The sequence below is a fragment of the Halobellus sp. LT62 genome (assembly GCF_037031285.1).
In the GTDB taxonomy this organism is placed as follows: domain Archaea; phylum Halobacteriota; class Halobacteria; order Halobacteriales; family Haloferacaceae; genus Haloquadratum; species Haloquadratum salinisoli.
The window spans coordinates 57672-113373 of sequence record NZ_JAYEZO010000001.1; the positions used below are offsets into that span (position 1 = coordinate 57672).

The 55702-nt window shown below is 66.4% G+C and carries 55 protein-coding genes, 1 tRNA gene, 1 other RNA gene and 2 pseudogenes (2 of these 59 only partly in view); 31 read left to right on the forward strand and 28 right to left on the reverse strand.

Annotated elements, in window-relative coordinates:
- The 5 genes and pseudogenes from U5919_RS00210 to U5919_RS00230 all read right to left on the reverse strand — a co-directional run.
- A protein-coding gene (locus U5919_RS00210; protein WP_336021525.1) for an Eco57I restriction-modification methylase domain-containing protein crosses the window boundary here: on the reverse strand, positions 1–1058 show its beginning. 2257 nt of this gene lie to the left of the window's left edge; 1058 of the gene's 3315 nt are visible here — the first part of the coding sequence; its start codon is at positions 1056–1058; its stop codon lies off the left edge, out of view.
- A gap of 282 nt (positions 1059–1340) precedes the next feature.
- Positions 1341–1413: transfer RNA gene (locus U5919_RS00215), tRNA-Arg, on the reverse strand.
- Positions 1414–1483: 70 nt separating this feature from the next.
- A complete protein-coding gene (locus tag U5919_RS00220) occupies positions 1484–2071 on the reverse strand; it encodes a 2Fe-2S iron-sulfur cluster-binding protein (RefSeq protein WP_336021526.1) in 588 nt (195 codons plus the stop codon).
- A gap of 208 nt (positions 2072–2279) precedes the next feature.
- A pseudogene (gnd, locus tag U5919_RS00225) lies at positions 2280–3200 on the reverse strand (phosphogluconate dehydrogenase (NAD(+)-dependent, decarboxylating)); the annotation flags it as partial.
- A 38-nt stretch (positions 3201–3238) separates the two neighbouring features.
- Positions 3239–4153, reverse strand: a complete 915-nt coding sequence (locus U5919_RS00230; protein WP_336021527.1) for an ATP-grasp domain-containing protein — start codon at positions 4151–4153, stop codon at positions 3239–3241.
- A 61-nt stretch (positions 4154–4214) separates the two neighbouring features.
- On the opposite strand from U5919_RS00230, the gene U5919_RS00235 reads away from it, so the two are divergent.
- The 6 genes and pseudogenes from U5919_RS00235 to U5919_RS00260 all read left to right on the forward strand — a co-directional run bounded on the left by U5919_RS00235 (position 4215) and on the right by U5919_RS00260 (position 10056).
- Positions 4215–5309 carry an aminopeptidase gene (locus U5919_RS00235; RefSeq protein ID WP_336021528.1) on the forward strand — a complete coding sequence of 365 codons (1095 nt, stop codon included), beginning with the start codon at positions 4215–4217 and terminating at the stop codon, positions 5307–5309.
- Positions 5310–5435: 126 nt separating this feature from the next.
- Positions 5436–5849: pseudogene (locus U5919_RS00240) on the forward strand (30S ribosomal protein S6e); the annotation flags it as partial.
- A 189-nt stretch (positions 5850–6038) separates the two neighbouring features.
- The gene (locus U5919_RS00245; protein WP_336021529.1) at positions 6039–6467 is read left to right on the forward strand and encodes a DUF7112 family protein; all 429 of its coding nucleotides are present in this window, start codon (positions 6039–6041) and stop codon (positions 6465–6467) included.
- A gap of 90 nt (positions 6468–6557) precedes the next feature.
- A complete protein-coding gene (pepF, locus tag U5919_RS00250; protein WP_336021530.1) occupies positions 6558–8354 on the forward strand; it encodes an oligoendopeptidase F in 1797 nt (598 codons plus the stop codon).
- A gap of 432 nt (positions 8355–8786) precedes the next feature.
- Positions 8787–9869, forward strand: a complete 1083-nt coding sequence (locus U5919_RS00255) for an aldo/keto reductase (RefSeq protein WP_336021531.1) — start codon at positions 8787–8789, stop codon at positions 9867–9869.
- A gap of 1 nt (position 9870) precedes the next feature.
- Entirely contained in the window at positions 9871–10056 is a 186-nt protein-coding gene (locus U5919_RS00260) for a hypothetical protein (RefSeq protein WP_336021532.1), read from the forward strand.
- A 138-nt stretch (positions 10057–10194) separates the two neighbouring features.
- Here the strand turns inward: U5919_RS00260 and U5919_RS00265 are convergent, their stop codons facing one another.
- Positions 10195–11775, reverse strand: a complete 1581-nt coding sequence (locus U5919_RS00265) for a heme-binding protein (RefSeq protein WP_336021533.1) — start codon at positions 11773–11775, stop codon at positions 10195–10197.
- 114 nt (positions 11776–11889) lie between these two features.
- Between U5919_RS00265 and U5919_RS00270 the strand changes: the two genes are divergently transcribed.
- Positions 11890–12153: a HalOD1 output domain-containing protein gene (locus tag U5919_RS00270; protein WP_336021534.1), complete on the forward strand. Its 264-nt coding sequence runs from the start codon at positions 11890–11892 to the stop codon at positions 12151–12153.
- An 80-nt stretch (positions 12154–12233) separates the two neighbouring features.
- On the opposite strand, the gene U5919_RS00275 is transcribed toward U5919_RS00270, so the two are convergent.
- From U5919_RS00275 to pyrH, 3 genes are all read right to left on the reverse strand, one after another.
- Positions 12234–14051, reverse strand: coding sequence for a site-2 protease family protein (locus tag U5919_RS00275; protein WP_336021535.1), 1818 nt, complete (start codon positions 14049–14051; stop codon positions 12234–12236).
- A gap of 204 nt (positions 14052–14255) precedes the next feature.
- On the reverse strand, positions 14256–15932 hold the full coding sequence (gene lysS, locus U5919_RS00280) for a lysine--tRNA ligase (RefSeq protein WP_336021536.1): 1677 nt from the start codon (positions 15930–15932) through the stop codon (positions 14256–14258).
- 3 nt (positions 15933–15935) lie between these two features.
- Positions 15936–16655 (reverse strand): UMP kinase, encoded by a 720-nt coding sequence (gene pyrH / locus U5919_RS00285; protein ID WP_336021537.1) that lies wholly within the window; start codon positions 16653–16655, stop codon positions 15936–15938.
- A gap of 157 nt (positions 16656–16812) precedes the next feature.
- Here pyrH and U5919_RS00290 point away from each other — a divergent pair, with 157 nt between their 5' ends.
- The 3 genes from U5919_RS00290 (at position 16813) to U5919_RS00300 (ending at position 19476) form a co-directional block, all read left to right on the forward strand.
- Positions 16813–17598: a molybdopterin synthase gene (locus U5919_RS00290; RefSeq protein WP_336021538.1), complete on the forward strand. Its 786-nt coding sequence runs from the start codon at positions 16813–16815 to the stop codon at positions 17596–17598.
- 306 nt (positions 17599–17904) lie between these two features.
- Positions 17905–18174 (forward strand): DUF7123 family protein, encoded by a 270-nt coding sequence (locus U5919_RS00295; RefSeq protein ID WP_336021539.1) that lies wholly within the window; start codon positions 17905–17907, stop codon positions 18172–18174.
- Between the two features lie 162 nt (positions 18175–18336).
- Complete coding sequence (locus U5919_RS00300; protein ID WP_336021540.1) at positions 18337–19476, forward strand: site-2 protease family protein; 1140 nt, start codon at positions 18337–18339, stop codon at positions 19474–19476.
- On the opposite strand, the gene U5919_RS00305 is transcribed toward U5919_RS00300, so the two are convergent.
- Positions 19378–19776, reverse strand: coding sequence for a hypothetical protein (locus U5919_RS00305; RefSeq protein WP_336021541.1), 399 nt, complete (start codon positions 19774–19776; stop codon positions 19378–19380). The genes U5919_RS00300 and U5919_RS00305 overlap by 99 nt on opposite strands.
- A gap of 40 nt (positions 19777–19816) precedes the next feature.
- Positions 19817–20689 carry a thiamine-phosphate kinase gene (gene thiL, locus U5919_RS00310; protein ID WP_336021542.1) on the reverse strand — a complete coding sequence of 291 codons (873 nt, stop codon included), beginning with the start codon at positions 20687–20689 and terminating at the stop codon, positions 19817–19819.
- 120 nt (positions 20690–20809) lie between these two features.
- On the opposite strand from thiL, the gene U5919_RS00315 reads away from it, so the two are divergent.
- The 5 genes from U5919_RS00315 to U5919_RS00335 all read left to right on the forward strand — a co-directional run bounded on the left by U5919_RS00315 (position 20810) and on the right by U5919_RS00335 (position 24483).
- Positions 20810–21859 carry a lysylphosphatidylglycerol synthase transmembrane domain-containing protein gene (locus U5919_RS00315; RefSeq protein WP_336021543.1) on the forward strand — a complete coding sequence of 350 codons (1050 nt, stop codon included), beginning with the start codon at positions 20810–20812 and terminating at the stop codon, positions 21857–21859.
- A gap of 139 nt (positions 21860–21998) precedes the next feature.
- Positions 21999–22454 carry a 30S ribosomal protein S19e gene (locus U5919_RS00320; RefSeq protein ID WP_336021544.1) on the forward strand — a complete coding sequence of 152 codons (456 nt, stop codon included), beginning with the start codon at positions 21999–22001 and terminating at the stop codon, positions 22452–22454.
- A gap of 66 nt (positions 22455–22520) precedes the next feature.
- Positions 22521–22883, forward strand: a complete 363-nt coding sequence (locus U5919_RS00325) for a DNA-binding protein (RefSeq protein ID WP_336021545.1) — start codon at positions 22521–22523, stop codon at positions 22881–22883.
- A gap of 7 nt (positions 22884–22890) precedes the next feature.
- A complete protein-coding gene (locus tag U5919_RS00330; RefSeq protein ID WP_336021546.1) occupies positions 22891–23490 on the forward strand; it encodes a DUF7411 family protein in 600 nt (199 codons plus the stop codon).
- 111 nt (positions 23491–23601) lie between these two features.
- Positions 23602–24483, forward strand: coding sequence for an EamA family transporter (locus tag U5919_RS00335; RefSeq protein WP_336021547.1), 882 nt, complete (start codon positions 23602–23604; stop codon positions 24481–24483).
- A gap of 54 nt (positions 24484–24537) precedes the next feature.
- Here the strand turns inward: U5919_RS00335 and U5919_RS00340 are convergent, their stop codons facing one another.
- Positions 24538–25650 (reverse strand): NAD(P)-dependent alcohol dehydrogenase, encoded by a 1113-nt coding sequence (locus U5919_RS00340; protein ID WP_336021548.1) that lies wholly within the window; start codon positions 25648–25650, stop codon positions 24538–24540.
- Positions 25651–25777: 127 nt separating this feature from the next.
- Between U5919_RS00340 and hisS the strand changes: the two genes are divergently transcribed.
- From hisS to U5919_RS00370, 6 genes are all read left to right on the forward strand, one after another.
- Positions 25778–27073 carry a histidine--tRNA ligase gene (hisS, locus tag U5919_RS00345; RefSeq protein ID WP_336021549.1) on the forward strand — a complete coding sequence of 432 codons (1296 nt, stop codon included), beginning with the start codon at positions 25778–25780 and terminating at the stop codon, positions 27071–27073.
- 104 nt (positions 27074–27177) lie between these two features.
- Complete coding sequence (locus tag U5919_RS00350) at positions 27178–27663, forward strand: universal stress protein (protein WP_336021550.1); 486 nt, start codon at positions 27178–27180, stop codon at positions 27661–27663.
- Positions 27656–28573: a tRNA pseudouridine(38-40) synthase TruA gene (truA, locus tag U5919_RS00355; RefSeq protein WP_336021551.1), complete on the forward strand. Its 918-nt coding sequence runs from the start codon at positions 27656–27658 to the stop codon at positions 28571–28573. The genes U5919_RS00350 and truA overlap by 8 nt, the downstream gene beginning before the upstream one ends.
- Before the next feature lie 33 nt (positions 28574–28606).
- Positions 28607–28972 (forward strand): hypothetical protein, encoded by a 366-nt coding sequence (locus tag U5919_RS00360; RefSeq protein ID WP_336021552.1) that lies wholly within the window; start codon positions 28607–28609, stop codon positions 28970–28972.
- Positions 28973–29077: 105 nt separating this feature from the next.
- Entirely contained in the window at positions 29078–29233 is a 156-nt protein-coding gene (locus U5919_RS00365; protein ID WP_203229194.1) for a DUF7563 family protein, read from the forward strand.
- A 45-nt stretch (positions 29234–29278) separates the two neighbouring features.
- Positions 29279–29830 (forward strand): DUF5807 family protein, encoded by a 552-nt coding sequence (locus U5919_RS00370; RefSeq protein WP_336021553.1) that lies wholly within the window; start codon positions 29279–29281, stop codon positions 29828–29830.
- 218 nt (positions 29831–30048) lie between these two features.
- On the opposite strand, the gene U5919_RS00375 is transcribed toward U5919_RS00370, so the two are convergent.
- From U5919_RS00375 to U5919_RS00390, 4 genes are all read right to left on the reverse strand, one after another.
- Entirely contained in the window at positions 30049–31365 is a 1317-nt protein-coding gene (locus U5919_RS00375) for a DHH family phosphoesterase (RefSeq protein ID WP_336021554.1), read from the reverse strand.
- Positions 31366–31501: 136 nt separating this feature from the next.
- Positions 31502–31969, reverse strand: a complete 468-nt coding sequence (locus tag U5919_RS00380; protein WP_336021555.1) for a universal stress protein — start codon at positions 31967–31969, stop codon at positions 31502–31504.
- 82 nt (positions 31970–32051) lie between these two features.
- Entirely contained in the window at positions 32052–32909 is an 858-nt protein-coding gene (locus U5919_RS00385) for a phosphatase PAP2 family protein (protein ID WP_336021556.1), read from the reverse strand.
- Positions 32909–34750, reverse strand: coding sequence for an ABC transporter substrate-binding protein (locus tag U5919_RS00390; protein ID WP_336021557.1), 1842 nt, complete (start codon positions 34748–34750; stop codon positions 32909–32911). The genes U5919_RS00385 and U5919_RS00390 overlap by 1 nt, the downstream gene beginning before the upstream one ends.
- 185 nt (positions 34751–34935) lie before the next feature.
- Here U5919_RS00390 and U5919_RS00395 point away from each other — a divergent pair, with 185 nt between their 5' ends.
- Positions 34936–36327 (forward strand): aryl-sulfate sulfotransferase, encoded by a 1392-nt coding sequence (locus U5919_RS00395; RefSeq protein ID WP_336021558.1) that lies wholly within the window; start codon positions 34936–34938, stop codon positions 36325–36327.
- Positions 36324–38012: a hypothetical protein gene (locus tag U5919_RS00400; protein ID WP_336021559.1), complete on the forward strand. Its 1689-nt coding sequence runs from the start codon at positions 36324–36326 to the stop codon at positions 38010–38012. Before U5919_RS00395 ends, U5919_RS00400 begins: the two co-directional genes overlap by 4 nt.
- Before the next feature lie 4 nt (positions 38013–38016).
- Here the strand turns inward: U5919_RS00400 and U5919_RS00405 are convergent, their stop codons facing one another.
- Positions 38017–39444, reverse strand: coding sequence for a hypothetical protein (locus U5919_RS00405; protein WP_336021560.1), 1428 nt, complete (start codon positions 39442–39444; stop codon positions 38017–38019).
- A gap of 129 nt (positions 39445–39573) precedes the next feature.
- Between U5919_RS00405 and U5919_RS00410 the strand changes: the two genes are divergently transcribed.
- On the forward strand, positions 39574–40032 hold the full coding sequence (locus tag U5919_RS00410; protein WP_336021561.1) for a universal stress protein: 459 nt from the start codon (positions 39574–39576) through the stop codon (positions 40030–40032).
- A gap of 33 nt (positions 40033–40065) precedes the next feature.
- On the opposite strand, the gene U5919_RS00415 is transcribed toward U5919_RS00410, so the two are convergent.
- Positions 40066–40614 (reverse strand): GNAT family N-acetyltransferase, encoded by a 549-nt coding sequence (locus U5919_RS00415; RefSeq protein WP_336021562.1) that lies wholly within the window; start codon positions 40612–40614, stop codon positions 40066–40068.
- Positions 40611–40979: a universal stress protein gene (locus U5919_RS00420; protein ID WP_336021563.1), complete on the reverse strand. Its 369-nt coding sequence runs from the start codon at positions 40977–40979 to the stop codon at positions 40611–40613. Before U5919_RS00420 ends, U5919_RS00415 begins: the two co-directional genes overlap by 4 nt.
- Positions 40980–41310: 331 nt before the next feature.
- On the opposite strand from U5919_RS00420, the gene U5919_RS00425 reads away from it, so the two are divergent.
- The 3 genes from U5919_RS00425 to U5919_RS00435 all read left to right on the forward strand — a co-directional run bounded on the left by U5919_RS00425 (position 41311) and on the right by U5919_RS00435 (position 43911).
- Positions 41311–42135, forward strand: a complete 825-nt coding sequence (locus tag U5919_RS00425) for a DUF5806 family protein (RefSeq protein WP_336021564.1) — start codon at positions 41311–41313, stop codon at positions 42133–42135.
- Between the two features lie 127 nt (positions 42136–42262).
- Positions 42263–42568 (forward strand): DUF5789 family protein, encoded by a 306-nt coding sequence (locus U5919_RS00430; RefSeq protein WP_336021565.1) that lies wholly within the window; start codon positions 42263–42265, stop codon positions 42566–42568.
- A gap of 65 nt (positions 42569–42633) precedes the next feature.
- Positions 42634–43911, forward strand: a complete 1278-nt coding sequence (locus U5919_RS00435; protein ID WP_336021566.1) for an MBL fold metallo-hydrolase — start codon at positions 42634–42636, stop codon at positions 43909–43911.
- Positions 43912–43941: 30 nt separating this feature from the next.
- On the opposite strand, the gene U5919_RS00440 is transcribed toward U5919_RS00435, so the two are convergent.
- The 3 genes from U5919_RS00440 to rnpB all read right to left on the reverse strand — a co-directional run bounded on the left by U5919_RS00440 (position 43942) and on the right by rnpB (position 46093).
- On the reverse strand, positions 43942–44274 hold the full coding sequence (locus tag U5919_RS00440) for a WNWW family protein (protein ID WP_336021567.1): 333 nt from the start codon (positions 44272–44274) through the stop codon (positions 43942–43944).
- A 142-nt stretch (positions 44275–44416) separates the two neighbouring features.
- Positions 44417–45541 carry a zinc metalloprotease gene (locus U5919_RS00445; protein ID WP_336021568.1) on the reverse strand — a complete coding sequence of 375 codons (1125 nt, stop codon included), beginning with the start codon at positions 45539–45541 and terminating at the stop codon, positions 44417–44419.
- Positions 45542–45649: 108 nt separating this feature from the next.
- An RNA gene (rnpB, locus tag U5919_RS00450) (RNase P RNA component) lies at positions 45650–46093 on the reverse strand.
- A 229-nt stretch (positions 46094–46322) separates the two neighbouring features.
- On the opposite strand from rnpB, the gene U5919_RS00455 reads away from it, so the two are divergent.
- Positions 46323–46928 (forward strand): TIGR00296 family protein, encoded by a 606-nt coding sequence (locus U5919_RS00455; protein WP_336021569.1) that lies wholly within the window; start codon positions 46323–46325, stop codon positions 46926–46928.
- A gap of 25 nt (positions 46929–46953) precedes the next feature.
- Here the strand turns inward: U5919_RS00455 and U5919_RS00460 are convergent, their stop codons facing one another.
- Together U5919_RS00460 and U5919_RS00465 are read right to left on the reverse strand one after the other, a co-directional pair.
- A complete protein-coding gene (locus U5919_RS00460; RefSeq protein ID WP_336021570.1) occupies positions 46954–48123 on the reverse strand; it encodes a nicotinate phosphoribosyltransferase in 1170 nt (389 codons plus the stop codon).
- Positions 48124–48241: 118 nt separating this feature from the next.
- A complete protein-coding gene (locus U5919_RS00465; RefSeq protein ID WP_336021571.1) occupies positions 48242–49690 on the reverse strand; it encodes an Hvo_1808 family surface protein in 1449 nt (482 codons plus the stop codon).
- Positions 49691–49878: 188 nt separating this feature from the next.
- On the opposite strand from U5919_RS00465, the gene U5919_RS00470 reads away from it, so the two are divergent.
- Entirely contained in the window at positions 49879–50460 is a 582-nt protein-coding gene (locus U5919_RS00470; RefSeq protein WP_336021572.1) for a cysteine hydrolase family protein, read from the forward strand.
- A 33-nt stretch (positions 50461–50493) separates the two neighbouring features.
- Here the strand turns inward: U5919_RS00470 and U5919_RS00475 are convergent, their stop codons facing one another.
- Positions 50494–50994 (reverse strand): PaaI family thioesterase, encoded by a 501-nt coding sequence (locus tag U5919_RS00475; protein WP_336021573.1) that lies wholly within the window; start codon positions 50992–50994, stop codon positions 50494–50496.
- Between the two features lie 74 nt (positions 50995–51068).
- Positions 51069–52151, reverse strand: coding sequence for a DUF8155 domain-containing protein (locus U5919_RS00480; RefSeq protein WP_336021574.1), 1083 nt, complete (start codon positions 52149–52151; stop codon positions 51069–51071).
- A 12-nt stretch (positions 52152–52163) separates the two neighbouring features.
- Between U5919_RS00480 and U5919_RS00485 the strand changes: the two genes are divergently transcribed.
- Entirely contained in the window at positions 52164–52907 is a 744-nt protein-coding gene (locus U5919_RS00485; protein WP_336021575.1) for a lipoate--protein ligase family protein, read from the forward strand.
- Between the two features lie 62 nt (positions 52908–52969).
- Positions 52970–54265 (forward strand): dihydroorotase, encoded by a 1296-nt coding sequence (locus U5919_RS00490; RefSeq protein WP_336023832.1) that lies wholly within the window; start codon positions 52970–52972, stop codon positions 54263–54265.
- A 215-nt stretch (positions 54266–54480) separates the two neighbouring features.
- On the opposite strand, the gene U5919_RS00495 is transcribed toward U5919_RS00490, so the two are convergent.
- Entirely contained in the window at positions 54481–55278 is a 798-nt protein-coding gene (locus U5919_RS00495; RefSeq protein WP_336021576.1) for a carbon-nitrogen family hydrolase, read from the reverse strand.
- 2 nt (positions 55279–55280) lie between these two features.
- Positions 55281–55702, reverse strand: the 3' end of a protein-coding gene (glpK, locus tag U5919_RS00500) for a glycerol kinase GlpK (RefSeq protein ID WP_336021577.1). 1114 nt of this gene lie beyond the right edge of the window; only the last 422 of its 1536 coding nucleotides appear in the window; the start codon falls outside the window, past its right edge; the stop codon is at positions 55281–55283.

A 55702-nucleotide genomic window follows, 5' to 3' on the forward strand; every position in this document is an offset into this window, starting at 1 on the left:
TCGCCATTGATTGTGATATTGAATTTTGTAAGGAGATTCTTTTCAACCGATTCTTGCACTACAAACTGAGCAAGACGCTCTGGTGTGTGGTATGTGCCACTTCCTTGCTTATTGATATACCGCTCCAAAGCATAGCCAATGACCCGGGGCGTTATCCACGTAGTGCGTCTGAGATTATACTCCCTAGCGATGTGCCAGTCCCATTCATCAAGGAACGTAAGAACATTCTCAAATAGCTCGTTTACTTTTTTAGTAGAAGCAGCCGGACGGATTTGTGGATGTTCCTCCTCGATTGGCCCCTTCTCGAAGAGGAAATTATCAAGGAAGGGTTCTACTGACGGAGTCGTATCAGAGGGTAATTCACCACGGAACAACGGCGAATAGAACTCATCAAAGACATTTCGTCCCGAGTACGATATTTGTCCATGTTTGTCCTCAAGATGTTTTTCGTCAAGAACCCCCATTTGCTGGAGGAGATACAAGTATATAACCCGGTTAAGCGAGCGTTGCGCATAATGACGCCGAGAGTCTAGATCAAGAGTTCCAGGGACAGAGATTTGGCTTGTGAACTCTTCTATAACGGATTGATATTCTTTTGTGAATTCCTCAACCACGTCCAAATCAGAATAGATCCGATTGAGAGACTCGCCATCGTATCCTTCAATTCGATTAAGCCGCTCGATCAACGTTCGTGAGCCAGTTCCTTCCTCAGCAACTTCCTGCATATCGAAGCCGAAATGATCAAAATTCAACTGTCCATATGTGGGGGCAGCATCGCTTCTTGAGAAAATATCAAACCTTCTATACCCAGCGTTTGCTACCAGTATATTCGGATACTTTCCGGAACTCTCTTCCAATATTTCTGCGATTTCAGCCTTCCCTTCATCTTTCTCTATCGATACTAACAAGAATTCAGTTTCATCATTAAAACGGAGTGAGATGCTGTTCTGGGGAGAATCCTCTTCGATCTCAAGTCCCCTCTTAACGAACGACTGCGAGATTGCCTCTAGAGAGTTCCACTCCAAGATATCCGAGCGAGTGATTTGAGTTGGGGCCATTGTTACCATTTCGATGGTCTACTCTCTTGAACTTTCGGCGGTTCCGTGACGTGACTATCAAGGACAGTTCCAAACAATACCTTAGCCGGGATAATAGCCAAGTGAAAACTGCGATATCTTGAGCCGAAAATTTATGTATATCTACTGCAACTTAGATCTTGGTGAATCACACGACAGCACTGACCCGCGTTCGTTCGTCGAACGGACTCACATCCGCGATGAGTACGTCGCTTATAAATGGGTCTACGCAGTCTGTTGACTCTACTCCGTTCAGAAATCGAACGGACCCGACGGGATTTGAACCCGCGACATCCTGGTCCGGAACCAGGGACTCTGTCCACTGAGCTACGGGCCCTCGAACACGCGTAGACCGGCCGATCGTATAACGATTGTGAACCGGCCGAAAAAGCCAAATACCGCTCGTCTCAGGGCGCTTCGCCGGTTTCGATTGTGAAGTCCGCGCGGGGGTAGGCGACGCAGGTCAGCGTGTAGCCCTCGTCGAGTTCGGTGTCGTCGAGCATCTGCTGGTTGTCGTGGACGACGTAGTCCTCGGCGTTGCCGCCGGAGGTGATCTGCCCCGCACAGGAGACGCACTGGCCCTCACGGCAGGCGTACGGGAGGTCCCACCCGTGCTCTTCGCCCTGTTCGAGGACGGTCTCGTTGTTCGCGAGTTCGATCGTCTCGCCCTGCTTGACGAACTCGACGTCGAAGTACTCGATTTCGTCCTCGGGGATGTCGGCGGGACTCGAATCGTCGGCGTCGCCGCCCTCTTCGAGTTCGGCACCTTCCTCGCCGCCGGTGACCGCGCCCGCTGCGACGCCACCGCCACCGATGGAGCGGTTCATCGGTTCGGGGAAGTCCGTTTCCGGGACGGTGCGTGCTCGGCGTTCGAGCACCTCTTGGGAGATATCACCGGTGGGTGCCCACCCGGTGCCGCGCGCGTAGTGCAGCGACACCGCGAGGAGCGTGAGGGCTACCCCGAGACCCAGCCCCACGAAGTTGATTTCGACCATTATCGGCGGCTACGGAGTCGGGGGTTAAGGAAATTGTGATTGCCGCGGCCGTACTGCGTTACTCGTAGCGGTACGGTTACGGCCTGAAACGGGACGACTTCGGAAGCCCCCTTCCATTCCCACCCGTGTCCTCGGTCGGCCGTCGTCGGGGAGAGAGCCTCGTCGCACGTGGTCCGTCGCCGGTCGCCACGAGGCCGACAACGGCCGCCTACTCGTCGCGGCGTTCGACCTCGTGGCGACCGAAGCCATAGCGCAGGCGATTCGCGAGTCGGCGGCCGAAGCGCCCCCCCTCGGCGCGGCTGCCGAACCGCTCGGCGAGCGCCTGATAGATCAGCGGCACCGGGACCTCCTGTTCGAGCGCCTCTTGGACGGTCCACGTCCCCGTCGAGCCGCCGGCGACGTGATCGGCGACGTCGCCGAGTTCGTTGCCCTCCTCGGCGAAGGCCTCCTCGCAGAGTTCGAGCAGCCACGAGCGGATGACCGCGCCGTTGTTCCAGGTCCGCGCGACGGATTCGAGGTCGAGGTCGTAGCGGCCGTTCGCGAGCAACTCGAAGCCCTCGCCGTAGGCCTGCATCAGCGCGTACTCGACGCCGTTGTGGATCATCTTCACGTAGTGGCCCGAGCCGCTCGCTCCCATCCGGTCGTGACCCGCAGAGCCGGTCGCGACGGCGTCGAAGACGGGCGTCATCGCCTCGTAGGCCCACTTGGGGCCGCCGATCATCAACGAGAAGCCGAGTTCCGCGCCCGCGGGGCCGCCGGAGGTGCCGCAGTCGAGATAGGCGGCGTCGGTCGCGTTCGCGCGCCGCACGGAGGCCTCGAAGTGGGAGTTGCCGCCGTCGACGACGACGTCGTCGGGGCCGAGGTGCGGTTCGAGTTCGTCCATCGTCGCGTCGACCGCGTCGCCCGCGGGCACCATCAGCCAGATCCGTTTGTCGGCACCGAGTCGGTCTGTGAGGTCATCGAGGTCCTCTGCGGGTGTCGCGCCCGCGTCGGCGGCGGTCGCGACGGCTTCCGCGTCGAGGTCGAACGCTACCACGTCGTGGCCCGCGTCCACCACGCGGTCGACGACGATCTGTCCCATCCGGCCGAGGCCGATGACGCCCAGTTGCATACCTCGAACTCCGCGGGCGAGGTGGTAGTGGTTGTGGTTTGTGGCAGCGAGAGGAACTACAGCCGGTCGAGAAGCGCGTCCGCGAGCCGATCTCCGGAGCCGTCGTCGACGCGAAAGAACAGCTCCGGCTCGATGAGCTCGACTTCCAGCAGTCGGAAGTCGGCGGGATTTGCCACTTCACCCGCTGCCTGCCTGTTTTGTCCATCAGAAGCTGTGATCCCATCGACGCGGGCGTACAGCGGCACTGTCCCGCCGAGTTCTTTCGTCACCGCGTCGACGACCTCGTTCGCTTGGACCCGCAGCGACTTGCTCGGCGTCCCGGCGTCGACGCTCCCGCCGTGATCCTCCTGTACGCGGAAGTCACCGGGCTTGGGGCGTTTGAGAACGGAGTGACTGTACTCGCCGTCGAAGAAGACCAGCGACCACTCGCCCTCGCCGATCCCGTCGGCGAACGCTTGGACGAGCACGTCGCGGTCGGCGAGCAGCCCCTCGAACCACGCCTGCTCGTCGGCAGCGTCGTCGCGTGCGATCCGCTTCGTCCGGAACGCGCCCGCGCTCACCGCGGGTTTGACGACGGCTTCGCCCCACCCTCGGCTCTCGAAGATCGCTGCGAGTGAGATCTCTTCGCCGCGTTCGAGGTACGCTGTCGGCAGCGTGTCGACGCCGCGAGCTTCGAGATCTCGGAGGTAGAACTTGTGGCGATTCCACCGCAGCGTCTCGGGGGTGTTCAACACTGTCGTCTCGATCGTTTCGAGCCGGTCGATCCACGCGGCGAACGCCTCGGGATGACGGTAGTAGTCCCAGATCGATCTGACGAGGACCGCGTCGAAGTCGCCCCACGCGACCGACTCGTCGGACCAGATCTCGACCGATGCGTTCACGCTCTGCTCGCGCAACGCGGCCAGAAACGAGGTGTCGTCGTCGACGAGGTCGGGCAGATCGGGGGCTGTCGCCAGGGCGATGGATGTCACGCTCGGGGCTCGGCCGCGTCGGGCGATAAGCGTTTTTGACCGCGGTCGACGAGGGAGGCGTATGGACAACCGCATCCGCGAGCACGCCGAGACGCTCGTCGACTGGAGCGCGCGCATCGAATCGGGCGACGACGTCGTCCTCAGCGTCGCCGAGGGCGCGCACGACCTTGCTGTCGCCGTGGCGGAGGCGCTCGGAGCGCGCGGCGCGAACGTCGTGACGACGTACGCCTCCGAGGAAGTTTCCCGCGCGTACCTCCGCGCACACGCGGGAGACTTCGAGACCTCTGAACACGAACTCGCGCTCTACGAGCGCGCCGATTCGGTGCTCATCCTCGGCGGCGGCCGCAACACGTTCGCGACCGCGGACGTCGACGGCGAGACCCGCCAAGCGGCCGCCCGCGCGAAGCAGCCGATCAGGGAGGCGCGGATGGCGACCGACTGGATGTCGACGGTCCATCCGACGCGTGCGCTCGCTCAACAGGCCGGGATGTCCTACGAGGCGTACCGGGACTTCGTCTACGAGGCGATTCTCCGCGACTGGGAGGCGCTCGCCGAGGAGATGGCGCAGCTGAAGCAGCTCCTCGACGACGGCAATGAGGTCCATCTCGTGAGCGAGCGCACCGACCTCCGGATGTCGATCGAGGGGCGGAACGCGATCAACTCCGCGGCGTCGGTCGCCTACGACTCGCACAACCTCCCGTCCGGAGAGGTGTTCACCGCGCCGTACGACACCGAGGGCGAGGTCGTCTTCGACGTCCCGATGACCATCTCCGGCGCACGCGTCCGTGACGTGTGGCTCCGGTTCGAGGACGGCCGCGTCGTCGACTTCAGCGCCGAGAGCGGCGAGAACACCATCGCCGACCTGCTCGACACCGACGAGGGGGCGCCTCGGCTCGGAGAACTCGGGATCGGGATGAACCGCGGGATAGATCGGATAACCGACAACATCCTCTTCGACGAGAAGATGGGCGATACGGTCCATCTCGCGCTCGGGCGCGCGTACGACGCGTGTCTCCCCGAGGGCGAGTCGGGTAACGACTCGGCGGTCCACGTCGACCTCATCACCGACGTCAGCGAGAACTCGCGGCTCGAAATCGACGGCGAGGTCGTCCAGCGAAACGGCCGGTTTCGTTGGGAAGACGGGTTCGAGCCCTAATCGGAGCGGAGATGGTATGCGGCGTTCCCAATCGGCTTCGATACCCCCCAATCGGCTCCTCTCGGTCGCGTTCGGGCGGGAGTCGCTTTCGACGTACTTTTTATCGACGGCCGTCTCCTCCCGTCTATGGCTGAATTCAAGGTCGTCGTCTCCGACGGGACCGGACACACAGAGCAGTTCGAGGTCGACGGACAGGACGCGAACCGATTCATCGGGCGCGAGCTCGGCGACGAGGTCGACGGCGGTGCCGTCGGCCTCGACGGGCAGGCGCTGGAACTCACCGGCGGCTCCGACGAGGCGGGCCGTCCGATGCGCGCCGACGTCGCCGGCGCGAACCTAAAGGAGCTCCTCCTCGAGGGCGGCGTGGGCTACAAGCCCTCGCGTGACGGCGAGCGCAAGCGGGTGACGGTCCGCGGCCGACAGATAACCGACGCCACCGCGCAGGTCAACGCATCGCTCGTCGACGGCACGATCGCCGGCGACGACGAAGACGATGCGGTCGAAGAGGACGAAGCGGGCGAGGACGAGGCTGAGACGGATGCAGACGAAGCCGGCGAACCTGAAGCCGACGAGGAAGACGCCGAGGCGGACGACGACGAAGAAGCTGCCGACGCGGACGACGATGAAGAAGCTGCCGACGCGGACGACGATGAAGAAGCTGCCGACGCGGACGACGATGAAGAAGCTGCCGACGCGGACGGCGACGAGGACGACGAAGAGTAACCCTCCGTGTCCGAACGCATTCCGAGCGATCACGACTCCGTGCGGAGCCTCCGCGCGTCGCTCGCTCGGAGCGGCGGCACCAGACGACCCTGTCTTCGACTCCCCGACGATGTCGCCGTCGAGAAAGGCGACACCGTTCGCCTGTTGCTCGATGGCACGACGACGCACGCGCGGGTCTCTTCCGACGCGAACGGGCTGCTTCTCCGCGGGTCGTACGACAACCAGCGACTGGCCCGCGAACCCGGCGAGGGTGAGAACCGGCTCGTCGAGTGGTGTGAGACGCACGACCGCGGCCCGGGTGATGCGGTCGAACTCGACGAACTCGATCAGGGGTTCTGTTACGGGCTCCGCGAACCGGGGGAGCGCGTCGTCTACGACGTTCCCCGCCGTCCGAACCAGTCGCTCTCGGACATCGCCTCGAAGCTCGGCGAGTGAGGCGACGGATAGCTTCGGTGGCCGCTCATCGGCGGTCCCGACAGTCGCCGGGTGAGTAACTCTTACCACGTCGCCACGGCTTTTTCCCCTATGGGTCAGGTTCCCGAGCGAAGCGAGATCGACGTCGAGGACACGTGGGACCTCACGAGCATCTACGCCGACGACGAGGCGTGGGAAGACGCCTACGAGTCCGTCAGAGAGCGCGTTGAGGACCTCCGCGCGTACGAGGGGCGGGCGACCGAGAGTCCCGAGACGCTGTTGGAACTCCTCGAACTGCAGGAGGAGCTCCTCCGCGAGGTCGCACAAGTCAGCAGCTACGCGACCCTTCGGAGCGCCGAAGACACCCGAAATCAGGAGTACCAAGCGATGAACGCGAAATCCGAGTCGCTCGCGTCGGCGACGCAGTCGGCGGTGAGTTTCCTCGAACCGGAACTGCAGCGGCTCGAAGCGTCCGACGTCGAGTCGTTCCTCGAGCGGGAACCCGCGCTCGCGCAGTACGAGCACTACTTCGACGACGTTCTGCGGATGAAACCGCACACCCGGTCGGCAGAGGTCGAGGAACTGCTGGCGGAACTGGGCGAGGTCGCGGGCGCGTCCTCCGACATCTACGGGATGCTCTCGAACGCCGATATGACGTTCCCGACGGTCGAGCGTCCCGACGGCGAGTCGGTGGAGATCTCGCAGGGCAACTTCACGAAGCTGCAGAAACACCCCGACCGGGACTTCCGCCGGGAGGTCTACGAGCAGTTCTACGACGAGTGGGCCGACGTCCGCAACGCGGTCGGGACGTCGCTGAAGAACAGCGTCCGAAAAGACGTCAAGTACGCCCGTGCACGGAACTACGAGACCGCTCGGGCGGCGGCGCTCGACGGACCCAACGTCCCGGTCGAGGTGTACGACACGCTGGTCGACACCGTTCACGATAACCTCGACAGTCTGCACCGACACGCCGAGCTGAAGCGCGAGGCGCTCGACGTCGACGAACTCCGGATGTGGGACCTGTATCTGTCGCTGAGCGGCGACGAGGGGCCGGAGATCACGTACCAGCAGGCGTCAGAGTTCATCGTTGAGGCGGTCGCGCCGCTCGGCGAGGCGTATCAGGAGCGCGTCGCCGAGGGACTGGACTCCCGCTGGGTCGACGTCTACGAGAACCGCGGGAAACGCTCCGGCGCGTTCTCCTCGGGCACCTACGACACCCAGCCGTTCATTCTGATGAACTACCAGGACGACATCGCCTCGATGTTCACGCTGGCGCACGAACTCGGCCACTCGCTGCACTCCGAACTCGCGAAGGACGCCCAGCCGTGGCAGTACGCCGACTACACGATCTTCGTCGCGGAGGTCGCCTCGACGGTCAACGAGACGCTTCTGACGCATCACCTCCTCGAGACGGTCGAGGACGACGAACTGCGGATGCACGTCCTCGACGAGTACCTCGAACGCTTCCGCTCGACGCTCTTCCGGCAGACGATGTTCGCGGACTTCGAGCAGCAGATCCACGAGATCGCCGAGGACGACGGCGCGCTCACGCCCGAGCGGTTCGACGAGACCTACCGCGACCTCAAATCGCGGTTCTACGAACCGGCCGCCGTCGATGACCGGATCGACCGCGAGTGGATGCGCATCCCGCACTTCTACTACAACTACTACGTCTACCAGTACGCGACGGGCATTTCTGCTGCTGTCGCGATCGTCGAACGGATCCTCGAAGACGGTGAGGATGCGGCGTCGGCGTACCGCGAAGCGTTGGCACTCGGTGGTTCGGAGTACCCGATCGACGTCCTCGAAACCGCGGGCGTCGATATGACGTCCTCGGAGCCGATCGAGTCGGCTATCGGCGTCTACGACGGCTATCTTGACCGGATCGCCGATCTGCTGGAGCAGTAGCGCCGCGGCTCCCCGTCCGACTCCTCGCTTGTCGGCTACGCGTGGGCGAACAGTCGGCACCCGCTCGCGACTCGCGACGACGCCCTCGTACGCGCCTCCGCTTCGCCGTCGGAGGCGCGCCGCCGTCGCTGTCGATCCCGCGTCGACGTGCCGAACCTCGCCGCGTTTGCGAGTCTGCGGACGTCGATCGCACGTCCGCGTGCGATCGGACGCAAACCAGTTGCAAACGCGGCGAGACCGCGGCCCGACGCGGGGTCTCTGCTACGTCACGGCGGCGTTGGCCTCGTCATCGCACTTAAATCCGCGTTCGGGGGGTGGCGTGTTCGCGTACGAGCGGGGTGCACGCGTGAGAACCACCACCGTCGTTCGGGGCGCTTCTCGCTCGCCGAGAGCAGGCGACACTCTCAATAAAACGCCGCCCAACGTTCGACTATGAACTTCCAGACGCTGGGCGACTCCGACGTCGAAGTGAGCGAGGTCGGATTCGGCGCGTGGGTCGTCGGAACCGACTGGTGGGGCGACCGCACGCGCGAGGACTCGATCGAACTGATCCACCACGCGATCGACGAGGGGGTCACCTACTTCGACACCGGCGACGTCTACGGTCACGGCGATAGCGAGGAACTCCTCGGCGAGGCGCTCGCCGAGTATCGTGACGACGTGACCGTCGCGACGAAGGTCGGCTACGACTTCTACAACCACCCGCAAGCGGGCCACGGCGAACTGCCGAAAGAGATCACCGGCGAGTGGGTCCGCTCGGCGACCGAGAAGAGCCTCGATCGACTCGGAATGGAGTACGTCGACGTCTTACAACTGCACAACGCGAACGTCGACGAGGTCGACGCCGACGTCCTCGAAGCGCTCGACGAACTCAAAGAGGAAGGCCTCGTGCGCGCGACCGGTTGGGCGCTCGGGCCGTCGATCGGCTGGCTCGCCGAGGGAGATATGGCGATAAAAGAGGAGTTCGACGCCGTCCAACTCGTCTGGAACCTCTTCGAGCAAGACGTTGGAAATCACTTCCTCGACACCATCGAGGAGACGGGCTCGTCGACCAGCCTAATTCCGCGCGTTCCGCACTCCTCGGGCCTCCTGAACGAGCAGGTGACACCCGAGACGGGCCACGACCTCGACGACCACCGCGGCTTCCGCCCCGACGCGTGGTACGAGACGGGCTGGGAGAAGCTCGAGACGCTGCGCTTCCTCGAACGCGAGGGCGAGCGAACGATGGGCCAAGCGGCCATCGCGTACCTCCTCAGCCACGACGAGGTCGCGACCGTGACGCCGACGTTCCACACCAAGGAGGACATCACCGAGTGGGCCGCCGCCAGCGACGTGCCGAAGCTCTCCGAAGCGGAACTGGCCCGCGTCGCCGATCTCTACGAGGCGAACTTCGAGATCGACTGCGAGGACGGGATGGACGAACTGCGCTCCTCCGTGGGCGGCGAGGACATCCGCGCCGCCGGTATCGACAAGCGGGCGACTGCCGGTCCCCGAAACTCCGCGTCGTCGGACTGACGTGGCGCTCGAATCCCCGACCTCGCGAACGGCGGCGTTCGTCGCGATCACCGCGGTCGCTCACGTCGCACTCGCCGCGTGGGTCCGTCGCGACGCCCGAGCGCGCCAGACCGACCCGTCGCCGTGGGATGAGCTGACCCTCCTGACTGGCGTCGCCGGCGCGCTCGCGTACCGCCGTTATCGATGATCCGCCCCGAAAGCACGCCGTTTCTCTGAACTGCCCGTTTCTCAACCCCTTCGTTTCGCTTCGAAACCGACACACTGCGTCGCGTCTGACGCTGCAGTCGCAGACGCGTCAGACGGTTTAAAAAAGAGAACGTCCGGTCTACGCTAGGAAGACGTGTCGCGGTCGGTCGGCGAGCACGTCGCGGCCCCACTGAACCGTCTCGCGGAACTCCTCGGAGCGGAAGAACTCCATCGCGTTCTCGCGGGCGTCCCACTGGCTGGAGATGAACATGTCGTTCTCGTCTTCGACGTTCATCATCAGATCGGTGTCTTGGTGGCCCTCCATCTCGTCGAGGAGCGCGCCGACGGTGCCGAACGTGTCGACGAAGTCCCCGTGGTGCTCGGGTTTGACCGTGTAGAACATCCCCATCGTGCCGAAGCCGGATTCCTCGCCGGCCCGAGAGACGATTTCGGGGAGTTCCGAGAGAAATCCGGCGGCAGTCTCCGCCGCCGACTGGGTCTCCCAGATGCTCACGACGGCGCTTCGGTCCCCGCCGTGGGCCTCGTAGACTGCGGTCTTGACGTGCGTTTCGTAGTGATCGAAATTCGCGCGCAGTCCCGTCACCTCCTCGAACAGTTCGTCGCTGTCGGCCTCCGAGTAGAGGACCGTCGCGTACACGTCCTCGCCGTGCGGTTGCCCGGCGTAGATGTTCAGATCGGCGAGTTCCGCGCGGATGTCGTCTTCGACGCCGTCGCCGGCGTTCGCTCCGGCCCCCTCGCCGTGCGGCGAGTCGCCGTGTGCGCTTCCCCCGCCGTGACCGCCGTGGCCGTTCTCGCTCCCGCCGTGGGCGGCGTCACCGTGAGCGTGCCCGTGCGCCTCGCCGTGGGCGTCTCCATTGCCGTGCGGGTGGTCGCCCCCGTGCGTGCTTTCGGGGTGTGAGTTCCCGCCCTCGCCGTGTTCGCTCGTCGGCACGCCATCGCCCGCGAGGTACGCGCCGAGATCCGTCGGCGGGAAGCGACGGCCGACGTAGAACTGGCCGAACTCGCCGTACTTCGAGGATACCTCGTCGAAGCGCATATCGTAGACGATGTCCTTGATGTGCGTCGGATCGTCCGAGAACAGCGTCACGCCCCACTCGTAGTCGTCGAAGCCGACCGAGGAGGCGATGACCTGTTTGATCTTCCCGGCGTACTCCTTGCCGGTCTCGGCGTGCGTCGCCATCAGGTCCGCGCGCTCCTCGAAGGAGAGGTCGTACCAGTTGTGCTCCTCGCCGCGGCGCTTCGACATCGGGTAGAAGGAGACGTACTCGTCTTCGGGAATCTCCGGCGTCTTTTTGCCCTCCATGTAGCGTCGCAGACCCTCGTCGACCGATTCGGGGTCCTCGAAGTAGTCGGGACTGGTGTAACCCGAAATTTCGGTGACGGAGACGTAGGAGGTCGGCTGCTCGGTGAATCCAGCGAACGCGGTCCGCTCGAACTGTCGCTCGGCGCGCGAGAGGTCGTCGAGCGTCGGTCGAAAGTGGACGACGAGCAGGTCGGCCTTGTGGCCGATCACCGAGAAAACCGCGGAGTCACCCTCGTCGGCGTCTGCAATCTCCTCGTGACGGCTGAGGTATTCGGTCCCTTCCCGAACCGCGCGCTCGCGTTCCCGCTCGGGCGCGTCCCGCCACGCGTCCCAGTCGACGGTCCGGAAGTCGTGCAGCACGAACCAGCCCTCGTCGGTTGGTGGGGCCTCTGGCATACGTCGGCGTTCGCACGCCACCCGTATGGACGTTGCGAGTCGTTCTCGAACCTCGATCCGATTCACTGTGACCGTCTGACACACCTTTAAGTGAATCCCCCACGTTGAGACGTTATGCCGCAGAAGCGAAGTCCTGTCGCTGAACGAGTTATCGAACGCGTCGCAATCGCGACCGAGAGCGACGAAATCGACCTCCCGCCGTTGTTCGATGCGATCGATCCCGACGCATTGGAGACGGTCGTCGAAACGATGTCCAGCGGCGAGATCACGTTCGCCTACGCGGACCGCGACATCACCGTCGGCAGCGATGGATCAGTCAGCGTCGCGGACGAATCGACCGAGGGCCCCGCAGCGCAAGTCGCCGTCAGTAATTCCTGATCGCGCCGCCGACGCCGGTTGATCCCGCTTCGGGCTCGTTTTTTCGTTCAGTTGGCGCTACGTTGGGTCGCTTCGCCGACTCACCCGAGAAGCGTCGGGCCGAAGAGCAGAAGCAGCAACGACAGCAGCATCGTCACGCCCACGCCGGTCGTGATCGTGCTCACCACGCGGTTCCGATCCGTCACGGGAAGCCGAGAGACGACCGCCTCGACGCTCGTCCGGAGGATGCGACCGCCGTCCAGCGGATAGCCCGGAATGCAGTTGAACAGCCCGAGTTGGAGGTTGATCCAGCCCATCCAGAAGGACACGTTGGCGAGGACGAACACGCCGGTCCCGAGGAAGCCCAGCGGGCCGCCGATGCTGTAGAAGTTGAACACGCTGGCGGTGAACCCGGGGAAGTTCGGAATGCCAAGCACGAGCGACGCAAGCGGCAACACCAGCGAGATGTACACCGCCGCGAGCGGTGAGTCGCCGACGGCACCCGACAGCCCGGCCGCGTCGGGACCGCCGTCGCCGCCGAGCAGTTCGAGGTACGTGCCCGCCGGGTAGGACTGAACGCCGAAATCAGTCAGCAGCAACCCGCTCGTCCCCGGGAAGATATTGACGCCGAGGAAGCCGCTGCCGTCTTGGGGGTTCTCGCCGAGCGTCACCTCGTAGGTGTCGAGTTCGCCGTCGTGATACACCTCGACGGCCACCGTCTCTCCCGGCTCGCTCCCGTCGAGCGCGCGCGTGAGTTCGGTCGAGGAGACGACGCGCTCACCGTCGATCGCGGTCACGATCACGCCCGGTTCGGTCGGTGCGCCCGAAGCCGCCAGCGGGCCGTCCTCGGCGACTTGGATGAGATACGCGCCGACCGGGATCGTCACGGTCCCGCGCTCGGTCTCCAGTTCGGCGAATCGGTCCTCGCCGACCGCGTCAGCGAAGCCGACGCGCGTGTACACGGGCGATCCGTTGACGGCGGTGACCGAGATCGGCTCGTCCTCCTCCGCGACGCTGATATTCGCGGGGTTGCCGGCGACGGATCCGGTCACGACGAGGGCGCGTTCGACGTCGACCGTCCGCGCCTCTCTGCCGGCGGCGCTCTCGCCGCCGTCGAGTTCGACCGCCACGGTTCGCTCGTCGATCGACAGCAGCACATCGTCCAGTGAGGTCTCATTGCCGACTGGCGCGCCGCCGACGGCGGTGATCCGGTCGCCCTGTGCGACCCCCGCCTCCGCGGCCGGCGAGCCTCCGTATGCGCCCTGCACGGCCATCCCGGGTGCGACCCCGACGCTCGCGATCACCGGGCCGAAGAGCAGCGCGAACGCGAGGAACGTCACGAAGAAGTTGTTCGTCACGCCCGCGGCGAACATCCGCGTCCGACCGCCGCGGCTCGCCTCCCGCTGGCTCTCCTCGTCCGGCTGGACGAACGCGCCGAGTGGGATGATGGTGAACAGAAATATCCCCATCGAGTCGATGTCGATCCCCTCGACGCGACAGAGGATTCCGTGACCCCCCTCGTGGACGACGAGGCCGACGAGGAGCCCGAACACGATCTCGGGGGCGACAGAAAGCGGCAGGAAGTCGTTGAGGCCGGGGATGACGAGGAAGTTCTGCGGCTGATTTACTGTCGAGGGGGCGGGCGGATCCCTCGCGATCGCGATCCCCTGAACGAGGAGGAAAAAGAACATCCCCGCCATGATTACCAGCGCCGCGCCGACGCCGAGGTTGCTCCACGCGCGCCAGAACCGCTTCGGCGTCGCGACCCAGTCGATGAACTCGCGCCCGCGCTTGGTGTGTACCGTCGTGAACGGCCCCTGCACGCGGACCGAGTCGGGCAACAATCCGCGCTGGGAGAGATACAACGCGGCCGCCGAGTACGCGGTGAGGCCGACGAGCACCCACAGAAGCGTATTCATTGAGAGGAGCAAAGTGATGCGCGCAAAAAGGTGTTCCTCATCCACCTTTTTACTGTGGAGGGGTCCTGCGGACCCCTCCGTGCAAAAACCTGGAGGGAAAAACTTCCCGCGAGGGTCGCCACGGCGACCCTCGCGGTACAATCACTGGTGGTTTCCGTACCGCCCCACTGCCTCCGCTACCGCAACAGCCCCGCACCGCCTCCGCTACGACTCGCGGCGCAATCTGGCGACGACGAACGCCGTGTCGAGTTCGCCGAGGAACTCTCCCAGTCTCGGGCCCTGCGGCTGGTCGAAGAAGAGCAGATAACCGGCGTCGAAGAAGTCGCCGATCTCGACCCCGTGAGCTCTGGCCGTCTCGTACATCTCCCCCTGAATCTCCTCGCCGTCGCGACCCGCTTCGACGTACGCCGCGAGATCGTCGAGCGCGGCGGCGACGTCGGCGTCGAAGTCGACGTCGGGAAGTTCCTCTTGGAGCCGGTAGTTGTAGGCGTTGTCCTCGCGCACGGCCCACGCGCGCGCCCGATCGACCCGTTCGAGCGCCTCCTCGATCGCCCATTCTGGGGTATTGTCGTCGAAGTACCCCTCGTTTCGGGCCATCTCGATCCGCAGGTCGCGGTCGTCTGTCATCCCGAGAACGGCCGCGAAGGTGTACGGTAGGCGGACGCGTTCCTCGCGGACTTCGTCGACGACGAAGGGATACGCCCGCTCTGCGAACGCGGTGAGCGCCTCGTCGTCGACGTCGCCGAAGTACGCCCGCTCGAAACGGTCGAAGTCGTCGACGAGTTGATCCAGCCGGGAGACGTCGAGATCGCGCGCCTTCCGCGGGTTGAGAGCGAAGAAGTACTTCAGGACCTCCGGCTCCAGCAGATCGAGCATCTCCGCGACGGTGACGATGTTCCCGGCCGACGAAGACAGCGCCTCGCCGTTGAGCGTGAACCACTCGTAGACCATCGGGACCGGCGGCTCGATCTCGAGGACGTTGCGCGCGATGTCCTCGCCGGAGGGCCACGACCCCTCGGCGTGGTCCTTTCCGAACGGCTCGAAGTCGACACCGAGGACCTGCCACTGGGCGGGCCACTCGAAGCGCCACGGGAGCTTCCCGTCGCGGAACGACGCCGTCCCCTCGTGGCCGCACCCCTCGATGGTGTTGTCGCCGACGGTCATATCCGTACAGACGTACTCGACGGTCCCGGCGTCGACGTCGACCGATGTGACCGTCTCGGTGATTTTCCCACAGTTCTCACAGACCGGGTTGAACGGCACGTAGTCGGCGTCGACCTTCGATTGGTACTTCGAGAGTACCTCTCGCGCGCTGTCGACATGTTCGAGGACGTGTTTGACGACATCGTCGAATGTCCCCTCCTCGTACATTTCGGTGTTCGAGAGCATTTCTACCTCGATTCCGAGCCGATCCGCGTCGGCCTTCAGCAGCGCGGCGAAGTGCGCCGCGTACGACTCCGACTCGCCGAAGGGGTCGGGGATGTCGGTGTATGGCTTGCCTAAGTTTCGACCGAGCGCGCCCGCGTCGACGTCGCCGAGGCCGACGATGGTGCCGTCGACGTCCGCGAGCTTTCGAGGGAGCTTCCGCAGCGGGTCGCGGTCGTCGCTGGTGAACACCTGCCGGACCTCGTGACCGCGTTCGCGCAGCACCGCGGCGACGAAGTACCCGCGCATAATCTCGTTGAAGTTGCCCAAGTGTGCGACTCCGGAGGGAGAGACGCCGCCTTTGATAACGATCGGATCCTCGGGCTCTCTGGCTTCGATCTCGTCTGCGACCTCGTCGGCCCAGAACGCGTGTCGAGGCCCGTCGCTGCCGTCGCGGTCGTCGCCGTCGCTGCCATCGACGCCGCGGTCGTCACCAGCGGTTGCTTCCCCGGACATCGCTCACCCCTGCGCCCAGTAGGTGGGTTCGCCCTCGACGCCGTTCGGCACGATGTCGGTCCCGTCGTGCTCGCCGCGGAGCACGGCGCTCTCGATCCGCCCGGGATCGGTGCCGTCGAGCACGATCGTCCGCATCTCCGAGCGCTCGATCAACTTCGCGGCCAGCAGGTCGACCGGCGCGGACGCGCCCGCGTCGCGGCTCATCGGCGCGATCACGTCGACGAGTTCGCGCCCGGTAAGCGTCCGGTACTTCTCCGCGTCAGCGTCGGTACTCGGATCGGCGCTGTAGACGCCGTCGACGCTCGTCGCGTAGACGAGGAGGTCCGCGTCGACGTACTCGGCGAGCGCGGCGGCGACCGCGTCGGTGGTCTGACCGGGCATCACGCCGCCCATCACGGAGATGTCGCCGCGGCGGATCGCGTCCCCGGCGTCCTCGTAGTCGCGCGCGACCTTCGGATCGACGTTCGCCCCGAGCGAAGCGATGAGCAGTCGGGCGTTGATGCGGGTCACGTCGATGCCGATCTGGTCCAACTGGACCTCGTTTGCGCCCAACTCGCGGGCCGTCCCGATGTAATCGCGGGCGACGCCGCCGCCGCCGACGACCGCACCGATCTCACAGCCCTCGTCTACGAGCGTCTCGACCACCGCTGCGTGTCCCTCGACCCGTTGGGCGTCGAGGTCGGGGGCGAGAACGCTCCCCCCGATAGAAACGACGACTCTCATTACACCGTCGTTGCTGCGAACCGGGCTTAAGGGTTGTCAACCGAGAATGACGGCGAATCCGTCCGCGGCCGCTGCGGCGCGACTGACGCGCGTTGGGGAGCGGTGGTGGCTGTCACAGCCGACAGTATCAAGCCGGTCGACGCCCCGATTTCGGAGTATGCAACTACTCGGTATCGTCGGGCCGGAGGCGCGATCGCTCTGCGAGCACCTCGCCGCGCACCTCGACGGCCGCGTTGCCATCGTCGAGCACCGGATAGAGGGCTCACCGAGTGCACCCGACGGCGACGTCGACACAGTCTACGAACTCGCTTCCGACGGCACGTGGACGGCCGCGGGCGCGGACCGAACGCTCGACGGCATCCTCGACGACCTCGCGGCGACGTACGACCACGCCCTCCTCGCCGGATTCACCGACGCCGACGTCCCGACGGTCGCGCTCGGCGATGCCGATGTCGAGGATCCGACGATCGAAGCCGACACCGCGGACGCCGTCGACGTCGGCGAGGCGATCGACGCGCTCGCGGTGGCCGAACCGCGCGTCACGCTCGAAACGCTCGTCGAACGGGTGAAGGCGTCGCCCCGAGCCTCGCACGCGGGCGCTATCGCGACTTTCACGGGTCGCGTTCGGACCAAAGACGGCGACGACGACGCCGAGACGCTCAGCCTGACCTTCGAGAAGTACGAGGGCGTCGCCGAGGAGCGGCTTCGCTCGATCGAATCGGAGCTTATGGAGCGCGACGGCGTCGAGGAAGTCGCGATGTTCCACCGGACGGGAACGATCGAATCTGGCGAGGACATCGTTTTCGTCGTCGTGCTCGCGGGCCACCGCGAGGAGGCGTTCGAGACGGTCTCCGACGGCATCAACCGGCTGAAGGACGAGGTCCCGATCTTCAAACACGAGACGACCGTCGAGGAGGACTTCTGGGTCCACGACAAGCAGTGATCGGTGCGTCGCCCTTGTCTTGCCTCTCTCTCTCTCTCAAACCGGAGTCGAAATATATTTTTTCGAAGAATTGAGTCAGAAATAATCTCTCAAACCGCCGATTTCGCCGTGTTCGCTACCGTATATATTCTTCATTCAAGAGTATGAAATAAATTCTTAGAGGAGTGTATAAAATTTTTAACTGAGTTTCGTAGCTGTTGAACTATTGATTTTACCACCACTTATCGCTAAACAGAACCGAATTGCACCTAACGTTCCTCCGTTTATATACTCTCCCGGCGACAAGGCGTGGATGAGGTCACACAGATGAGCGCAACCGCGACACCCTCCACCGAACCAGTCAGCGACGATCCGTCCAAAGAGGAGCGACTGAAGTCGTACCTGCTCGCGAAGGCACAGGACGGCGAGATGTACTTCAAATCGAAGTTCATCGCCGACGAGGTCGGCCTCTCGCCGAAGGAGATCGGCGCGCTGATGGTGAAACTGCGCGATTCCGCCTCGGAGCTGACCGTCGAGAAGTGGTCGTACACGAGCGCGACCACGTGGCGGATCGAACCGACACAGGATTCGGCCTGACGCCCTCCCCGACGGCCCGCGGTGTGTTCCCCACGCCGCCCTGAACCCTATTTTCGGTTTTCCGACCGATTAGTCGCTACACCGGGTTTTCACCGGACGAAAGCGCCGACGACGGGCGTACTGTCGTGGCGTTTATCCGGCCGTACTCCGTATCGTGAGGTAATGGAAACCCCGGAATCGGTGGGCGAACCACCGATCGAGTCCCTGCAAACGGTCTTTCACCTCCACGAGGCCCAACGCGACGGCGACCGCGTGCTGTTCTTCGGCGAGTCGCTGGTACCCGAGCGGATGCTGATCGAGGAGGTGTGGACGCCGTTCCGCGAGGCGGGGTACGAAATTCAGGTCGCCTCGACGCGCGGCGGAGACGAGGACGTCGTCATCGCCCGTCCGATCAGTCACGGCGTCGACGGGATCCCGTGGAAGAACGTCGCGCTCTTCGCGGCGACGGTCCTCTCGACACTGCTCGTCGGCTCGCTGACGTGGTATTACACCCCGTTTTCGGAACTCCTCGCCGACCCGATACTGCTCTTCCAGGCGTGGCCGTTCACGGCGGCCATTCTCGGCGTGCTCGCGACGCACGAACTCGGCCACTACGCGATGGGTCGATACCACGGCGTCGACGTCTCCCTGCCGTACGTGATCCCGTTTATCTTCCCGTTCGGGACGCTCGGCGCTGTCATCCGGATGCGCGGGCAGATGCCCGACCGGAAGGCGCTCTTCGACATCGGCGTCGCGGGGCCGCTCGCCGGACTCGCGGCGACGGTCGCCGTCACCGCGATCGGCCTCTCGCTGCCGCCGATCACGGTCCCCGAATGGGCGATACAGAACTCCGGACAGGTGATCGTGTTCAACAACCCGCCGCTCTTGGACCTCATCGCGGGCGTCCTCGGTCGACCGACCGAGTACGCCGATCCGTCGACGGCGGTCAACCCGGTCGTTATCGGCGGCTGGGTCGGGATGTTCTTCACCGTGCTGAACCTCCTGCCGGTCGGTCAGTTGGACGGCGGCCACGTCCTCCGGGCGATGCTGGGCGAGTCCCAAGAGCGCGTCGCGGCGATCGTTCCGGCGGTGCTGTTCGGCCTCGCGGCGTACCTCTACTACGGCCTCGGCTACTCGCTGAACGAGTCGGTCGGTCTGTGGGGTTTCTGGGGGTTGCTCTCGGCTCTCGTCGCGTTCAAGGGACCGGCGCACCCCGTCGACGACTCACCGATCGGAACCGCGCGACTCGCCGTCGGGATCGCGACGTTCGCGCTCGGCGCGCTCTGTTTCCTGCTCGTCCCCGTCGAAGTGATGTCGGTCTGAGCGGGACGATCCCGGCCGTTCCCGACGGTCCCCACGTTGCGGAACGCTGGCGAGATCGATCCCCCGAACGACGATATACAGCAGGACGATTCCGGTGCCGACCGCGAGGACGAACTGCCCGATAAGGGCGAATACCCGTCCGAAGATCGAGAATCCGAGCAAGAATGCGATCGCGAACGGCACTGCAGCCACGGCAACGACTGACAGGATGAGTTTCGCGAGCGGGACGGCTTCTGCGAGGAGCTGATTCCTGTCGACCGAGCCGGTTTCGGCGTCGATGAACGGGCGGCGGGAGGGCATCGATCACCCATCTCGCGCGACGGCATTAGAACTTGGTGCTCTATTCGTGCGTATACCCCTCGTCGGCGAGCGGCTCACCGTCCATTTTGACGCCCTCGTCGACGACGTCGCCGACGACCGTGAGCGGCACCGACACCTCGCTCCGGACGTCGTCGACGGCGTCGGCCGGAAGCGTGCACACGAGCTCGAAATCCTCGCCGACCGTCGTCGCCATCCGTCGCGTATCGGCGTCGTCCGCGGCGTAATCGATGACGGCGTCGTGGACCGGAACCGCCTCCCACGAGACGTCGAAGCCGACACCGGAGGCCTCCGCGAGCTGGTGGAGCGACCGCGCGAGGCCGTCGGAGGAATCCATCATCGCGGTCGCGTGCGGCGCGAGCGCGACGCCCGCGGCGACGCGCGGCGAAAACCGAAAGAGGTCGTTCCCGCGCTCGGCGTCGCCGGCCTCGAACGCCCGCAGACCCGCGGCAGTCCGGCCGAGCGCGCCGGTCACGCAGATCACGTCACCCGGGTTCGCCCCCGAGCGGCGGACCGGGGCGTCAGTTTCGCCGAGTGCCGTCGTCGAGACCGTGAACTCCGCCGTGGTGTCGAGGTCGCCGCCGACGTACTCGGCGTCGACGGACTCACAGACGTCGACTGCGCCGTCGACGAACGCGTCGAGTTCGGACTCCTCGAGCGTCGGCGCGGCGTACGCGGCGACCGCGGCCGTCGCTGACGCACCCATCGCGGCGACGTCCGACAGCGACGCGCCGACGGCCCGCCAGCCGGCCGTGTAGCGTGTCGTCCCCGGCGGGAAGTCCGCCGACTCGTGGAGCATATCGATCGTCACGACGAGGCCGTCCACGACGGCGGCGTCGTCGCCGGCGGTCGGAAGCGCCGCCGCGAGGCGACGGAGCGCCGATCGTTCGTCCATAGCACTCGTGCGGTCCGGGCGGGCAAAAAGCCGACGTCACGCGCCGTTCGTGGCGGCGACACCTTCCGCTCGCGGGCACTGTTTCGATGGCTTGATGCCGGGACGAACGGACGGTGTACTATGATCCGCGAGAACCTCCCGGCGACGATTCTCGGGTTTCTCGCGGCCGTCGGCGTCTTCGCCCTGTTGTTCTCCTTCGCGGGCGTCGACGAACTCGTCTCGACGCTCGCCCGCGCCGACCCGGTCTACCTCGGCCTTATCGCCGCCGTCACGCTCGCGTGGCTCGCGGCGTGGAGCGTCTCGCTGAACACCGTACTCCACGTGCTCGACGTCGACGTGTCGTATCTGTCGTCGTTTCTGGTGTTCTCCGGGGCGACGTTCTCGAACAACATCACGCCGTTCGGACAGGCGGGCGGCGAGCCGGTGACGGCGTACCTCATCTCCCGCGTCGCCGACGCCGAGTACGAGCGCAGCCTCGCCGCCATCGCGAGCGTCGACACACTGAACTTCGTGCCCTCGATCACGATCGCGCTCGTCGGGGCGGGCTACTTCGCCTCGGAGGTCGCGCTCGGCACGAACGAGAACCTCCTCGGGGCGATCGGTGCCGTCGCCGCGCTCGCGGTGGTCGTTCCGACGCTCATCTATGTCGGCTGGAAGCGCCGATACCGGCTGGAATCACGCGTTATCGCCGCGTTGACGCCGGTCATCCGATCGGTGGCCGACCGGGTTCCGCGGGTCCCGGTGCCGACGCCCGAGGGAATCGAGCACCGGATCAACGGCTTCTTCCGCGCGATCGAACGGATCGCCTCGAACCCCCGGGGACTCGCGGTCGCGCTCGCGGCGTCGACCGCCGGATGGCTGTTTCAGATGGTCGGCCTCTGGCTGGCCTTCGCCGCGATCGGCGTCGACGTGCGACTCTCGATCGCGCTCGTCGTCGTTCCGATCGCGGCGATCGCGGGCGTGACGCCGCTACCCGGCGGTGCGGGCGGCATCGAAACCGTACTCGTGTTGTTGCTTCTGGCCGCGCCGCTCCCGCAGGTGACGGAATCGACCGCCGTCGCCGCCGTCGTTATCTTCCGCGGAGCGGTCTACTGGATCCCGACAGCCATCGGCGGATTCGTCGTCGCGTGGATCGGGAGCGGCGTCGGAATCAGGCGAAGCGGCCCGTGAATCCGAGCGTTGCGCCGGGCGGTCGCGGTCCGTGCCGAATTCACGGTTCGTCGCCGATCCCAGATCGTCTGAGAGTCCGTCTCACGCGCCGTAGGACCGATACGATGGCTTTAAACGACGCGGACAGGAACGAGTACCTATGGTAAGTGTCTACGACGTTCCGGCCGACGCCCTCATCGAGGACGTCGCCGACCGCCTCGCGGATCGAATCGAGGAGCCCGACTGGATCGAGTTCGCCAAGACCGGCGAGACCCGCGAACTCCCGCCCGAGCAGGACGACTTCTGGTACGTCCGCTCGGCGTCGCTCCTCCGCAAGGTCGCGAAGGAAGGCCCGATCGGCGTCGACCGACTCTCGACGGAGTACGGCGGCCGCAAGCGCGGCACCAACCGGTACCGCGTCTCCGGTAACAGCTCCGCGCCGGGCAGCAAGAAGATCATCCGCGAGGCGCTCCAGCAGCTCGAAGAGGAGGGCCTCGTCGAGACGGCGAAGGGTCAGGGCCGCCGCATCACCAGCGAGGGCCAGAGCTTCCTCGACAACGCCGCCGCCGACGTGCTCGAGGAACTCGACCGGCCGGAACTCGAACGCTACGCGTAGGCGCGATCTGCAGTTCGAGGCTGAACGACGTAACCGTTTTTAGCGCTGCGACAGAATCCTACAACGATGAGTGGAAACCCCGACGACGACCGACTGGAGGAACTGCGCGAAAAGAAGATGCAGCAGCTCCGCGACCAAGCCGAGGGGCAGAGCGGAGGCGGTTCCAACGAGGCCGCCCAAGAGGCCGCCCGCGAGCAGGCGGAGGCCCAGCAGGATGCGATGCTGAAACAGTACCTGACCGACGGCGCGCGACAGCGGCTCAACGCCGTCGAGATGTCGAAGCCCGACTTCGCGGAGTCGGTGAAAAAGCAGGTGCTCGCGCTCGCACAGAGCGGCCGCATCCAGGACCGAATCGACGAAGAACAGATGAAGGATCTGCTCCGCGAGCTCCAGCCCGAATCGAAGAGCTTCGACATCCGCCGTCGATAGCGCACTCGTGGATCTCGCACTCCTCTACAGCGGCGGGAAAGACTCGACGCTCGCCGCGCTGTTTCTCGACTCGTTTTACGACGTCCGGCTCGTCACCGGCCACTTCGGGGTTACGGACGACTGGAAACACGCCGAAGCGGCGGCAGATCGCTTGGGCTACCCCTTCGAGGTCGTCGACCTCGACCGCTCGGTCGCCGAGGCGGCCGTCGAGCGGATGCGCGACGACGGCTACCCGCGAAACGGCATCCAGCGCGTCCACGAACACGCGCTCGAACGGGTCGCGGAACTCGACGTCGACGCCGTCGCCGACGGGACTCGCCGCGACGATCGGGTACCGACGATCTCGCGAGCGCAGGCGCAGAGCCTCGAAGACAGACACGGCGTCGACTACCTCTCGCCGCTGGCCGGGCTGGGTCGGAACGCGGTGGATCGGCTGGTCGAGGAGCGGCTGACGGTCGAAACGGGGCCCTCCGCACAGATCCCGAAGGGCGACTACGAGGCGGAGTTGCGGGCCCTCCTCGCGGAGACCGAGGGTCAAGACGCGATCGGATCGGTGTTCCCCGACCACGAGCAATCGTACGTGCGGGGACTGCGTGACAGCGCTTAGCGACGACACCGAGCGACAGCGCGTACACCGACACCTCCGCCGTCGCTGTCGACCGAGGAGATTCGATCTCGAATCCGAACACATTTCTCCCGGTGTGGGTCACGTCAGAACGTGTTCTCCGTCTCTCCCGGTATCGGCTACGCCCTCTTCGCGGCGCTCGTCTGGGGAACGTACATCTTCGTCCTCAAGCAGTACTTCGAGGGGTATCCCAGCACGGTCATCACCGTCGGGATAAACGCGACCGCGGTTCTGTGGTACCTCCCTCTCACGATCTCTCGCACGGCCCCGGCTGACGTCCCCTCGCTCTCCTCATTCGGCGTCGCCGAGGGGGCGCTCGTCGTCGGAACCATCGTCGCAACGGCGGCGGCGTTGCTGGTGTTCCTCTGGGCGCTCGAACGCGGCGAGGTCTCCTACGTCGCACCGATCAGCAAGATCGTCCCCGTGTTCGTCCTCCCGATCGAGGTGGTGTTCCTGCACGAGCACCTCACGCCGCTGCAGGTGACCGGGGTCGTGGTCGCCACGCTCGCGGTCTACGTCGCGAACTACCGCACCGGCTCCCTGCTCGATCCGATTCGGAAGGCGGCGTCGTCGCGAGCGGCCCAACTCGGCCTGTTGAGCGCGGCGATCTTCGCCGTCAGCGACGTCGGCAAGCGGGTCGCGCTACAGGAGCTCGGATTCCCGCTCGAACTGTGGGTTCCGACGGTGCTCGGCGGCGTGCTCGTCGTCGTGCTGCCGCTCGCGGCCCGCGAGTGGGTCCCGATTCGCGACGCGCTCCCGAGGTTCGTGCTCGCGGGCGGGGGCGTCGCTCTCGGCGAACACGCGACGTCGCTGGCGCTGTCGACCGTTCCCGCGTCGATCGCGTCGCCGATCATCAACACGCAGGCGGTGGTCGCGGTGATTCTCGGTGGGATTATCCTCCGCGAGGACTCCTTCGGGATTCGACTCGCCGCGGCCGCGCTCGCCGTCGTCGGCGTCGGCCTGATCGCGACGTGACTGGCTGGTCGGACTGTCGTCGAGCGCCGAGCGGGGGGCGTGGGGGCGTTCCGGTCAGGGCTCGCTGACGCGGAGCACCGGCTTGATACTGCTTCCCTCTTCGGAGTCCTCGACGGCCTGCTCGATCTCCTCGAAGTCGTAGTACGTCACGAGTTCGTCGAAGGGGAACTTCCCCTGTCGGTACAGCTCGATGAGGTCCGGAATGAACTCCTTGGGGTTGCTGTCGCCCTCGACGACGCCCGTGATCGACCGGCCGTTCAGGATGAGGTCGTTGACGTCGTAACCGGCGCGCGTTCCCAGCGCGGGAGCGCCGACGACGGCGAGCGTACCGCGCTGAGTGAGGGTATCCACGGCCTGCTCGGCCACGTCGGCGACGCCCGTCGTCTCGACGGCGTAGTCGGGGCCGCCGCCGGTAACCTCCCGGACGGCCTCGACGACGTCGTCGACGGACTCGGGGTTGACGGTCGCCGTCGCCCCCAGTTCCTCGGCCTTCTCCAAGCGGTTGCCCTTGATGTCGATCGAGACGATGTCGGTGCACCCCGTGAGGTTCGCCGCCATCACCGCGGAGAGGCCGACCGATCCCGCGCCGAAGACGGCAATCGACGAGCCCGCCCGCGGGTCGAGCGTGTTGATCACCGCGCCGGCCCCGGTCTGGACGCCGCATCCGAGCGGTCCGAGGAGTTCGAGCGGAACGTCGTCGTCGACGGCGACGACGTTGCGTTCGGTGGCGATCGCGTGCGTCGCGAACGACGACTGTCCGAAGAAGCGCCCGCTGAGCGCTTCGTCACCGCGCGAGAGCGGCGAGCTCCCGTCCTCCGGCCGCCTCCCGCCGAAGTTGTGCGCGAAGAAGTCCTCGCAGTAGGCCGGGTGACCGGCGTGACAGCTGGAGCACTCGTCGTCGTAGTCGAAGCTCAGCACCACGCGATCGCCCGGTTCGACCTCGGTGACCGCGTCGCCGACCGCCTCGACGACGCCCGATCCCTCGTGGCCGAGCACGGCCGGTAGCGGCGTTGGATACAGCTGGTCCCGGACGATCATATCCGTGTGGCACACGCCGGCACCGACGACGCGAACGAGTACCTCGTTGGCCTGCGGCTCGCTCAGCTCGACGCTCTCGATCGTGAACGGTCCTCCCTCCTCGTTGACCACGGCTGCTTTGATCTCCATCGGTACATATCAGCGAAGGGAAACGGATAAGCGTTCTTTCCAGTTCAATCGCTGTCCATTCGGGTCGTGCGACCGCACGCGCCGAAGCTTCAACAGTTTCAAGCGCGCCACCGCCGAACTCCGGCGTATGTACGACCGACTCAAGGGCTTTCGGGACTTCTACCCCGAAGAGATGGCCCCCCGGCGGCAGGTCATCGACACGCTGGAGGACGCCGCCGCCGGCTACGGGTTCCGCGAGATCTCGACGCCCGCGCTCGAACGGACCGAGATGTACGTCGACAAGAGCGGCGAGGAGATCGTCGAGGAGCTGTACGCCTTCGAGGACAAGGGCGGCCGCGAGGTGTCGCTGACGCCGGAGCTGACGCCGACGGTCGCGCGGATGGTCGTCGCCAAGCAGCAGGCGCTCTCGAAGCCGATCAAGTGGTACTCGACGCGGCCGTTCTGGCGCTTCGAGCAGGTCCAGCAGGGCCGATTCAGGGAGTTCTACCAGACGAACGTCGACATCTTCGGCTCCGCCGAACCCGAAGCCGACGCGGAGATCCTCGCCTTTGCCGCGGACGCACTCACCGATCTCGGACTCTCCGGCGAGGACTTCGAGTTTCGCGTCTCCCACCGCGACATCCTCGGGGGCCTGCTCCGCGCCTTCGACGCCGACGTCGACACCCGCGCGGCGATCCGCGCGGTCGACAAACGCGCGAAAGTCGAGGAGACGGAGTACCTCGGTCTACTCTCGGACGCCGGGCTTTCTTACGGCGAGGCCGAGGACTTCGACGACCTCGTCGCCGCGGGTGACCTCGACGAGATCGCCGAATTCGGCGGCGACGACGTCGAGCGCGCGGTCGAGAATCTCCGGGAGGTGCTCGCGGCCGCCGAGGACTTCGGCGCGCGCGAGTTCTGTGAGGTGTCGCTGACGACCGCTCGCGGGCTGGATTACTACACCGGCGTCGTCTTCGAGTGCTTCGACTCGACGGGCGAAATCTCTCGGTCCGTGTTCGGCGGCGGCCGCTACGACGACCTCATCGAGAGCTTCGGCGGCCAGCCGACGCCCGCGGTCGGCGTCGCGCCCGGTCTCGCGCCCCTCTCGCTGCTCTGTCAGCGCGCCGGCGTCTGGCCGGACGAGGCGCTCGCGACCGACTACTACGTCCTCACCGTCGGTGACACCCGCGACGTCGCCTCGCGGATCGCCCGGGAGCTCCGCGCCGGTGGAAACGTCGTCGAGGTCGACGTCTCCGATCGGAGTTTCGGCGCGCAGATGGGCTATGCCGACGGCATCAACGCCGACACGGTCGTTATCGTCGGCGAGCAGGACCTCGCGAACGGCGAGGTGACCGTGAAGGACATGGGCTCCGGCGACCAAACGACTGTTCCCGTCGACGAGTTCCCCGGCGAGCGCGCGTCGCCGACGCTCGACGACCTGCTCTGAGCCGAATGCGGCCGGTGCTCGACGCCGGCATTGATGCCGGATCCGAACCGGTTCTCGTCACGGCCGCGCGGTGATATTTTACCCTTCCTCGCGAAAGTACAGCTATGTACGAGACGATTCTGGTCCCCGTCGACGGAAGCGCTCCGAGCGACGCGGCGGCCGAGCACGCCATCGCGTTGGCGCGGGACGCCGGGGCCACGCTCTCGGTTCTCTCCGCCGTCGACACCCACGCGCTCGAAGCGGCGAAGTTGGACGCGGCGGAACTCCTCGAGGGCTACGAAGCGGAGGCCGAGAAATACGTCGACGCCGTCGCAGAACGCGCTCGCGACGTCGGCGTCGACGTCGACGTCGAGACGGCGGTGGTCCGCGGTGCGCCATACCGCGTGATTCTCGATCGAATCGACGAAATCGGCGCGGACCTCGTCGTGATGGGCAGTCAGGGTCGCAGGGGACTCGAACGCTACCTCCTCGGGAGCACGACAGAGCGCGTGTTCAGGCTCTCGGCGGTCCCGGTGCTCGTTCTTCGGAGCGACGAGGGCGACTACCGCGACCCCGACGACGCGGACCGTTTCGGCTCGACCGATGCATAGCGGCGGCGAATCGGGCGACGGCGGATCGGTCGACGGAGAATCAGACGACGGCGAATCGAGCGGCTACGATCTGAAACGTGCGTTTCGGATCGCGTACGACGGTCGGCCGTTCCACGGCTTCCAGCGACAGCCGTCGGTGCCGACCGTCGAGGATTCGATCTTCGACGCGCTCGACGCGCTCGGCATCTACCACCGCACGGGGCGGCACCGACCGCGCGGCTACGCGGCCGCTGGACGCACGGATGCCGGCGTCTCCGCGCTCGCACAGACGGTCGCGTTCGAGTGCCCCGAGTGGTGCACCCCGCGGGCGCTCAACGGGGAGCTCCCGCCCTCGGTGCGGGCGTGGGCCGCCGCGGACGTGTCGACGGACTTCCACGCGACACACGACGCCGCCCGTCGCGAGTACGTCTACGACCTCTACGCGCCCGACCTCGACGGCTCTCTCGCTTCCGACGCCGCCGCGACGCTCGGCGGCGAGCACGACTTTCACAACCTCTCGCTCGACGACCGCGGGACCGTTCGCGACGTCGCAATTGGTCTCGAACGCGACGGCGACTTCCTGTCGATCCGCGTCGCTGCCGGCGGGTTCCCGCGGGAACTGGTCCGCCGACTGGCGTCGGTGATCCGGAGTGTGGGAGCCGGTGAGCTGTCGCTGACGGACGTCGAACGACTGCTCGGATCGGAGCCGCTCGACGGCCCGGCGGGCGTCCCGTCGGCCCCGGCTCAACCGCTCCTCTTGGCGGATGTCTTCTATCCCGACCTCGACTTCGAGCGCGATCCCCGCGGCGTCGAGAGCGCTTCGTCGGTGTTCGGGGAACGACGGCGGGACGCGCTCGTTCGCGCCCGCGTCGCGGGTCGGGTCGTCGACGGGGTCGACGACGCCGATGGCGTCGCTAGCGAGGATGGCTGAAGGTTTATCACGCGGCTGACCGACCGCGAACGTATGAGCTCTCGCTCGCTGCTCCCCTCCACGGACCAAGCACACCGCGATGCGGCATATCGATTCGCCGTCGGCGCGTTCTACTTCGCCGTGATCTCCGGCGTCGGTTCGCTCGTTGCACTCCTGTTCGGGCCGTTCGGGATCGTCGTGAGCATCCTCGTCTCGCTCGTCGGCGTCTATTACGGCGGTATCGAAGTCGCTCGCGGCATCGACATCGTGATCCGACACGCGCTCTCGGAGTCTCGAACCGAACCCAACGCAGAGATCCGGCCGGACGGCGACGATCCGATTCGAGACGACGCGGGCGAGTCGGAGGACGAACCGGAGCGAGATGACGGTGACTCGCTCGACGGTGGGGTCGACGGCTGATCTCGACGAACCGGAGCGCAACCGTCGAGGTCGCTCGAAACAGTTCCCTTCGAACGTTATGTTTTCCCCTAAATATTATCTCGATTCAATACAAATCGCCGACTGATGCCGAACTGCGAGAACTGCGGGTCATTTGTCACTGCGGAGTACGTACGGGTATTCGCACCGAACGGGATGGATCAGCCGCGGGTCTGCCCGAACTGCGAGGACAAGGTCCGCGATGGGGCTGACGTCCGCGAGGCGCGCGCGACGAGACACTAGCGGCGATTTCACTCGTCTTTTAGCCCTTCGTACCCTCTCGACGCTATGAGCAAACTGGAGGAGTTTCTGGCGGGCGAGCGTCACGAGGACGTCGCGCTGTTTCTGACCGAGGCGTATCTCGACAGCCAAGGAAAGCTGCCGAAGATGGGCGAGACGGTCGAGTCGGGCTACGTACTCGTCGTCCCCGGCGACGACGGTCGCCGGGCGTTCTCCGCCGGAACCGGGATGGACGCGATGGAGTTCGCTCGCGGCGCGATGGCCGAGCGCGGACACATCTCGCGGACGCTCGACGGCGGCGAGTGTCCCGAAGCCGCCGCCGAGACCGATGACGACGATGTCGACGCTGCTGAGACCGACGCCGACGACAGCGACGCCGACGAGAGTGACTCCGTCGACGACCACGAGGTCGAGTTCATCTTCGCGTTTTCCGAGGAACAAAACGAGGAAGTCGGTGGCCTCTACGAACGCGGCGAGGTCGTCCACGCCTACGCGCACTGCGAGTGCGGCGCGAGCTACTCGGACAAGTGGGTCGTCGGCGAGGAGACCGAGACGGGCGTCCAGCCCGGCGGCTCGGAACCGGCCGAAGGAACCGAATAAGGCGAACAGCCGACACCCGCGCGTGCGACTCGTCGGCGTCGCAGCGTTCCGCGCTACCGTGCAGCGTCTACATCGTCGCCGTCGGACGCACGTCCCGCGTCGGTGGTGTCGGACAACCGCTGGCCGACGCGGGGTGATCGTCACGTCACGGGGCGTCTGGCCCCGTACTCGTATATAAATCCTCGCGGCAGAAATCGACGTTCGCCAGTCGAATCCCGTTACTCGTTCTCGTCGGCTGCGTCGTCGGAGTCGGTAGCAGCGTTGCCGTCGCCCGGGTCGTCGCCGTTAGCGGCTTCGCTAGCCACGTCCTCCGCGTCGTCAGCTTCGACCTCCGCGGCGACTCGCTCGAAGGCGTTGAGAATGACACGTTTCGTCGTCGCGCCCTGCGTCGTCCAGTGGTGCGCGTAATCCAGCATATCGTCGTAGATGTCGGGTTTACAGCCCGCGGCGCGCGGGTGACCGCCGCCGTTTACGTGCCCCGCGACCTCGTGGGCGCGCTCGAAACCCTCCGAACCGCGGATGCTCGCGCTTCCGGCGGGCTTGACGACGACCGCCGCGTCGGCACCCTGCTCGCGCAGCGCGTCGGCGACCTCGTTCTGCGAGCAGCGGCCGTAGGTGACACCGACCGACCACGGTCCCACCTGCTTGATCTCCGCGCGGGAAACGGCGGCGTCGATCAGTTCTCGCTTCTCGACGCGGCGCAGGTCGATATACTGCTCGACGATCTCGGGGAGGTCGACGCCGAAGTTGCCGACAGCGGCGACGTACTCCTCGGCGTCGGTCCAGTAGGCGTAGTCCGCGAGATCGTCGCTTCGGTGGTCCTCCTTCAGCCACAGGTCGTGATCGCGCGTGACCGCGGCGAGTTCGACCCACCGCTCCTCGAAGTCGTAATCGAGCGATCGGAGCGTCACGTCGACGGTGCACTCCTCGTCGGACTCGCCGACGACGAGGTCGACGCCCGCTTCGCGGACGGACGCGGCGGTCTCGTCGCTCCACTGATGGTGGTCGAACCACGAGACGGACGCGGCGATCGAAATCGCCGCATCGAGTTCCTCGGCGATCCAGTCGTACCTGTCGGGACAGAGATCACAGATGTAGAGGTCGATTCCTTCCGGGGCGTACTCGGCGACGTTTTCGAGCGCCTCGTCGAGAGAGTAGGGCCCGGCACCGACGAGCGCGACCGGCGACCGCGGGCGGTCGTCGGCGTCTTCGAGCGCTTCATCGTCGGCGTCTTCGGGTTCCTCCTCTTCGTCGGCACCCGAGCCCTCCCAGCGCTCGACGCGCTCGGCAATCTCGTCTTCGAAGGGCGTCCACTCGATGGTCGCGCCGTACAGTTCACGGATCAGCGCAACACAGCCCAGTCCGTCGGCGTCGGTGTCGGCGACGACGACGGCCTCCGCGCCGTCGACGGCCTCGGCGACGCGTTCTTCGGCTCGGCCCTCGTCGAGGGAGTCGGGATAGAAGAACCCCGTTCCCGGAAGCTGCGACTTCCGGGACAGCGAGAGGCTCGCGCTATCGATGAGTTCGTCTTCCATACCTGTCTTCGACGGTGGCCCCCGTGAAAACCGCCGTGGTTCCGACGCCCGTCTCGTCGTCGGGCGTCGTCCGCACCCGTTTCGTCGGCGGATATCGTTTGCGGCCGGGGCCGACGCTACCTGCGTCCGAGTGCTGTCAGCCCATCTCCGGGGTCCCGGTGAGTTCCGTTTCGCCCTCGTCGGCCGCGAGCTGTCGGACCGTCAGGACCGGAATCGGACACGTTCTGACCACGCGCTCGGCCACGGAGCCGATCAGGAACCGGTTCTCACCGTGTCGCCCGCGGGTGCCCATCGCGACGACGTCGGCGTCGACGCCGCGGGCGTACTCGTCGATAACGGAGGCGGGTCGACCCTCTTCGATCGCGGTGACGACGTCCCGATCCGTCGAGTCGCGGACCTCGTCGATCGCCTCTTCGCCCCGTTCGACTAACGCGCTCTCCATCTCCTCGCGGAGACGCTCCGGTGCGGACGCGACGTCGCCCTCGTCGACGACGTACAGGCAGTGGACTTCGGCGTCGAAGCGATCGGCGAGATCGAGCGCCACGTCGACGGCCCGCCTGACGCTCTCGGAGCCGTCGGTGGCGATGACGATCGTCTCGAACATAGCGGTTCGTTCACCGCCGTCCGGGATAAAGCCCGCCGGCTCGGCTTCGTCTACTGATTCTGATCTGAGACTCTCATCGCACTCACTCGGAGACGCGGTCTCGTCCCCGCCACTGACGGAACGACTCCGTGAGCCGGCCGTCGTCGATACGGACCGCGAGCTCTACGCTCGCGGCCGCAACGAGAAGTCCCGCGGCAACGTCGGTCGCCCAGTGAATCCCGAGGTACATCGTCGAGATGATGATCGAGACGGCCAGCACGGTCGCGACCGGGAGCCAGCGGGGGTAGATCGAGCGGAACCGGTAGGCGACCATCGCGACCGTCGCCGACAGAGACGTGTGCAGCGACGGGAACACGTTCGTGCGTACGTTCACCTCCTGGACGAGCAGTTGCGATTGCGGCCAACTCGTGAACAGCAGCGGCTCGACCAGTTCCGGCATAAAGTTCCGCGGCCCGTACGCGACGAACAGGACGTAGCAGACGAACCCGACCCCGTAGTTCAGAATATACGTGAGAAGCAGGACGCGGAGCGGTCGCGATCGCTCGTACACCGCGTACGCGAGGACGGGGAACGTCAGGAGGAACGTGTACCCGAAGACGTACACGAAACCGAAGTACGCCGTCAACGTCGGGTTCGCATAACTCTGAACGACCGCGACGAACTGCGATTCGATCAGATAGATGTATCCCGTCAGGTTGATCCCGATGAGCCACGAGAGCTCGACGCCGATGTCGCGAACGACCTTGTTAATGATGAGAACGACGCCGAGAAGTCCGAGCGTCGGCAATAGCTCGGTGACGTTCTGTCGCAACCGCTGCCGCAGGGGCGGTTCGTTCGACGCGCTCTGACGCGGGTTCCAGCGGACGACGACGAGGAACGTGAGGAGGTGACCGAGCGCGACCACCATTCCCACTTGGAGGAGAACATCTGCGAGCGCCATTACGTTCGCCTCATAAGTTTCTCATCCTCGTACTCGAATCCGGCGTTTCTGAATTCCGTTCTGACAGCTTCGAGGTCTAGGTCGCCGTTGCTCCCGAGGAACGGCGTCATCGGATCCGCTCCGTCCCACTCGAGGCCGTCGGACACCCACTCGGTTCCGTCGAGAAGCGTCACCGCCGGACGCGCGTAGCCGTTGAACACGTCCGCGGTGATCGAAGACCGGTCTACCAAACGTGCGAGCGCGTGTCTGATCCGCGGGTTCGTGAGTGGGGGGCGCTGTGTGTTGTATCCGAGGAGGTACGGCGACGACGAGGACTGGCTCACGAGGAGGTCGACGTCGCTGCTTCGACCGATCTGCGGGACCGTGTCGGCACCGACCGGCGTCGCGGTCACGTCGGCGTCGCCGTCGGCGACGACTCCCACGGCCGCGTTGTCGGAGCCGACGATCTGCAGTTCGAGGCGGTCGAACCGGGGTGGACCGATCCCCGTCGCGCCGTCCTCGTCAGACTCCTCGAAGAGGAAGTGCTCCCCGAAGGGTTCGAGTACCAACGATTCCCGCGGCGTGTTCTCGACGAACCGGAGCGGTCCGCTCCCGACGGGTTCGATGTTGTTCGTCACGAGTGCCTCCGTCGCGCTGCCGACCTCGATGCCGCTGATCGAAACCGGATCAGTCCGCTCTTCCCAGACGTGCTCCGGGAGGATCGGCACGGTGAACGCCCGCCTTGCGACCTGCGGTGAACAGTCGGAGAAGTGGATGACGGCGGCGGACGGATCGACGACAGTGACCTCGTCGACGAGTTCGGTCCGCCCTTGGAAGCGGGGGGCGGGAATCCGCGTTTCGGCCTCCGTTTCGCCCTCTCGCTCCTCCGTCGCTCCGAGCGAGGTGTCGGCGAGCATCGCGTACGTGAACGCGACGTCCTCGGCGGTCAACGGCTCCCCGTCGTGCCACGTCCGATCGGGGCGCAGGTGCACCGTCGCACGCGGGCTGTCGTCGGTCTCGGCGAACGTCCACGACTCTGCGAGCCACGGCGACACCCCGTCTGCGGTCGCGCGGCCGAGCGAGTCGTACAAGAGCTTCGTCAGAACGTTCGAACGCCGGTACTCGACTGAGAGCGGATTCAGGTTCTCCGTGGGCCTGCGATCGGTCCCGACGATCCGCAGTGCCGACCCGTCGTCTCCGTCGTCATCGCCCGCAGGCCCGTCGGTCTCGGCGACGGTGTTGAGCCGCAGATACCCGTACGGAGAGTGCAGTTCCGCGCGCTGCCAACTCCGGTAATTTTCGCTGCGGGCGGCCCGGATTTCGTCGGAGAAACAGAGCACGGTGAACGGCTGTGAGCGCCCGATCGATTCGATGAGGTCGGTGACGACGTCCGCTCTGCGATCCCCGGTCGCCCGCCGCTGCGTTTCGAGCCACTCGTCGACGTCGAGGTCAGTGTAGCCGAACGGGTTCTGCCACCCGCGGGTATCAGCAAACCTCGAGTGCAACAGCCCGTACAGGATGTCGGGATCGCGATCGAGCGACGCGGTCCGGGCGAGGAAGATATCGAAGTCGTTCCCCAAGAGCACCTGTCTGAGGAGTTCCTCCTCGGACACCGGAATCACCTGCGCGTCGATCCCGGCCGCCTGATACCACGAGACGATCATCCGCGCGGCGTGAAGCGCGTAGGGATCGGAGTCCGCGGGGAGGGTCTTGATCCGCAGTGACACCTGCGTCCTCGAATCCCAGCCGGCGACGGACCGGGCGCGACGAAGGCAGCCGCCCACGCTCGCCGTCGCTCCCGCTGTGAGCGTACCGAGCACGGCTCGGCGTCGGATTTGGGGACCCTTCGACGACTCCACCATACCCATTCAGTAGCCGCACGACGGTAATAGCCCTTGGGACATCGTCGTTTCCTCCGGGTCATCTCCGATGCGGGAAATCGGTGATATCCCCGGCGGGGAAGTCGACGATATCCCCGATGCGGGGTGGTATCTCGCATCTGGGGCGTTTCCCGACGGTATATTACGCCCTCCCTCGATACCTCTGTATGGCCCTCCCTCACCGGACCCGTCGCGGTCTTCTCGCGGCGCTCGTCTTGCTGTCGGCAGCCCTGCTCGCCGGCGGCTTCGCCCACGCCGAGTTGACGAACGATCAGGTCACGGGCGACCCGAGCGTCGAGCAGGCGTTCCGGACCGGTGACCGATCGCCGGTCGTCGCTCCTCGGCCGAACGGCACCGTCGTCGCGACCGACTCGAACGCCTTCGTCGCCGACGAGAACGACGCGCCGCGCGCGCAGGCGGAACTCGTCGCCTTCGCGCCCGACGGACGAATCGACTACTACGAGAACGAGCACACGCGGTACTGGGACGTCGACCCCGTCTCCGGGACCGACGCCACCGTCGAGTTCGTCTACGCCGACCACCTCGACCCCGCCGAGTGCGGCGGCGACTCCGTCTGCACGCGCAACGGCGTCGAGCGCGTCAACCTCACGACGGGCGAGCGGACGGACGTCTTCAGCCGGATCACGCCCGGAAAGCACTCGACGCGGTGGCACGACGTCGATCGGATCGACGACGAGCGCCTGCTCGTGGCCGACATCGACCGCGACCGCGCGTTCGTCGTGAACACGACCACCGGGCTCACCGAGTGGGAGTGGGACGCCCAGTCGGACTTCGACGTCGCGAGCGGCGGCCCGTACCCGGACGACTGGACGCATCTCAACGACGTCGAGCACGTCGAGATCGATGGGCGAGACGCCGCGATGGTCAGCCTCCGGAACCACGATCAGGTCGCGTTCATCGACTTCGAGCGCGGTCTGCTGGACGACTGGACGCTCGGTGCCGACGGCGAGCACGACACGCTCTACGAACAGCACAACCCGGACTATATCCCGCCGGAACGCGGCGGCCCGGCGGTGCTCGTCGCCGACTCGGAGAACAGCAGGCTCGTCGAATACCAGCGCGTGGACGGGTCGTGGGAGCGCTCGTGGACGTGGAGCGACGAACGGATGCAGTGGGCGCGCGACGCCGACCGGCTGCCGAACGGCCACACGCTCGTCACCGACTCGAACGGCGACCGCGTCTTCGAGATCGACACCGACGGCGAGGTCGTCTGGTCCGCGACCGTTGGGTTCCCCTACGAGTCCGAGCGACTCGGAACGGGCGACGAGAGCGCGGGCGGCGAGAGCGCCGCATCGCTCGATCTGCCCTCCCGCACGCCGAGCGCGTCCGACGGTTCGCTCCTTGACAGAGTGGTCGCCGCCCTTCCGCCGAAAGTCGTCAACGGGATCGCGTACCTGTTCCCGCGGTGGGTCGGCGTGATCGAGGGAATCGCGGCGCTCGTACTGGTCGTCACGCTCCCCTCGTGGGCGCTCGTCGAATGGCGTCGGTCCCCGCGAACGCTCGAACTCAGGTGGCCGCTCAGGATCGGACGAAAATGAGCGGGAACGCGCCTGACCCGACGTCCGGCGGTCGATTCGGTTCGCCGCTCGGTCGGCTTCGACCCGTCGTCGACGGCGTGCGAGCGGCCGCCCCGTTCGACGCGCGGGACCGCCCGTGGCTCGCACTCGCGCTCCTTCCGGGCGTCGTCGCCTTCGCGATCTACCTCGTCACGAACCCCTACCCCGCCTACGGGGCGGGGCTGTACGCGAAGATCGCAGCCGAGATCGCCGCGAACGGCTATCTGCTCCCGACGCGTATTCCGGGATACACCGCCGACGGCGTCCCGTTCGCCTACCCGCCGCTACAGTTCTACCTGTACGCGTTCCTCCTCGACCTCGGCGGCGACCCGGTCGCAATCTCGCGGTTCCTTCCCGGCGTCGGATTCCTCGCCGCGCTGGTGCCGACGTACCTGCTCGGTCGCGACCTCGCCGGTTCCCGACCGGCGGGGGCCGCGGCGGCGGCGCTCGTGGCGTTGAATCCGCAGATTCTGGAGTGGCACCTCTCCGCCGGGGGCGTCGTCCGCGCGTTCGCGTTCTGCTACGCGATGATCGCGGTTTACGCTGGCTACCGAATCTACGCCCGCGACGGGACGGCTGGAATCGTTTCCCTGCGACGTCGGCGTGGCGAGATCCTCCTCGGCACACTCGCGTTCGGCTTGACAGTGCTGACGCATCCGGTGTACTCGCTGTTCGTCGTCGTGAGCTACGTCCTGTTGTGGCTCTTGGCCGATCGGTCGCTTTCGGGCTTTCTCTCGGGGCTGGCGGTCGGACTGGGCGGGGCCCTGATCGCGTCACCGTGGCTCGCGTGGGTCGTCGCGACGCACGGAATCGAGATATTCACCGCGGCGTCCGGAACCCACGGTGGGGTCGGCGGGGGAGCCAACGCGCTCGCCGGGGAACTCTCTCCGGGTGTCGCCGTCGCGCTCTTGCCCGCGCTCTACCTGCTGCTTCGGCGCGAGTACCTCCTTCCGGCGTGGCTGATCGCCGCGGAGTTACTGTTCAAACAGCCGCGGTTCGCCTACACGGTGGCCGCCGTACTCGTGCCCGCGGTCGTCGTGATACTGGTGCGTGATCGGCGCGCCGCCTCCGACGCGGGCCGGACCGATCCGGGCCGCAAAGCAGGGAGCGACGCGGGGTCGACGCGGTCGGAACGCTCCCGCCTCGACGTCGACCGCCGCGCTGCGGCGGCCGCACTCGTGATTCTCTTGGGGACGGTCGTCGGCGGCGGGTACTTCGCTTACGAGGCGACACTCGTGTCCGACCCCTCGACGCCGGAGTTCGTCGACGGCGACGCGATCGACGCGATGGCGTGGATCGAGACCGAGACCGATCCCGACGCGCGCTTCGTCGTTCTCGGCGACGCCGCCGAGTGGCTCCCGGCGCTGACGGATCGGACGCTGCTCGTCGGATATTGGGGAGTCGAGTGGGAGGGCCCCGAGGCGTTCGCACGCCAAGAGGCGGCCTACGAGTCGGTCTCGACGTGCCAGAGCGTCGAGTGCGTCGAAGGCGTCGCCGCCGACGTCGGCGGCGAGCGGCCGACGCACGTCTACGTGCCGAAAGGACAGTACACGGTTCGCGGCGATCCCGCCACGCAGTTCGGGACGATCGAACGCTCCTTCGAGCGGTCCGAGCGCTGGGAGGTCGCGTACGAGAACGACGGCGTCGTGATTTATCGTCGCTTGTAACTCGTCACACCATTCCGAGGAGCGTGGCCGCGAGGATCGTCAGCCACAGGACCACTCCGACCCCGGCGATCGGTCGCTCTTCGCTTGCGACGCCCAGCGTGAACAGGCCGAAGACCCCGACGAGGGCGAACCGGTGCAGTACGAGCCGAATCGGGATTACCGACACGCCCACGCTACTCCAATCGAGGACGAACGCGGTACCGAGCCCGGCGGCCGCGAGGAGCGCCATCCGCGTCGCTGGCCGGTTTCGAGCCAAGAGCGCGCTGGCGACGAAGGGCCCGGAGATCAAGATCGGATAGAGGATTCCGGCGAAGATCTTCGGATTCGCCGCCGGGAACAGTCCTTCGGCGGCGATCCCGGCCGAACGGACGCCGAGCACGATCGCGACGACCGCGGCCGGGAACACGAGATCACGGATGTCACGCCGTCGCATCGGAGCCGCGGCGACTGCGAAGACCGCCGCGGCGGGGACGATACCGACGACTCCGAGCGTCGTCATCCGCGCCGAGGCGTCGCCGGCGGAGGCCGACGGGACCAGCGTCCAGTTCGCCGACGTGAGACGGATCACCGACATCCAACCGTCGCTGCCGCCGCCGCTGTGTCCGTGGTATACGCGGTTGACCTCTGCGACGAACGGCTCGTCTCGGAGGTCGCGCTCGACGGTCCGTCCGCCGCTTTCGACCCCCGTCACGGAGTGTCGAAGCCGGAACCAGTCCCAGTACTCGGTGTGTGCCTGCAGCGCGGTCCAGTTGTCCGACGGGCCGGGATACGCGCGGATGTGCGTCCGGCTGCCGAGGTACGTCCCGGTCGCGAGTTGATACTCGGATTTGACCCACTGCCCGGAGCTGAGATTGTCGGCTACGTACGTATAGCGCGAGGACCCGCGCGCGGACCGCCACGGCGAGAGGTCGATCGATTCGTTGAGCCGCGAGAGTGTGTCCGATTCGTTGCGTTGTTCGGTGGAATCGGACTCTGTCGTCCGTTCGGAGGTTCCCGATTCGGTGAGCCGTTCGGTGGAATCGGATTCCGTGGTCTGCTCGGTGGGGTTGGATTCAGTGGTCTGTTCGGTGGACGTCGATTCGTTGGCCTGACCGAGGGACGTCGATTGGTTGAGGGCCTCGATCGCCACCGAACCGTTGGCGTCGTGGTCCTCGTCGGCCTCCGTCCACTCGAGTTCCGAGCGGTCCGTGAGGATGGTCCGAACCTCCTCGGGCGTCCCGACGATCACGACGTTCAACGCGAGGGTCCGCCCCTCGACCGAGCGACTTCGGCTCGTGTAGGGCCAGACGTAACTCTCGGCCTCCGAGGGGCGGAGCAACTGCTCCGCCGGAGGGTTCTCCCCGCCCGTGCCACCGCCCGGGCCGACGAACGCGCTCCCCAGCGCTCCGGTGACGACCAACACGACGAACAGCAGTGCCCAGCGATACCGCACGTATCCAAATTAGCTGTCTCGGTAATGAGCGTACCGCCGCATTTGTTTCACACCGGGGTCGACGGTCGTCTCTCGCGCTCGCCGTCCTCGAAGTGAGGCTTTTTGCTGCCGGCCGCCACACGTGGTGGTATGACCGAACGCCGACCGCTGTCGGTCGACCTCGTACTCGCCCCCGTCGACGCGAGCGACGAATCGGCAGACGCGGTAGCGCACGCCGCCGCGATCGCCGCCAAGTACGATGCGACGGTTCACGTCGTCCACGTGCTCGGAGAGGAGGTCGTCGAGGCGATCGAAGACGGCGACGTCGACGACGCACAGGTCGCCGCCGACGGCGAAGCGATCACCGAGACCGCCGAACGGATCGCCGCCGAGCACGACGTCCCGCTGTCGACGTCGGTCGCGTACGGCTTCTCGACGAAGATGAAGCTCAGACATCCGGGGAGCGTCGTGCTCGACACCGCCGAGGAACTCGACGCGGACTTTCTGGTCGTTCCCCGCGAGCCGATCTCGGGCGATCCCGGCGAGGTGCTCGCGAAGGCGGCGGAGTACGTTCTGCTGTACGCGAGCCAGCCTGTTCTCTCGGTGTAGTCCGCGACCTCCCAGCCGGATCCGACGCGGCGCTCAGTCGTCCGCGCCGTCGCCGATCCGGACCGCCATTTCCATCTCGAAGCTCTCGGAGTCGCTGATCTCGAACCCGATCTTCTTGTACAGGCCGACGGCCGGCTGGTTCCATCGCTCCACGGTCAGCCACACCTTCTCGACGCCCGACTCCGCCCCGTAGCCGAGGAGTGCCTTCATTAGGCGCGTCCCGATCCCCGCCTCTTGGTACGCCTGCAGGACGAAAATCGCCAGTTCGGAGGCGTCGCCGTCGGGGACGAGCGTGGCGTGACCCGCGGCCGTCTCGCCGTCCCACGCGACGACGTTCAGACAGTCGCCGGTGAGGATGTTGTCGAGCCACTCGCGGATCCGTCGCTCGTCGCTCGGCGGGATTCCCTGCGCGCGATCCGCCGGATCGAACTCGTCGTACATCGACGCGAGCGACTCGTACTCGCGGTCGCTTCCGTCGTACGCGCGGATTTCGATCTCCCGTCCCGTTCGGTCGGTGAACCGAATCGGCGGCGTCTCGAACGGCCCGGTGACTTCGTCGGGAAAGCGGCGATTCGAGCTCATCTGATGAGAGTGACGCTGACGTGGGAGTTCAGGAGGACGAACTCCGCGGTGCTACTGAGCTGGATCTTTCCCATCGGACTGGTCGTCCCCCCGCTGAGTGCGATCTGATCGAAGCCTTCCGACTCGGCGATCGAGACGAGTTCGCTTCCGGCGTTTCCGTCGATGTACCGGACGTCCGCGTCGAGGCCGTTCTCCTCGAGCGCGGCGTTGACGTCGGCTTCGATGTCGTCGACGGAGCGATCGCCGGTGACTTCCTCGAGAATCGCGACGGTCAGGTCGTCGCCCGTCACGACCGCCCGTTCGACCGTCCGATGTAACGCTTGGCGCGACTCGTCGGACCCGCCGACGCCCAAGAGAATTTTCATATGCCCCGATGTCGTGGGCGGAGTAGAAAAATCGTCGGGTGCCCGTCACGGGTCGGTCTGTGGGTTTTCACCTGTGCCGTCGCTGACACCGGTGGTCGACACAGTAGCGTTTGCAACTGACCTCTCATCCGATCGCACGACAGCGTGCGATCGAGCGAGTGAAGACTTGCAAACGCTACTATCTGCCATCGTCGTCCGTGATTTGCGCGCGCAGGTGCCGCGGTCGTGCGCCGGGAGGCGATTACGCCCGAAAACCCTCTTTCACTCCTCGCTCAACAGTACCGGTGCTGCCGACAGAATCCTTTTTTGCGTCGGCGCGACACGCGGCAGTATGGACGACGACGACGCGGACGCGTCATCATCCGGGCTCTCGGCTTCTGGGGCGGACGACCCCGCTGCGGACACCACAGAGACGGACGCAGACGCGTCTCGGTCGCAACCAGACGAACAGGCGGAGTCCGCCGATGGAGCGAACCGCGGCGGGGACGGGTCGGCTTCGGACGACGCGACATCGAGTGATACGAGCCCGGACGACGGCGACACCACGCAGGCCGCGGCCGACGAGGCCGCCGATCAAGGGCCGCCGTCGGACGTCGAAAAGTACGCGCGCTTCAAGAAGGTCGACGGCGCGCAGTACGACCGCGTCAACGACTTCCTCCGGGATCGGACGTACATCACCGCGCGGGAGTGGGCCATCGCGCGACTGTGCGCCGATTTCCGCACGGAGACGGGCGTCGAGATGACGAAGATCGGAGAGAACCTTCCGGAGCTGGTTCCGTTTATGACCGACACGTACACGCCGCAGGCGGTCAACCAAGCCCGTTCGTCCTTCGAGGGCAAGATCCGGAAGTCGGGAGCGACGTTCCTCTACGGGGCGATGTCCGGATTCTTCACCGCCGAGGAACTCGACGAACTGATGTACGAGGTAAGCGAGATCGCGAAGTTCCTCTTGGAGGTCGAAGGCGTCGACCTCTCCGTCGAGGAGGAGTTGGAGGCCGAAGAACGAATCTCGAGCGTGATGCGGGAGGTACGAGAGGCGAGCGCGGACCTCCGCACCGAAGAACTGACCGGACGTGACGACGCGGATGGAGACGCCACCGGAGAAGACGACACAGATCAAGACGCCGCCAGCGACAATCCTCCTGCCGATAACTGACCGTTTGGGCCGCTCGCAGACCTGTCCGGCTCCTCCTCGACACGTCCGAACCGCTCCCGTATCGTCGCTTAGTTGCATTTACTCCGAGGAGCACAACGATTATACTCGAAGATGTACTGGAATAATTATGAAGATAACTGACCTGTCCGACTACCTCGAAGCCGAACTGACCTACCCGATCGACCGAGAGAACGTTATCGAACGGATCGGCTCGGTCGAAATCGAGGCTCCCGACGCCGAGCAGAACGAAACGGTCGAAACGATCGTCACCAACCTCGGGCAGGAACGCTACGACTCGGCGGAGGAACTGTTCACCACCATTATCGGGAACGTCAGCGACGAGTACATCGGGCGGAAGTTCTACGACGACCGGGGTGGCAATCCGCCGGAGACTGAGTCGGGGCCCAGAGACGAGGACAACGTCTCGTTTTGAGCGCTGTACCACCCTCCGACGAGTAACCGACGAGGTCAAACGGCCCGAGCCAGTGGTTCCTCGCAATGGAACTCCGGTTTCTGGGCGGCGCTGGCGAGGTCGGACGGAGCGCGATCCTCGTCAACGACTCGCTGCTGCTCGATTACGGGATGCTCGCGGGAACGCCCCCGAAGTTCCCCGTCGACGCGCCGGAGCCGGACGCGGTTGTCGTGAGTCACGGTCACCTCGACCACGCGGGGGCGGTTCCGGCCTTGCTGAGCGGTAGGGACCGTCCGTCGATCCACTGGACGCCGCCGACCCGAGAGCTCGCGCTGACGCTCGCGCGCGACACGCTCAAATTACATAGTGGGACGTTCCGCTGCCCGTTCACCGAGACTGATGTCCAGCGCGTCACGCAGGTCTCCGAGACCCACGGGTACGGCGAGACCTTCGAGGCGGCGGGTCACGAGGTCACCCTCTACAACGCGGGTCACATTCCCGGGAGCGCGCACGTCCTCGTCGACGAGGCGGGACGAAGTCCCGCTAGCAGCCGAACGCGGTCCGTCGATGACGGCGACACACGGCTGTTCTACACCGGCGACTTCCACACCGACGACCAGCAGTTGGTCGCCGGAACGACCGCGCGTCCCGACGCCGACGTCGTCGTCTGCGAGAGCACGTACGCGGACGTCGAGCACGACGCGCGCGCGGACGTGGAAGCGCGCTTCGTCGAGAGCGTCGAGACGACGCTGTGGGAGGGCGGATCCGTGATCGTTCCGGCGTTCGCCATCGGCCGCACGCAGGAGCTACTGCTGGTCTGCGAGCAGTACGATATCCCCTGTTACGTCGACGGAATGGGCAAATCCGTGACGAAGATGCTCCGCGGACATCCCGAATTCGTCCGCGACGCCGACGCACTGCGCCGGGCGAAATCGCACGCGCGGTTCGTCACCGGTCGGAACGGCCAGCGCGAGCGTATCGTCGACCAGCAGGCCGCGATTATCACCACCAGTGGGATGCTCTCCGGGGGGCCGGCGATGACGTACATTCCCGAAATCCGCTCGAACCCGACGAACAAGATCACGCTGACCGGGTATCAAGTCGAGGGGACGCCGGGGCGGAACCTCCTCGAAACGGGGAGTGCGGAGATCGACGGGCGGATGCTGACGGTGAGCGCGCGGGTCGAACAGTATGCCTTCTCGGCGCACGCCGACCGCTCCGGACTGCGCTCCCTCCTCGACGAGTACCGAGACGCGGAGATACTCGTCAACCACGGGGACCGGTGTGACTCCTTCGCCGCGGAGCTCGAAAACGAGGGGTTCAGCGCGAGCGCGCCGGCGGTCGGCGAGACCCGTTCCGTGTGATTCGGTTCGTCGGCCGGGGGCGACGCCCGGTCATTCCTCGGTCGGCACCGCGCGGACCTCGAACTCGCGGTACCCGCCGTAGGCGGTCTCCAGCGCGCCGAGCCACCAGTTCCAGCGGTCGGCGACGCTCGATTCGGCGGGCGCGTCTTCGAGGTTGTCGACGATCTCCGCTGTCGTCAAGGGATCGCCGCGGTCCTCGGCGACGATCCCGACGTCGGCCAGATCGCGCGCTTGTCTGGCGACGACGCGGAACTCCGCGGGTTCTCCGTCGAACGCTTCTTCGAGCGCTTCGGCCAGTTCTGCGGCGGTGAAGCCCGCCGTCGTCAGCGAGGCGTCGCCACCGGCGTTGCTGTGCTCCGTCATATATCACCCTACGTTCCCCACAGAAAAGAATCCGCCGGCGGAGCGTGAGCGCCGATTCGGGGACGGCTGGGGTGAACCGGCTCCGATCGGAGCGCCGACTTTCACTGTTCGCGCGGGCTCCGATCGGAGGTCGATTCCGGCGCTACGCCCACCACTCGCTGCGACGCTCCTCGTAGGAAGCATCGCGGAACGGCGACGGCTTGTCGGCGTCGTCCTCGGCTCCGAACCCGTTCGCGAGCCAGTAGCCGACGTGCCAGCCGACCGCGTCGGTGTCGAGGTCGACGAGCGAGATCCGCATCGACGTGTAGGTCTCGATTGCGCCGTCGCCGTCGGGATCCGTGCCGGCGGTCGCGCCGCAGGATGCGGCTCCCTCACCGCACGGCGACGTCTCGACGGCCCGGATCACGATATCCGCCTCCTCGGGGTCATCGACCGTCGTGAACGAGAGGTTCGTCGGCATTCCCTCCGGGGCGTCCTCGCCCTCTGGACCGTCCTCGTAGTACGCCAACGCGTGCTCGACTTGCGTTCGCATTCCGTCGGGATCGCTCGCATTCTCGGCGTCGACGTGGACGGTAAAGTCGGCGTCCTCCCACGGGAACGCGCGCTCGGTCGCGTCGGGTTGTGGTTCGGTGTACAACACGGTCTGGCTGGCCATTATTTCCGCGGGCGCGTCGTCGTGGGTGAGCCCGAGGGTGTGTCCGAACTCGTGTTCGACCACCCGGACCGTCGAGTCGTCCGAAAAGCCCGTGCGAATGTACACCGTCTCGGGACGATCGATCTGTCGTGCGTCCTCGATCAGCGGCGCACAGCCCGCGGCGTCGCCCGAGCCGTCGCACTCGGGAATCTCGTCGACGAACTCGACGACGAGGTCGGGATTCGACGCGTCCGGACGGATCTCGTAGTCGACCGGGAAGCCCGCGAAGCGCTCGGCGTTGGTCTCCCAGTAGCCGGCCGCCTCCTCGACGAGCGGTGTCCACTCGCGGTCGGTCCCCGCGGTGTCGCGGACGCCGACGACGACGGGATCCGGCCCCCACGGGTTCGACCCGTCGGAAACGGCCGTCGGCGTCGCGGACGGCTGTTCCGACGGCGACGACGGGGACGTGGACTCCCCGGTCGTTCCCGTGGCTCCCCCCGTCGACGACGTCGACGCCCCGCCGTCCTCGCCGATCCCGGTGGACGGGAGGTCGACCGTCGATCCGGCACAGCCGGCGAGCGCGAGGAGGAGCGCCAGCGAGACGACAGCCAGTCGGTGCGACCGCTTCGACATATGCTTCCGGGAGGGCGCTCACCGACAAGAAGTTTCGCCACTGCGCCGGTAGCCAACAATCCGTTGTCATTTCTTCTCCGACGACGCCGTCGCTGGCGGGCGAAAAACGGCTGAGAGGAGTAAGCCCCCTTCTGTTCGTCTCGGCATTCGGCTAAGCGGCCGCGCCCTGTCCGGACTACCTTGGCGGCGCGGACTTGCACCGGTGGGGATTCGCCGTTCCATCCGTTCTCGACCGTCTATGTCAGCGATCACGAAGTGATCGTGCTGTTCGCGGCTGACGCCGCTCACTTTTCGCGATCACTCCGTGATCGCTATCCTCGACGGGTTAACTCCCTCCCCTTACGGGTCGGTTCGCGCGCTCGCGGGTCGCCCCGCGAGCGCCGGCGGCGGAATCCGCCGCACGCGTCTCATCGGTCGGGTCGAGGGGTCTCGTTTCTGTTCCAGAGCCAGCCGTCTCCGACTCCGGGCTTGCGCCCGGCCACCTGTCCGGACGGTGGGGGGACTTTCCTCATCAGTCCGGTGTGGACCGACGGGAGCCGAGCTCTCTCTGCCGTTCGATTCGAGGGGCGAGCGTCCAATAAGCCGTTCGGTCGTCCCGCTATTCGATCGCCCGCCGAACGAGAGGATCGATCAGCGATCGTACATCTATCCCGAATATTTTGGTACATTCTGGTGGCGAATGCGTTTCCGACAGTCGATCCGCTCTAAATACGCGCCTACGGCCGTTTAGCCTCCAGAAAGAAGGGAAGCGTTCAAGTCGGACGGGTCCCTGTACGGATATATGTCCGAGGCGCAGACCGTTCGTCTCACCTACGAGGATGGGGCGAGGGCGGTCGAGTTAGCGCGTGAATCGGTCGAATCGTACGTTTTACACGGACAACGCGAACAGCCGGGCAGTATGCGTGACGCCTTCTACGCCCGCACCGGCGCGTTCGTCCGAATCCGATCGACGCGCGGACGCGGGCGATTGCGCGGTTGCGCCGGCGCATATCGCGGCAAAGACCAGTTGGGACACGCAATCGTCGACGCGGCGATTCAGGCCGCTTCGGAGAACTCCTGTGGCTCCGAGATCGAGCAACCCGAACTGTCGAACCTCACGATTTCCGTCTGTGTCGTCTGCAAGTACACCCAGACGGACCGCCCGCTCGACGATATCGAACTGGGGACACACGGCGTCGTCGTCGACAAGGACGACAACCACGGCTGGCTGTACCCGACGATCCCGGTCGAAAACGGCTGGAACGAAGAGCAGTTCCTCACACACGCCTGCCGAAAGGCGGGGCTCTCCCCGCTCGCGTGGCAGGACGACGACACGGAGGTCACGCTGTTCGACGGGCAGGTCTTCCGCGAGCGCGCCGACGGCGGCAGCGTCGAAGAGCTGAACTGAAAACCACGCGTCGAAAAACTGCAGACTACTGACTGTTGGCGTCATCAGCGCCGTATCCGCATCTCTCGGCGTCCCGAGCGGCCCGCTCGGCGGCCGCGTCGATTCCGAGGTCGACGTCGTCGACGATGTCGCCGCCCCGCACGAGCGGCCGGAGGAGCGCCTCTCCCTCCTCCGGCCCCGACTCGTCGCGCCGCCCGACGTGGTGACCGCCCCCGGGTGTTCGATAGACCGCCTTCGCGCCGGTGAGCTTCCCGCGCTTGGCCGCCGGTTCGCCGTCGACTTCGACAATGTCGAGCGCGAAGTCGACGGGGTCGGCGTTGGAGACGTAGCCGCCGACGCCGAAGCCGTCGGCGACGTCGTCGAGCTCGCGGAGGTCCGACGGGCCGAGCCCGCCGGAGACGAAGATGTCGACGTCCTCGTGGTCGTACGTGTCCAGCGTCCAGCGGACTTCCCTGATGATGTGACGGAAGTCGCCGCGCCGCGAGCCGGTGGTATCGAGCCGCACGCTGTCGAGGCGATCGCCGAGGGCCTCTGCGGCCCGCAGCGCCTCGTCGGTCTCGTCGGAGTAGGTGTCGCACAGCGCCACGCGCGGCACGTCCTCGTCGACAGCGTCGTCGAACGCCCGCCACGCCTGCTCTTGGTTGTCGCGACCGAAGCAGATGAGAAGCGCGTGCGGCATCGTCCCGCCCGCCTCCCGGTCGATCACCTCGCCGGCGGCGACGTGCGAGAACCCGTCGAGCCCGGCGACGAGCGCGCTGCGCTCGATCATCGCCGCGATCGAGGGGTGGACGTGTCTCGCACCGAAGGAGAGGACCGTCGACGCCGGTGCCGCCCGGCGAACGTCGAGCGCGGCGGTCGCGACGCCCGAGGCGTGCGAGAGAAATCCGAGCAGCGATGTCTCGAAGCGCGCGAACTCGAGATACTCGCCCTCGATCCGCATCACTGGGCCGCCGTCGAACAGTCGCCCCGGCGGGACGACGTCGACGTCGACGTCCTTCCCTTCTAAAAGCGCGGCGGCGTCTTTGACGCCCGCCAGCAGTTCGTAGTCGCCGTCGGGGAACTGATCGGCGGTCACCTCCGCGACGACGCGGGGGTTCCGCCCCGCGTGCCGGAGCGTCGTCTCCGTCCGATCGAAGTACGCGTCGGTCGCCGACCCCTCACTGATGGCGTCGGGACCGACGATGTCGAACTCCATACGCGCCGTTGGCGGGGCGCGTTGAAAAATTCACTCGTTCGGCCCGTCACTCCGAAGGGGATTCCTCTTCAATTTCGGCGGGCCAGATTGCGACGCTGTCGATCCGGCCGCTGCCAACTCAGGACTGTCGCGGCCGGATGTCGTCGACGTCCTCGACCGTTGGTCCGTTCACGATCGTCACGCGCGTCCCCGATCGGGTGACGCGGAACGCGTCCGCGAACTGCCCGTCAGGGACGACGTAGGTGTTCGTCGCCCGTTCTTCGGCGTCGTGAGCGTCGAGGATCGCCCGATAGGCGCGCTGGAACTCGCGCGCGTCCCGCTCGGTGTCCCACTCGGTCGTCCAGACGTACCCGTACTCGGTCCCCGACTCGGTCGCCTGTTTGTAGGGGAACAGGCGGTCGTTCGCCCAGCCGGCGGACGGCTCGGCGTCGTAGTTGTAGGTGTCGTAGCGGTTCTCGACGTTGCCGATGGTTCGCGGGTCGATCGTCTCCGCGCCGCTCTGGCGGGCCTGATACCAGAACATCACGTACATCGACGCCTCGCCGACGGTGTCGGAGCCGTCTTCGCCCTGCTCGGGGAACGTCTCCCATCCGTTCCGCGCTCGATCGCGGTACTCGATGGGGACGGGTTCCTCGTCCGTCCGGTGGATGATCTGCTCGGAGGACGCCGGCGGCGTCTCGAAGCGCTCGTCGATCGCGCTCCAGCCTTCACGCTCGACGAGGTCGTGGACGTAGACTGGCCCGTCGGAGTACGGCTGGAAGATCGTCAGGAAGATGCCGAGGTTCGGCGTTCCGCCGCCACCGCCGCCGCTCCCGCCGCTCGACGGCGTGGCGACGCACTCCCACGACTCCCCGCAGCGCTGCACGTAGCGCTGTTCGACGTACTTCGCGTCACCCTCGACGAGGCCGTCGGCCGCGAGCTGTTCGTCCTGCGTGTCCCCGCCGTATTTCTCCTTCGTCAGGTCGTACTGCTGGTCCTGCAGCGCGTGGACGAGTTCGTGGACGAGCGTCGCGTTGTTGATCGTCGGCGACTCCGGGGAGTCGGTGATGATCTTGATCTCGTCGTCCGCGGGCGAGTAAAAGCCCGCGACCGCGGAACTTCGCGTCTCGCCGATCGCCTCGCCGCTGCTCTCGGACTCCCCGGTGACGAACAGCGCTTCCCACACTTGGTCGTTCCAGCGCTCGTACTCGCTGGGCTCACCGTCGCTCGACCCGCCCGAAGAGCGGTTTCGGTACTCCGCACGGGAGATCACGTTCACGGGGACCTCGGAGTCGAACTCCTCGCCGCGGATGTACTCGACTCTGGCCATCGCCCGCGCGACGTACGCCTCCAACTCCGCGTCGGAGAGGCCGTCGGACTGGTCGACGTCGACCGATTCGTTGTGCCAGTAGCCGTTCTCCCAGCCGAGCACGTCGCCGTCGGGATCGTCGAAGTCGGCGTTCGGCGTCGCCGCGGCGTCATCGCCGGCCGGCGGAACGGGGTCCGACTCCATCACCGGAGCGCTACACCCGGCGAGGACGAGCAACAGGGCGAGGGCTGCGGCGAGTGTGCCGCGGTTCCGCGTCATTGTCCCAAGAACGGACCACGGAGGGAAGTACCTTTCCGCGTCGTCTGCGTGCCGGTTCGCGTCGTCCGCTGCCACCCGCTATCACTCGGCACTACCCGCCGCCACTGCTACCACCCGGTACACCCGCCGTCACGCCGCCGAACACCCCCGACCGAACGCCTTTGTCGACCGCAGTACTACGTTCCAGTATGTCGACCGAAGCGTTCGATCCCGACCGAACCGCCGTCGTCGTCGTCGATATGCAGAACGGTTTCTGTCATCCCGACGGGAGCCTCCACGCGCCCGCGAGCGAGGCCGTCATCGATGACGTAACCGACCTCGTCGACGACGCTCGCGACGCCGGCGCGCGGATCGTCTACACCCGCGACGTCCACCCGCCGGAGCAGTTCGACGAGGCGCACTACTACGACGAGTTCGCCCGCTGGGGCGAACACGTCGTCGAGAACTCTTGGGAGGCCGAACTCGTCGACGAACTCGACGTTCGCGAGGGCGACCACGTCGTCGAAAAGCACACCTACGACGCCTTTTATGAGACGGAACTCGACGGCTGGCTCTCCGCGCGCGGCGTCGACGACCTCCTCGTTTGCGGCACGCTCGCGAACGTCTGCGTCCTCCACACGGCGGGCAGCGCCGGACTGCGCGACTACCGCCCGGTACTGATCGAGGACGCTATCGGGGCCATCGAGGAGGCCCACAAGGAGTACGCCCTCGACCACGCCGATTGGCTCTTCGGCGAGGTGGCGACACGAGACGACATCGCGTTCGGGTAACTGACGCCGATCGGCACCGATCCCGCGGCTCGCTCAGTCCCGGAACAGCCGATAGGAGGCCTGTCCAGTAGCGACGGCCTCGCCGGAGGACGTTCCTTCCCGACGGCTCGAGACGTCGTCGACGTCCTCGGGACTCCGGCTGACGACTGTCACCGTACTCACGCCGATCGTCCCGCCGGAACGCACGACTTCGGCGGTCGCGGTCAGATCGCCCGACGCGCGTCGGAGGTAGTTGACGTTGAGGTTCACGGTCGCGACGCCGCCGTCGATCGGATCGCCGAGGAGCGTCCGCTGTGCGATCCCGCCGGCGGTGTCGATGAGGGTCGCCGCGATACCGCCGTGGACGGTCGGCGGACTCGTCGTGTTCGTCAGTTTCTCGTCGTACGGGATCGTCATCACCGCTCGCCCGGGTTCGAGCGTCTCGATCCGCGTGCCGAGCCACGAGAGGTAGCCGTGCTCGCGTTCGATATACGCTTGGACGAACGCCGCGGCGTCGTCGGGCAGCCCCGACAGCTCCTCGTCTTCGTCGGTCATACCGAATCCGCGCGCGGAGCGCGTATGTACCCGACGGTCTCGTCATCAGGGACGACGCACGGTCTCACCGCGCTCTATCCGAGTCTGATCGGATCGTCGCTCTCGCGGATTTCGACTTCGACCCGCTCTCCGACTCGAAACTCGCGATCCGGACAGACGAGTTTGGCTCCGAACTCGGGATCGAGCGCGGCGAACAGCGAGAGGCCGGTTATCCGATCGCCGTTCGCGAGGACGTCGATGTCGCGCCACGCGACGGTTCGTCCCGACGCGTCGCCGACGCAGTGGCCGAGGAATGACACCGGGTCGAACGCTGTCCGCTCCGCTCTGCGCCCCCGCCCCAACGCACCGCCGTCGGCGTAGTGGGCCATCCCGCCGTCGAGGACGATCCGCTCTCCTTCCCCGTCGCCGACCCGTTCTCGTCCGTCGACGACGCCTGCGATCCCGGCGAACCGCTTGCCCGGGCTCGGATGCGCTGGCGCGTCGAGAAGCGCGTACGTGTCGCCCGTTTCGACCACCGTCCCGACGCCGTCCCACGCGAGGGGTTCGACCTCGACGGCGGCGGCGACCGGGAGCGATCCGCCCGCGCGGTGGAGGTTTTGGCCGCCCCGTCGGAACCCGACGTGGACGTGGTTCGCGACCCACGGCGCGAAGAAGCCCGAGCGGACCATCGGTCCGAGCGAGTCGCCGACGCCGACCGTCTCGCCCGGTTCGACTGTCGGCCGGACGTGGAGGATTCGTGCGACGAGCCCGTCCGCGCACTCGGCGTCGCCGCCGCCAGTGCCGTCGCTTCCGACGCGGATCCCGCTCCGTTCGCAGTCGACGTCGACGAGGATCAGGAACTCCGCGTCGTCGGCGTACGATTTCGGCGGCGCTCGCACCGTCTGCGTCTCCAGCACCTCGCCGGCGACGGGAGCGATCCCCTCGTTCGTCGCCGGGTAGAGATCGATCGCACAACCCGCCGCGTGTGCGGGATACGGCGAGTTATAGAGGGAAAACCGGCGATACCGACGGAGCGTCGACGCCGGGACGAGGACGTCGTCGCCGGGGGCTTGCGACCGCCTCTCCGTCTCCCGATACCGACGACCGTCACTCGGCGTCACGTCGATCCACCGACCATACGCCTCGGCGGGACCGAGAGCGCTTAGGTGCGTCGGCACCGATCCCCGAGCGTGATCGACCGCCTCGTCGCCGACTGTGAGTCGGTCCGAACCGTCTGCGGACGCGCGCCGTCGTTGGACGCCGACCGGAGGGTCGTCGAGCGACTCAGCGATGCGGTCGCAGAGACGGGTGTGCCCGCGGTTCGCGTCTGGACGCCGCATCGACAGGTGGCGTTCGGCCGTCGCGACGCGCGTGCGGACGGCTACGACCACGCTCGCGAGCGAGCGGAAGCGCACGGCTATCCCGCGATCGAGCGGAGCGTCGGCGGGCGGGCGGTGGCGTACGCCGGAACGACGGTCGCGTTCGCGGTGATCGTGCCCACAGTGAGGCCGCGCCGTGGGACGGAAGCGCGCTACGACGCCGCGACGACGGGCGTCGTCCGCGCGTTGCGATCGCTGGGCGTCCCCGCTCGCCGCGGCGAGCCCGAGGTGTCGTTCTGCCCCGGTGACCACTCGGTGCAGGCGCGCGGGAAGATCTCGGGGCTCGCCCAGCGGATCCAGCGGGAGACGGCGCGCGTCTCCGGCATCGTCGTCGTCGACGCCCACGAGGAACTCGCGGCGGTCCTCGACGATGTCTACGACGCGCTCGGCGTCCCGTTCGATCCCGAGTCGATGGGCAGCGTCGATCGCGGCGGCGGTCCCGCGGATCCGGACACGGTCGTCGAGGCGTTGTTCGACGCGTTTTGCGGTGATCTTCTGCGAGAGTCGGCGACTGTCGACGAAGTCCTCAGAGAGACGGGCGAAGCCCGAGACTGAGTCCATCCGACGATCTGAACCGTCGGGCTTAGGTCGCGCGCGGACGACGCCGACGTATGTCGATGCTCTTTCGCGACGCCCGTCTCGCCGACGGACGGATCCGTGACGTTCGAACCGAATCGGGGCGGATCACCGCCGTCGACCGCGCCGTCGACGCTGCGGACGACGACCGCGTCGTCGCTGCCGACGAACGACTGCTGCTCCCGGGGGCGATCGACGCTCACGTTCACTTTCGCGAGCCGGGACACGCGCACAAGGAGACGTGGACGACGGGCTCTCAGAGCGCGGCTGCCGGCGGCGTGACGACTGCCGTCGACCAACCGAACACGTCCCCGCCGACGATATCCGGCGAGACGTTCGACGCGAAGGCGTCGCTCGCGGCCGAGTCGTGTATCGACTACGGCATCAGCGGCGGCGTCACGCCCGAGTGGGACCCCGAACCGCTGTTCGCCCGACCGCTGTTCGCACTCGGCGAAGTGTTTCTCGCGGACTCGACGGGCGATATGGGCATCGAGGCCGACCTCTTCGCGGACGCGGTCGAACGGGCGGCCGATGCCGGCGTCGTCGTCACTGTCCACGCGGAGGACGCCGACCTGTTCGACGAGACGGCTCGCGAGCGCGACGCCGGCGGCGTCGGTCACGACGCCGACGCCGACGTCTGGAGTCAGTACCGGGCCGCCGAAGCCGAGGCGGCGGCGGTCGCGCGCGCCGTCGAGGTCGGTGCAGACTCCGGTGCCGACATCCACATCGCGCACACGAGCACCCCCGAGGGCGTCGACGCGGCCGTCGCCGGCGGCGCGACCTGCGAGGCGACGCCGCATCACCTCTTTCTCTCTCGCGAGGACGCGAGCGAACTCGGGACGTACGGGCGGATGAACCCGCCGCTCCGCAGCGAGGAGCGCCGCGCGGCGCTGTGGCAGCGGCTCGTCGACGGCGACGTCGACATCGTCGCGACCGATCACGCCCCGCACACCGTCGAGGAGAAGGAGGTCGGGCTGTGGGACGCGCCGAGCGGCGTCCCCGGCGTCGAGACGATGCTGCCGCTGTTGCTGGAGCGAGCGCGACGGGGAGATCTCTCCTACGAGCGCGTCCGCGACGTCACCGCGACGAACGCCGCGGAGATCTTCGACCTTCCGCGAAAGGGCCGCGTCGCCGAGGGCTACGATGCGGACCTCGTGCTCGTCGATCCCGACGCCTCACGGGAGATCCGCGGCGAGGACCTCCACTCGAAGTGCGGGTGGACGCCGTTCGAGGGGTTCGAGGGCGTCTTCCCGGACCTGACGCTGGTAGGAGGCGAGGTCGTCTACGACGGAAGTAATGTCGTCGGAGACCCGACCGGCCAGAACGTCCGGCGATAGACGCCGCTGTCCGGTTTTAGCTGACAGCTGGCACCCGCGAGCGCGACGCGTTCCGCTCCCGTCTCGCGTCCGCGTCGCCCGTGGATCCCGCGTCGACGTGCCAGACAACCGCTGCCCGACGCGGGGCCGTGTTCAAGTCACGGCGACGGTGGCCTCGCTATCTGATATAAACTCTCGCAGGAAACGTCGCTTCTGGCCGTCGATTCGAGCGAAACTCAGAGTCGCCGGTCCGCGAGCGCCGGGAACGACTCGCGCGTCTCGCGGACCTCCTCGCGGTCGACCTCCGCGTACGCCGTCCGCGCGTCCGTCCCGGCGTTCGCGCGCTCGACACCCCACGGGTCGACGACGACGCTCTCGCCGCCGAGGTCGACGCCGTCGATCGAACCCGTGAGGTTCGCGGCGACGAGGATCGTCTGATTCTCGACCGCCCGAGTTCGGGTGAACAGGTGCCAGTGGTCGATCCGCTCGCGGGGCCACGCGGAGGTGACGAGGAGAATTTCGACGCCGGCGTTGACGAGTCTGCGATAGAGCGTCGGGAACCGGAGGTCGTAGCAGGTCGTCAGCCCGACCGTCCCGAGGTCGGTCTCGACGACGCTGGGGTCGGTGCCGGGAGTGAGCAGGTTCGACTCCTCGGAGTCGTATCCGAACAGGTGGATCTTCCGGTAGGTCGCGAGGAGATCGCCGCCCGGACCGAACAGCAGCGAGGTGTTGTAGAGTTCTTCCCCGGTTTCGTCTCCGCCGGGTTCGCTGCCGACACGCTCGACGAGGCTGCCGCCGTGCAGGTGAATCGACAGGTCGTCGGCAAGCTCCGACAGCCAGTCGGCCGTCGGTCCCGGAACCGACTCCGCGGCGTCGCGGTAGGCGTCGAACGCGAAGTAGCCCACCGGCCACAGCTCCGGGAGGACGACGAGGTCCGCGCCGTCCGCCGCGGCCGCGTGAATTCGCGATTCGGCCCGGTCTCTGTTGCCCTCCGGATCGTTTCGAGCCGGGAGTTGGACGGCGGCGACGCGCATTCTCACTCCTCGTCTCGCGCCCAGTCGAGCGAGCGCTCGACGGCCTCCTGCCAGCGATCGTACCGCGCGTCGACGTCGGCGGCGCGGTTCGGCTCGAACTCGCGATCGACCCGCCAGTTCTCGCGGAGTTCGTCGAGCGACGCCCAGTAGTCGACGGCGAGTCCAGCGGCGTAGGCCGCCCCGAGCGCGGTCGTCTCGTCGACTTCGGGCCGAACGATGTCGGTGCCGACGACGTCGGCTTGGAGTTGGCACAGGAAGTTGTTCTTCACCGCGCCGCCGTCGACGCGGAGCCCCGAGAGTTCGATACCGCTGTCCTCGGTCATCGCCTCGGCGACGTCGCGCGTCTGGTACGCGATCGACTCCAGCGTCGCGCGGACGATGTGCTCGCGCCGCGTGCCGCGGGTCATCCCGACGATCGTCCCGC

Excerpts from the sequence above, each read along its gene's own strand:
- U5919_RS00270 (WP_336021534.1), top strand. The coding sequence starts at position 11,890 with ATGCCGCAGAAGCGAAGTCCTGTCGCTGAACGAGTTATCGAACGCGTC.
- U5919_RS00275 (WP_336021535.1), bottom strand. The coding sequence starts at position 14,051 with ATGAATACGCTTCTGTGGGTGCTCGTCGGCCTCACCGCGTACTCGGCG.
- U5919_RS00445 (WP_336021568.1), bottom strand. The coding sequence starts at position 45,541 with ATGTCGAAGCGGTCGCACCGACTGGCTGTCGTCTCGCTGGCGCTCCTC.
- U5919_RS00435 (WP_336021566.1), top strand. The coding sequence starts at position 42,634 with ATGGAACTCCGGTTTCTGGGCGGCGCTGGCGAGGTCGGACGGAGCGCG.
- U5919_RS00495 (WP_336021576.1), bottom strand. The coding sequence starts at position 55,278 with ATGCGCGTCGCCGCCGTCCAACTCCCGGCTCGAAACGATCCGGAGGGC.
- U5919_RS00380 (WP_336021555.1), bottom strand. The coding sequence starts at position 31,969 with ATGTTCGAGACGATCGTCATCGCCACCGACGGCTCCGAGAGCGTCAGG.
- U5919_RS00410 (WP_336021561.1), top strand. The coding sequence starts at position 39,574 with ATGACCGAACGCCGACCGCTGTCGGTCGACCTCGTACTCGCCCCCGTC.
- U5919_RS00365 (WP_203229194.1), top strand. The coding sequence starts at position 29,078 with ATGCCGAACTGCGAGAACTGCGGGTCATTTGTCACTGCGGAGTACGTA.
- hisS (WP_336021549.1), top strand. The coding sequence starts at position 25,778 with ATGTACGACCGACTCAAGGGCTTTCGGGACTTCTACCCCGAAGAGATG.
- truA (WP_336021551.1), top strand. The coding sequence starts at position 27,656 with ATGCATAGCGGCGGCGAATCGGGCGACGGCGGATCGGTCGACGGAGAA.
- U5919_RS00360 (WP_336021552.1), top strand. The coding sequence starts at position 28,607 with ATGAGCTCTCGCTCGCTGCTCCCCTCCACGGACCAAGCACACCGCGAT.
- U5919_RS00315 (WP_336021543.1), top strand. The coding sequence starts at position 20,810 with ATGATCCGCGAGAACCTCCCGGCGACGATTCTCGGGTTTCTCGCGGCC.
- U5919_RS00455 (WP_336021569.1), top strand. The coding sequence starts at position 46,323 with ATGTCCGAGGCGCAGACCGTTCGTCTCACCTACGAGGATGGGGCGAGG.
- U5919_RS00375 (WP_336021554.1), bottom strand. The coding sequence starts at position 31,365 with ATGGAAGACGAACTCATCGATAGCGCGAGCCTCTCGCTGTCCCGGAAG.
- U5919_RS00420 (WP_336021563.1), bottom strand. The coding sequence starts at position 40,979 with ATGAAAATTCTCTTGGGCGTCGGCGGGTCCGACGAGTCGCGCCAAGCG.
- U5919_RS00390 (WP_336021557.1), bottom strand. The coding sequence starts at position 34,750 with ATGGTGGAGTCGTCGAAGGGTCCCCAAATCCGACGCCGAGCCGTGCTC.
- U5919_RS00320 (WP_336021544.1), top strand. The coding sequence starts at position 21,999 with ATGGTAAGTGTCTACGACGTTCCGGCCGACGCCCTCATCGAGGACGTC.
- U5919_RS00300 (WP_336021540.1), top strand. The coding sequence starts at position 18,337 with ATGGAAACCCCGGAATCGGTGGGCGAACCACCGATCGAGTCCCTGCAA.
- U5919_RS00350 (WP_336021550.1), top strand. The coding sequence starts at position 27,178 with ATGTACGAGACGATTCTGGTCCCCGTCGACGGAAGCGCTCCGAGCGAC.
- U5919_RS00295 (WP_336021539.1), top strand. The coding sequence starts at position 17,905 with ATGAGCGCAACCGCGACACCCTCCACCGAACCAGTCAGCGACGATCCG.
- U5919_RS00425 (WP_336021564.1), top strand. The coding sequence starts at position 41,311 with ATGGACGACGACGACGCGGACGCGTCATCATCCGGGCTCTCGGCTTCT.
- U5919_RS00265 (WP_336021533.1), bottom strand. The coding sequence starts at position 11,775 with ATGCCAGAGGCCCCACCAACCGACGAGGGCTGGTTCGTGCTGCACGAC.
- U5919_RS00370 (WP_336021553.1), top strand. The coding sequence starts at position 29,279 with ATGAGCAAACTGGAGGAGTTTCTGGCGGGCGAGCGTCACGAGGACGTC.
- U5919_RS00385 (WP_336021556.1), bottom strand. The coding sequence starts at position 32,909 with ATGGCGCTCGCAGATGTTCTCCTCCAAGTGGGAATGGTGGTCGCGCTC.
- U5919_RS00255 (WP_336021531.1), top strand. The coding sequence starts at position 8,787 with ATGAACTTCCAGACGCTGGGCGACTCCGACGTCGAAGTGAGCGAGGTC.
- U5919_RS00305 (WP_336021541.1), bottom strand. The coding sequence starts at position 19,776 with ATGCCCTCCCGCCGCCCGTTCATCGACGCCGAAACCGGCTCGGTCGAC.
- U5919_RS00235 (WP_336021528.1), top strand. The coding sequence starts at position 4,215 with ATGGACAACCGCATCCGCGAGCACGCCGAGACGCTCGTCGACTGGAGC.
- pyrH (WP_336021537.1), bottom strand. The coding sequence starts at position 16,655 with ATGAGAGTCGTCGTTTCTATCGGGGGGAGCGTTCTCGCCCCCGACCTC.
- U5919_RS00470 (WP_336021572.1), top strand. The coding sequence starts at position 49,879 with ATGTCGACCGAAGCGTTCGATCCCGACCGAACCGCCGTCGTCGTCGTC.
- thiL (WP_336021542.1), bottom strand. The coding sequence starts at position 20,689 with ATGGACGAACGATCGGCGCTCCGTCGCCTCGCGGCGGCGCTTCCGACC.
- U5919_RS00475 (WP_336021573.1), bottom strand. The coding sequence starts at position 50,994 with ATGACCGACGAAGACGAGGAGCTGTCGGGGCTGCCCGACGACGCCGCG.
- U5919_RS00340 (WP_336021548.1), bottom strand. The coding sequence starts at position 25,650 with ATGGAGATCAAAGCAGCCGTGGTCAACGAGGAGGGAGGACCGTTCACG.
- lysS (WP_336021536.1), bottom strand. The coding sequence starts at position 15,932 with ATGTCCGGGGAAGCAACCGCTGGTGACGACCGCGGCGTCGATGGCAGC.
- U5919_RS00395 (WP_336021558.1), top strand. The coding sequence starts at position 34,936 with ATGGCCCTCCCTCACCGGACCCGTCGCGGTCTTCTCGCGGCGCTCGTC.
- U5919_RS00415 (WP_336021562.1), bottom strand. The coding sequence starts at position 40,614 with ATGAGCTCGAATCGCCGCTTTCCCGACGAAGTCACCGGGCCGTTCGAG.
- U5919_RS00490 (WP_336023832.1), top strand. The coding sequence starts at position 52,970 with ATGCTCTTTCGCGACGCCCGTCTCGCCGACGGACGGATCCGTGACGTT.
- U5919_RS00465 (WP_336021571.1), bottom strand. The coding sequence starts at position 49,690 with ATGACGCGGAACCGCGGCACACTCGCCGCAGCCCTCGCCCTGTTGCTC.
- U5919_RS00400 (WP_336021559.1), top strand. The coding sequence starts at position 36,324 with ATGAGCGGGAACGCGCCTGACCCGACGTCCGGCGGTCGATTCGGTTCG.
- U5919_RS00430 (WP_336021565.1), top strand. The coding sequence starts at position 42,263 with ATGAAGATAACTGACCTGTCCGACTACCTCGAAGCCGAACTGACCTAC.
- pepF (WP_336021530.1), top strand. The coding sequence starts at position 6,558 with ATGGGTCAGGTTCCCGAGCGAAGCGAGATCGACGTCGAGGACACGTGG.
- U5919_RS00220 (WP_336021526.1), bottom strand. The coding sequence starts at position 2,071 with ATGGTCGAAATCAACTTCGTGGGGCTGGGTCTCGGGGTAGCCCTCACG.
- U5919_RS00460 (WP_336021570.1), bottom strand. The coding sequence starts at position 48,123 with ATGGAGTTCGACATCGTCGGTCCCGACGCCATCAGTGAGGGGTCGGCG.
- U5919_RS00290 (WP_336021538.1), top strand. The coding sequence starts at position 16,813 with ATGCAACTACTCGGTATCGTCGGGCCGGAGGCGCGATCGCTCTGCGAG.
- U5919_RS00440 (WP_336021567.1), bottom strand. The coding sequence starts at position 44,274 with ATGACGGAGCACAGCAACGCCGGTGGCGACGCCTCGCTGACGACGGCG.
- U5919_RS00325 (WP_336021545.1), top strand. The coding sequence starts at position 22,521 with ATGAGTGGAAACCCCGACGACGACCGACTGGAGGAACTGCGCGAAAAG.